Source organism: Citrobacter sp. CK181, from assembly GCF_030333595.1.
Classification (GTDB): Bacteria; Pseudomonadota; Gammaproteobacteria; order Enterobacterales; family Enterobacteriaceae; genus Citrobacter_B; species Citrobacter_B koseri.
In genome coordinates this window covers 481,557-538,646 of record NZ_JAOWFN010000014.1, presented here as the reverse complement: position 1 = coordinate 538,646, position 57,090 = coordinate 481,557, and the positions used below count along the sequence as shown (strand labels likewise).

Annotated in this window: 55 protein-coding genes, 1 other RNA gene and 1 pseudogene (2 of these 57 running past the window's edge); 30 read left to right on the top strand and 27 right to left on the bottom strand. The window is 53.3% G+C overall.

Annotation, left to right across the window (positions count from 1 at the left end):
- The 3 genes in view from dxs to xseB are tightly spaced (at most 32 nt apart) and all read right to left on the bottom strand, a layout consistent with a single transcriptional unit that may run on beyond the window.
- Positions 1-556: the beginning of a 1-deoxy-D-xylulose-5-phosphate synthase gene (gene dxs, locus OGW17_RS16070; protein WP_060815853.1), read on the bottom strand. The gene continues 1,307 nt to the left of window position 1, outside the view; 556 of the gene's 1,863 nt are visible here — the first part of the coding sequence; it begins with the start codon at positions 554-556; the stop codon falls past the left edge of the window.
- Positions 557-588: 32 nt separating this feature from the next.
- On the bottom strand, positions 589-1,488 hold the full coding sequence (gene ispA / locus OGW17_RS16065) for a (2E,6E)-farnesyl diphosphate synthase (protein WP_047458483.1): 900 nt from the start codon (positions 1,486-1,488) through the stop codon (positions 589-591).
- Positions 1,489-1,731: an exodeoxyribonuclease VII small subunit gene (xseB, locus tag OGW17_RS16060; RefSeq protein WP_012133560.1), complete on the bottom strand. Its 243-nt coding sequence runs from the start codon at positions 1,729-1,731 to the stop codon at positions 1,489-1,491.
- A 195-nt stretch (positions 1,732-1,926) separates the two neighbouring features.
- Here xseB and thiI point away from each other — a divergent pair, with 195 nt between their 5' ends.
- Positions 1,927-3,375, top strand: coding sequence for a tRNA uracil 4-sulfurtransferase ThiI (thiI, locus tag OGW17_RS16055; RefSeq protein ID WP_047458480.1), 1,449 nt, complete (start codon positions 1,927-1,929; stop codon positions 3,373-3,375).
- A 110-nt stretch (positions 3,376-3,485) separates the two neighbouring features.
- Here thiI and yajL read toward each other — a convergent pair whose 3' ends face one another.
- Positions 3,486-4,076: a protein deglycase YajL gene (yajL, locus tag OGW17_RS16050; protein WP_012133558.1), complete on the bottom strand. Its 591-nt coding sequence runs from the start codon at positions 4,074-4,076 to the stop codon at positions 3,486-3,488.
- Entirely contained in the window at positions 4,039-4,950 is a 912-nt protein-coding gene (panE, locus tag OGW17_RS16045; RefSeq protein ID WP_286452249.1) for a 2-dehydropantoate 2-reductase, read from the bottom strand. Before panE ends, yajL begins: the two co-directional genes overlap by 38 nt.
- Before the next feature lie 124 nt (positions 4,951-5,074).
- On the opposite strand from panE, the gene OGW17_RS16040 reads away from it, so the two are divergent.
- On the top strand, positions 5,075-5,566 hold the full coding sequence (locus OGW17_RS16040; RefSeq protein WP_012133556.1) for a YajQ family cyclic di-GMP-binding protein: 492 nt from the start codon (positions 5,075-5,077) through the stop codon (positions 5,564-5,566).
- A gap of 171 nt (positions 5,567-5,737) precedes the next feature.
- Here the strand turns inward: OGW17_RS16040 and OGW17_RS16035 are convergent, their stop codons facing one another.
- Positions 5,738-7,102 carry an MFS transporter gene (locus tag OGW17_RS16035; RefSeq protein ID WP_012133555.1) on the bottom strand — a complete coding sequence of 455 codons (1,365 nt, stop codon included), beginning with the start codon at positions 7,100-7,102 and terminating at the stop codon, positions 5,738-5,740.
- A gap of 182 nt (positions 7,103-7,284) precedes the next feature.
- Here OGW17_RS16035 and OGW17_RS16030 point away from each other — a divergent pair, with 182 nt between their 5' ends.
- From OGW17_RS16030 to OGW17_RS16020, 3 genes are read left to right on the top strand one after another with little or no spacing between them, the layout of a single operon-like run.
- Complete coding sequence (locus tag OGW17_RS16030; RefSeq protein WP_071259904.1) at positions 7,285-7,767, top strand: Hcp family type VI secretion system effector; 483 nt, start codon at positions 7,285-7,287, stop codon at positions 7,765-7,767.
- A gap of 11 nt (positions 7,768-7,778) precedes the next feature.
- Positions 7,779-8,246 carry an STM2901 family protein gene (locus OGW17_RS16025; RefSeq protein ID WP_071259901.1) on the top strand — a complete coding sequence of 156 codons (468 nt, stop codon included), beginning with the start codon at positions 7,779-7,781 and terminating at the stop codon, positions 8,244-8,246.
- Positions 8,246-8,569, top strand: coding sequence for a DUF1493 family protein (locus OGW17_RS16020; protein ID WP_071259899.1), 324 nt, complete (start codon positions 8,246-8,248; stop codon positions 8,567-8,569). The genes OGW17_RS16025 and OGW17_RS16020 overlap by 1 nt, the downstream gene beginning before the upstream one ends.
- 56 nt (positions 8,570-8,625) lie before the next feature.
- Here the strand turns inward: OGW17_RS16020 and cyoE are convergent, their stop codons facing one another.
- From cyoE to OGW17_RS15985, 7 genes are all read right to left on the bottom strand, one after another.
- Positions 8,626-9,516: a heme o synthase gene (cyoE, locus tag OGW17_RS16015; RefSeq protein ID WP_081353222.1), complete on the bottom strand. Its 891-nt coding sequence runs from the start codon at positions 9,514-9,516 to the stop codon at positions 8,626-8,628.
- 11 nt (positions 9,517-9,527) lie between these two features.
- Positions 9,528-9,857 carry a cytochrome o ubiquinol oxidase subunit IV gene (locus OGW17_RS16010; protein WP_012133553.1) on the bottom strand — a complete coding sequence of 110 codons (330 nt, stop codon included), beginning with the start codon at positions 9,855-9,857 and terminating at the stop codon, positions 9,528-9,530.
- Positions 9,857-10,477, bottom strand: a complete 621-nt coding sequence (locus OGW17_RS16005; protein WP_012133552.1) for a cytochrome o ubiquinol oxidase subunit III — start codon at positions 10,475-10,477, stop codon at positions 9,857-9,859. Before OGW17_RS16005 ends, OGW17_RS16010 begins: the two co-directional genes overlap by 1 nt.
- A complete protein-coding gene (gene cyoB, locus OGW17_RS16000; RefSeq protein WP_012133551.1) occupies positions 10,467-12,458 on the bottom strand; it encodes a cytochrome o ubiquinol oxidase subunit I in 1,992 nt (663 codons plus the stop codon). Before cyoB ends, OGW17_RS16005 begins: the two co-directional genes overlap by 11 nt.
- A gap of 19 nt (positions 12,459-12,477) precedes the next feature.
- Positions 12,478-13,425, bottom strand: a complete 948-nt coding sequence (cyoA, locus tag OGW17_RS15995; RefSeq protein ID WP_012133550.1) for a cytochrome o ubiquinol oxidase subunit II — start codon at positions 13,423-13,425, stop codon at positions 12,478-12,480.
- 458 nt (positions 13,426-13,883) lie between these two features.
- On the bottom strand, positions 13,884-15,359 hold the full coding sequence (gene ampG, locus OGW17_RS15990) for a muropeptide MFS transporter AmpG (protein ID WP_024130594.1): 1,476 nt from the start codon (positions 15,357-15,359) through the stop codon (positions 13,884-13,886).
- A gap of 44 nt (positions 15,360-15,403) precedes the next feature.
- The gene (locus OGW17_RS15985) at positions 15,404-15,982 is read right to left on the bottom strand and encodes a lipoprotein (protein WP_012133548.1); all 579 of its coding nucleotides are present in this window, start codon (positions 15,980-15,982) and stop codon (positions 15,404-15,406) included.
- Between the two features lie 304 nt (positions 15,983-16,286).
- On the opposite strand from OGW17_RS15985, the gene bolA reads away from it, so the two are divergent.
- From bolA to fadM, 9 genes are all read left to right on the top strand, one after another.
- Positions 16,287-16,604 carry a transcriptional regulator BolA gene (bolA, locus tag OGW17_RS15980; RefSeq protein WP_012133546.1) on the top strand — a complete coding sequence of 106 codons (318 nt, stop codon included), beginning with the start codon at positions 16,287-16,289 and terminating at the stop codon, positions 16,602-16,604.
- Positions 16,605-16,951: 347 nt separating this feature from the next.
- Positions 16,952-18,250: a trigger factor gene (gene tig / locus OGW17_RS15975; RefSeq protein WP_012133545.1), complete on the top strand. Its 1,299-nt coding sequence runs from the start codon at positions 16,952-16,954 to the stop codon at positions 18,248-18,250.
- A 247-nt stretch (positions 18,251-18,497) separates the two neighbouring features.
- Entirely contained in the window at positions 18,498-19,121 is a 624-nt protein-coding gene (gene clpP, locus OGW17_RS15970) for an ATP-dependent Clp endopeptidase proteolytic subunit ClpP (protein WP_003021624.1), read from the top strand.
- Positions 19,122-19,250: 129 nt separating this feature from the next.
- Positions 19,251-20,525: an ATP-dependent protease ATP-binding subunit ClpX gene (gene clpX / locus OGW17_RS15965; protein WP_012133543.1), complete on the top strand. Its 1,275-nt coding sequence runs from the start codon at positions 19,251-19,253 to the stop codon at positions 20,523-20,525.
- Between the two features lie 184 nt (positions 20,526-20,709).
- Positions 20,710-23,064, top strand: a complete 2,355-nt coding sequence (gene lon / locus OGW17_RS15960; protein WP_012133542.1) for an endopeptidase La — start codon at positions 20,710-20,712, stop codon at positions 23,062-23,064.
- 209 nt (positions 23,065-23,273) lie between these two features.
- Positions 23,274-23,546, top strand: a complete 273-nt coding sequence (gene hupB, locus OGW17_RS15955) for a nucleoid-associated protein HU-beta (RefSeq protein ID WP_003021629.1) — start codon at positions 23,274-23,276, stop codon at positions 23,544-23,546.
- A gap of 223 nt (positions 23,547-23,769) precedes the next feature.
- Positions 23,770-25,641 carry a peptidylprolyl isomerase gene (ppiD, locus tag OGW17_RS15950; protein ID WP_012133541.1) on the top strand — a complete coding sequence of 624 codons (1,872 nt, stop codon included), beginning with the start codon at positions 23,770-23,772 and terminating at the stop codon, positions 25,639-25,641.
- Positions 25,642-25,790: 149 nt separating this feature from the next.
- Positions 25,791-26,165, top strand: coding sequence for a helix-hairpin-helix domain-containing protein (locus tag OGW17_RS15945; RefSeq protein WP_049008409.1), 375 nt, complete (start codon positions 25,791-25,793; stop codon positions 26,163-26,165).
- A 92-nt stretch (positions 26,166-26,257) separates the two neighbouring features.
- Entirely contained in the window at positions 26,258-26,656 is a 399-nt protein-coding gene (fadM, locus tag OGW17_RS15940) for a long-chain acyl-CoA thioesterase FadM (RefSeq protein ID WP_012133539.1), read from the top strand.
- Between the two features lie 108 nt (positions 26,657-26,764).
- Here the strand turns inward: fadM and queC are convergent, their stop codons facing one another.
- Both queC and OGW17_RS15930 read right to left on the bottom strand, forming a co-directional pair.
- Positions 26,765-27,460, bottom strand: coding sequence for a 7-cyano-7-deazaguanine synthase QueC (gene queC / locus OGW17_RS15935; protein WP_049008410.1), 696 nt, complete (start codon positions 27,458-27,460; stop codon positions 26,765-26,767).
- A gap of 27 nt (positions 27,461-27,487) precedes the next feature.
- The gene (locus tag OGW17_RS15930; protein ID WP_071259896.1) at positions 27,488-29,224 is read right to left on the bottom strand and encodes an SgrR family transcriptional regulator; all 1,737 of its coding nucleotides are present in this window, start codon (positions 29,222-29,224) and stop codon (positions 27,488-27,490) included.
- A gap of 100 nt (positions 29,225-29,324) precedes the next feature.
- Here OGW17_RS15930 and cof point away from each other — a divergent pair, with 100 nt between their 5' ends.
- Positions 29,325-30,143: an HMP-PP phosphatase gene (gene cof, locus OGW17_RS15925; RefSeq protein WP_024130593.1), complete on the top strand. Its 819-nt coding sequence runs from the start codon at positions 29,325-29,327 to the stop codon at positions 30,141-30,143.
- Between the two features lie 52 nt (positions 30,144-30,195).
- Here cof and OGW17_RS15920 read toward each other — a convergent pair whose 3' ends face one another.
- Entirely contained in the window at positions 30,196-31,251 is a 1,056-nt protein-coding gene (locus OGW17_RS15920) for a PLP-dependent cysteine synthase family protein (RefSeq protein WP_012133535.1), read from the bottom strand.
- 112 nt (positions 31,252-31,363) lie between these two features.
- Here OGW17_RS15920 and decR point away from each other — a divergent pair, with 112 nt between their 5' ends.
- The 5 genes from decR to amtB all read left to right on the top strand — a co-directional run bounded on the left by decR (position 31,364) and on the right by amtB (position 37,323).
- Entirely contained in the window at positions 31,364-31,822 is a 459-nt protein-coding gene (decR, locus tag OGW17_RS15915) for a DNA-binding transcriptional regulator DecR (protein WP_012133534.1), read from the top strand.
- A 44-nt stretch (positions 31,823-31,866) separates the two neighbouring features.
- Positions 31,867-33,639 (top strand): SmdA family multidrug ABC transporter permease/ATP-binding protein, encoded by a 1,773-nt coding sequence (locus OGW17_RS15910; RefSeq protein WP_071259893.1) that lies wholly within the window; start codon positions 31,867-31,869, stop codon positions 33,637-33,639.
- Positions 33,632-35,410: a SmdB family multidrug efflux ABC transporter permease/ATP-binding protein gene (locus OGW17_RS15905; RefSeq protein ID WP_071259890.1), complete on the top strand. Its 1,779-nt coding sequence runs from the start codon at positions 33,632-33,634 to the stop codon at positions 35,408-35,410. Before OGW17_RS15910 ends, OGW17_RS15905 begins: the two co-directional genes overlap by 8 nt.
- Positions 35,411-35,666: 256 nt before the next feature.
- Positions 35,667-36,005 carry a P-II family nitrogen regulator gene (gene glnK, locus OGW17_RS15900; RefSeq protein ID WP_012133530.1) on the top strand — a complete coding sequence of 113 codons (339 nt, stop codon included), beginning with the start codon at positions 35,667-35,669 and terminating at the stop codon, positions 36,003-36,005.
- 31 nt (positions 36,006-36,036) lie between these two features.
- Entirely contained in the window at positions 36,037-37,323 is a 1,287-nt protein-coding gene (amtB, locus tag OGW17_RS15895) for an ammonium transporter AmtB (RefSeq protein WP_024130590.1), read from the top strand.
- A 48-nt stretch (positions 37,324-37,371) separates the two neighbouring features.
- Here amtB and tesB read toward each other — a convergent pair whose 3' ends face one another.
- Positions 37,372-38,232, bottom strand: coding sequence for an acyl-CoA thioesterase II (gene tesB / locus OGW17_RS15890; protein ID WP_012133528.1), 861 nt, complete (start codon positions 38,230-38,232; stop codon positions 37,372-37,374).
- Between the two features lie 215 nt (positions 38,233-38,447).
- On the opposite strand from tesB, the gene OGW17_RS15885 reads away from it, so the two are divergent.
- Entirely contained in the window at positions 38,448-39,017 is a 570-nt protein-coding gene (locus tag OGW17_RS15885; protein WP_012133527.1) for a YbaY family lipoprotein, read from the top strand.
- A gap of 35 nt (positions 39,018-39,052) precedes the next feature.
- Here OGW17_RS15885 and OGW17_RS15880 read toward each other — a convergent pair.
- A pseudogene (locus tag OGW17_RS15880) lies at positions 39,053-39,442 on the bottom strand (MGMT family protein).
- A gap of 84 nt (positions 39,443-39,526) precedes the next feature.
- Between OGW17_RS15880 and ffs the strand changes: the two are divergent.
- From ffs to OGW17_RS15865, 3 genes are all read left to right on the top strand, one after another.
- Positions 39,527-39,623, top strand: an RNA gene (gene ffs, locus OGW17_RS15875) — signal recognition particle sRNA small type.
- 193 nt (positions 39,624-39,816) lie between these two features.
- Complete coding sequence (locus tag OGW17_RS15870) at positions 39,817-40,068, top strand: hypothetical protein (protein ID WP_012133525.1); 252 nt, start codon at positions 39,817-39,819, stop codon at positions 40,066-40,068.
- Complete coding sequence (locus OGW17_RS15865; RefSeq protein ID WP_012133524.1) at positions 40,065-40,280, top strand: hypothetical protein; 216 nt, start codon at positions 40,065-40,067, stop codon at positions 40,278-40,280. The genes OGW17_RS15870 and OGW17_RS15865 overlap by 4 nt, the downstream gene beginning before the upstream one ends.
- A gap of 20 nt (positions 40,281-40,300) precedes the next feature.
- Here the strand turns inward: OGW17_RS15865 and yczR are convergent, their stop codons facing one another.
- Entirely contained in the window at positions 40,301-41,728 is a 1,428-nt protein-coding gene (gene yczR / locus OGW17_RS15860) for a MocR-like transcription factor YczR (RefSeq protein WP_071259887.1), read from the bottom strand.
- A gap of 86 nt (positions 41,729-41,814) precedes the next feature.
- Here yczR and yczE point away from each other — a divergent pair, with 86 nt between their 5' ends.
- Both yczE and OGW17_RS15850 read left to right on the top strand, forming a co-directional pair.
- Positions 41,815-42,429 carry a membrane protein YczE gene (yczE, locus tag OGW17_RS15855; protein WP_012133522.1) on the top strand — a complete coding sequence of 205 codons (615 nt, stop codon included), beginning with the start codon at positions 41,815-41,817 and terminating at the stop codon, positions 42,427-42,429.
- 79 nt (positions 42,430-42,508) lie between these two features.
- A complete protein-coding gene (locus OGW17_RS15850; protein WP_012133521.1) occupies positions 42,509-42,862 on the top strand; it encodes a DUF1428 domain-containing protein in 354 nt (117 codons plus the stop codon).
- 39 nt (positions 42,863-42,901) lie between these two features.
- Here OGW17_RS15850 and pdeB read toward each other — a convergent pair whose 3' ends face one another.
- Positions 42,902-44,452, bottom strand: coding sequence for a cyclic di-3',5'-guanosine monophosphate phosphodiesterase PdeB (gene pdeB, locus OGW17_RS15845; protein WP_071259885.1), 1,551 nt, complete (start codon positions 44,450-44,452; stop codon positions 42,902-42,904).
- A 225-nt stretch (positions 44,453-44,677) separates the two neighbouring features.
- Between pdeB and OGW17_RS15840 the strand changes: the two genes are divergently transcribed.
- Positions 44,678-44,938, top strand: a complete 261-nt coding sequence (locus OGW17_RS15840; protein ID WP_012133519.1) for a type B 50S ribosomal protein L31 — start codon at positions 44,678-44,680, stop codon at positions 44,936-44,938.
- Between the two features lies 1 nt (position 44,939).
- On the top strand, positions 44,940-45,080 hold the full coding sequence (gene ykgO, locus OGW17_RS15835; RefSeq protein WP_003859006.1) for a type B 50S ribosomal protein L36: 141 nt from the start codon (positions 44,940-44,942) through the stop codon (positions 45,078-45,080).
- A gap of 77 nt (positions 45,081-45,157) precedes the next feature.
- Here the strand turns inward: ykgO and OGW17_RS15830 are convergent, their stop codons facing one another.
- The 6 genes from OGW17_RS15830 to acrA all read right to left on the bottom strand — a co-directional run bounded on the left by OGW17_RS15830 (position 45,158) and on the right by acrA (position 51,961).
- Positions 45,158-45,628, bottom strand: a complete 471-nt coding sequence (locus OGW17_RS15830; RefSeq protein WP_060815856.1) for a YlaC family protein — start codon at positions 45,626-45,628, stop codon at positions 45,158-45,160.
- 113 nt (positions 45,629-45,741) lie between these two features.
- On the bottom strand, positions 45,742-46,293 hold the full coding sequence (gene maa, locus OGW17_RS15825) for a maltose O-acetyltransferase (protein ID WP_049009805.1): 552 nt from the start codon (positions 46,291-46,293) through the stop codon (positions 45,742-45,744).
- A 183-nt stretch (positions 46,294-46,476) separates the two neighbouring features.
- The gene (gene hha / locus OGW17_RS15820; protein WP_002892050.1) at positions 46,477-46,695 is read right to left on the bottom strand and encodes a hemolysin expression-modulating protein Hha; all 219 of its coding nucleotides are present in this window, start codon (positions 46,693-46,695) and stop codon (positions 46,477-46,479) included.
- Positions 46,696-46,722: 27 nt separating this feature from the next.
- Entirely contained in the window at positions 46,723-47,097 is a 375-nt protein-coding gene (tomB, locus tag OGW17_RS15815; RefSeq protein ID WP_012133514.1) for an Hha toxicity modulator TomB, read from the bottom strand.
- Between the two features lie 501 nt (positions 47,098-47,598).
- Positions 47,599-50,745 carry an efflux RND transporter permease AcrB gene (acrB, locus tag OGW17_RS15810; protein ID WP_012133513.1) on the bottom strand — a complete coding sequence of 1,049 codons (3,147 nt, stop codon included), beginning with the start codon at positions 50,743-50,745 and terminating at the stop codon, positions 47,599-47,601.
- Between the two features lie 22 nt (positions 50,746-50,767).
- Positions 50,768-51,961 (bottom strand): multidrug efflux RND transporter periplasmic adaptor subunit AcrA, encoded by a 1,194-nt coding sequence (gene acrA / locus OGW17_RS15805; protein ID WP_047458420.1) that lies wholly within the window; start codon positions 51,959-51,961, stop codon positions 50,768-50,770.
- Positions 51,962-52,102: 141 nt separating this feature from the next.
- Here acrA and acrR point away from each other — a divergent pair, with 141 nt between their 5' ends.
- Positions 52,103-52,756 (top strand): multidrug efflux transporter transcriptional repressor AcrR, encoded by a 654-nt coding sequence (gene acrR / locus OGW17_RS15800; RefSeq protein WP_012133511.1) that lies wholly within the window; start codon positions 52,103-52,105, stop codon positions 52,754-52,756.
- A 119-nt stretch (positions 52,757-52,875) separates the two neighbouring features.
- Positions 52,876-56,238, top strand: coding sequence for a mechanosensitive channel MscK (gene mscK, locus OGW17_RS15795; RefSeq protein WP_047458417.1), 3,363 nt, complete (start codon positions 52,876-52,878; stop codon positions 56,236-56,238).
- Between the two features lie 36 nt (positions 56,239-56,274).
- Here mscK and OGW17_RS15790 read toward each other — a convergent pair whose 3' ends face one another.
- Positions 56,275-57,090, bottom strand: the 3' portion of a protein-coding gene (locus OGW17_RS15790; protein WP_071259882.1) for an Rpn family recombination-promoting nuclease/putative transposase. 108 nt of this gene lie beyond the right edge of the window; the window shows 816 of its 924 coding nt (coding positions 109-924); its start codon lies beyond the right edge, outside the window; it ends in the stop codon at positions 56,275-56,277.

The following is a 57,090-nucleotide window of genomic DNA, read 5'->3' as shown; positions in this document are numbered from 1 at the left end:
AGATCGACATTTCGTTGTCGTTGAGAATGACCAGCATGTCCGGCTTGATATCGCCCGCGTGGTTCATCGCTTCAAACGCCATCCCGGCGGTGATCGCCCCGTCGCCAATGACGCAAACGGTGCGACGGTCTTTGCCTTCTTTTTCTGCGGCGACCGCAATGCCAATGCCTGCGCTAATGGAGGTAGAGGAGTGGCCGACGCTCAGTACGTCGTATTCGCTTTCACCGCGCCACGGGAAGGGGTGCAAACCGCCTTTCTGACGAATGGTGCCTATTTTATCCCGACGCCCGGTGAGAATTTTGTGCGGATAAGCCTGATGCCCCACGTCCCAGATTAACTGGTCAAACGGGGTGTTATAGACATAGTGCAGCGCCACGGTGAGCTCCACCGTGCCCAGCCCGGAGGCGAAATGTCCGCTGGAACGACTGACGCTGTCGAGTAAATAGCGGCGCAGTTCGTCGCAGAGTTTCGGCAGACTCTCTTTTGGTAGCAGGCGTAACTCCGAAGTGGAGTCGACCAGTGCCAGGGTCGGGTATTTGGCTATATCAAAACTCATCAGAGGCCTATTAAGTAAGACTTGTTGTTTGTTTATTTATCACGCTGGATTATGTAGTCCGCTAGCGCTTCCAGTGCCGAGGTATCGAGTGAGAGGTCTGCCAGCTGCGTTAACGACTGACGGGCGTCTTCGATCAGATCCCGGGCTTTATTCCGGGCTTGCTCAAGGCCCAGAAGTGCAGGGTAGGTACTTTTGCCAAGTTGCTGGTCAGCACCCTGACGTTTACCCAACGTTGCAGTATCGCCCACCACATCCAGAATGTCATCCTGGACCTGGAAGGCAAGGCCGATACTTTCTGCGTACTTATCGAGTATCGGCAAGGCGTTTCGTCCGTTTTCTCCGGCACTTAGCGCGCCAAGACGAACCGCAGCGCGAATCAGGGCGCCCGTTTTATGACGATGGATACGCTCCAGCGCCTCCAGCGGCACCTGTTTCCCTTCGGCATCAAGATCCAACGCCTGGCCACCGCACATTCCGGCGATGCCGCTGGCGTTCGCCAGTTCAGAAATCATAGCAATGCGGTCGCGGTCGGCCACTTCCGGCATCGGGGCATCGCTGATGATAGAAAACGCCAGCGTTTGCAGGGCATCTCCGGCCAGAATGGCATTCGCTTCGCCAAATTTGACGTGGCAGGTCGGCAGACCGCGACGCAGGTCGTCGTCGTCCATCGCGGGTAAATCGTCATGAATCAACGAATAAGCGTGAATGCACTCAACGGCGGCTGCCGGGGCATCCAGCGTGGACAGGCTTACGCCAAACATCCTGCCCGTTGCGTAAACCAGGAACGGGCGCAGACGTTTACCGCCTAATAATGCGCCATACTGCATGGTTTCGACCACGGGAGTGTTCTGAAAGGGCAGTGGTGCGATAAAACGGCTCAGCGCCTGGTTGGCCTGCTCGACGCAGGCCTGTAGCTGCTGCGAAAAATCCATTTACTCATTATCCGGTGTAAAAGGCTCAGGAGATGCATCTTCATTGTCAGACAGCAGAATCTGCACACGCTGTTCGGCCTGTTGCAACTTTGCCTGCCCCTGACGCGCCAGCTGCACGCCACGTTCAAATTCGTTCAGCGCCTCTTCCAGCGGCAGGTCGCCGCTTTCCAGACGGGTAACAATCTGTTCCAGCTCGCTCAGCGCTGTTTCAAAGCTGGCGGGCGCCTCATTTTTCTTCGGCATAATGAATATCTGACTCTCAATATTTTCAGCTCTGATATGGTAACGGACTCAGAGCAATTATCAAATAACGCGCAATGTGCACAGGACGACCATGATGGTGGTATACTTCCGCGCCTGGATGCAGCTTCATGTATGGGCTGCTGTACTCTTTTCTCCACGACAAGCCTTGATGCTTGCTTAAGAACCATTGCCGCCATGAAGTTTATCATTAAATTGTTCCCGGAAATCACTATCAAAAGCCAATCTGTGCGTTTGCGCTTTATAAAAATTCTGACCGGGAACATCCGTAACGTGTTAAAGCACTACGATGAGACCCTCGCCGTTGTTCGCCACTGGGATAACATTGAAGTTCGCGCCAAAGATGAAAATCAACGCCTGGCGATTCGCGACGCGCTGACCCGTATTCCGGGCATCCACCATATTCTCGAAGTCGAAGATGTGCCGTTCACTGATATGCACGATATCTTTGAGAAAGCGCTGGTGCAGTATCGCGATCGGCTTGAGGGCAAAACCTTCTGTGTGCGCGTTAAACGTCGTGGTAAGCATGAGTTTAGCTCCATTGAGGTGGAACGTTACGTCGGCGGCGGTTTAAACCAGCATATTGAATCGGCGCGCGTGAAGCTGACCAACCCGGATGTGACGGTACACCTGGAAGTGGAAGACGATCGTCTGCTGCTGATTAAAGGCCGTTACGAAGGTATCGGCGGTTTCCCGATCGGCACCCAGGAAGATGTCCTGTCGCTGATCTCCGGTGGTTTCGACTCCGGCGTTTCCAGCTATATGCTGATGCGTCGCGGCTGCCGCGTACACTACTGCTTCTTTAACCTCGGCGGCGCGGCGCATGAAATCGGCGTTCGCCAGGTGGCGCATTACCTGTGGAACCGCTTTGGCAGTTCGCATCGCGTGCGTTTTGTCGCCATCAACTTTGAACCGGTGGTCGGCGAGATCCTCGAAAAAGTCGATGACGGTCAGATGGGCGTGGTGCTGAAGCGTATGATGGTGCGCGCGGCGTCGAAAGTGGCGGAGCGCTACGGCGTACAGGCGCTGGTGACGGGTGAAGCGCTGGGGCAGGTTTCCAGCCAGACGCTGACTAACCTGCGTCTTATCGACAACGTTTCCGATACGCTGATCCTGCGCCCGCTGATCTCTTACGACAAAGAGCACATCATCAACCTGGCGCGCCAGATTGGTACGGAAGATTTTGCCCGCACGATGCCGGAATACTGCGGCGTTATCTCGAAAAGCCCGACGGTGAAAGCGATCAAGGCGAAGATTGAAGCGGAAGAAGAGCACTTCGACTTTAGCATTCTCGATAAAGTGGTTGAGGAAGCGAGCAATGTCGATATTCGCGAAATCGCCCAACAGACCGGGCAGGACGTGGTGGAAGTGGAAACCGTCAGCGGCTTTGGCCCGAACGACGTGATTCTGGATATTCGCTCCGTTGATGAGCAGGATGACAAACCGCTGAAAATCGAAGGCGTGGATGTGGTTTCTCTGCCGTTCTACAAGCTGAGTACGAAGTTTGGCGATCTCGACCAGAACAAAACCTGGCTGCTGTGGTGTGAGCGCGGCGTGATGAGCCGTTTGCAGGCGCTCTATCTGCGTGAGCAGGGCTTCCAGAATGTGAAGGTGTATCGTCCGTAATTGTTAGCATGATTGCAGGCCTGATATGCATCGCGCTATCAGGTCAGGCGCAACATATTGCCGGATGACGGCGTAACCGCCTTATCCGGCCTACGCACCGCCATTCGGCGCTATTCGTAGTAATTATAAATTCCTGCCGCCATCACCAGCTGTGACGCCACTTCATGGGCTTTTTCACGGCCAACCAGCAGATCGATAATTTTCAGTCCAAAGTCAATCGACGTTCCTGGCGCCTGGCTGGTCAGCAGCTTCACGCGCGGGTCCCACACCACACGTTTATCCTGCCACTGTTCGGCGGGAATGTTGTCTTTCAACGCCGGGAAGCCGGTCATATTGCCGATGGGAAAGATATCGTGCGGAACGAGAACCGTGGCGGCCGCTGCGCAAATCGCGGCGACAATACGCCCGGAACGGTGGAACTGCTTAACGGTTTCGACCAGCAACGGGCTGTCGCGAAAACACTCCGCGCCCTTAATGCCGCCAGGCAATACAATGATGTCGTAATCGCCGTCGGCCACCTCGACCAGCGGCGCATCCGCCAGCAGTTTTACGCCACGCGAACAGACTATGGTGAGATTTCCGTCGCTGGCGACGCTCGCGGTCGTGACCTGAATACCGCCACGAACCAGCAGATCGATAGTGGTGACCGCTTCGGTCTCTTCACTACCAGGGGCGAGGCATACCAGTGCCGATGCGCTCATACTCACTCTCCTTTCGCTTTACCATTTCAAACAGACGGGCATTTTCCGGGACGGCGATGCCATGCGCGCGGGCGCGTTTTAACAAATAATCCGTAATATAGTCGATCTCGGTATGACGCAGGGCACGCATGTCCTGCAACATAGACGAGATATTTTCTGCCGTACTCTCAATCACTTGATCGACATAATAACGTAAATCATCCGCCGACGTATGGTGTCCTTCGCGCTCGATAACCGCAGCGACCTCCTGACATATCGCCATTACCGCTTCCGGGTGGTGGCGTAATTCGCCGTTGGGGCAGTCCCATAGCGCGGTAAGGGGATTAATCACACAGTTTACCGCCAGTTTGCGCCACATCTCTGCGCGAATGTTGTTGTGCCAGGCGACGTCAGGCAGCACGCCTTGCAAAATATCGGCCAGATAGCTGTAGTCCCCGTCCTGCTCACGCGCCGGGCCAATATGGGTAGTGCCGTTGGCGACATGAATGATGACATTCCCGTCGCGTCTGGCGGCATGCGTCGTGGTGCCCATCAGTAACGGCTGCGGGATGTTTTGCAACTCTTCGATTGTGCCCATCCCGTTGTGAATCAGCAGGATCGGCGTGGTTTCAGGCAGAATGGCGACCAGACCTCTTACGGCATCGTAGACCTGCCAGGCTTTCAGCGTGACCAGCAGCAGATCGCTGTTGGCCAGAAAATCAGGATCGTTCGCCGTCAGGGATTCGTTAAATATTGAACCGTCCGTCTCTATCAGATTCACGCTGCAATAGGGTTGCGGTACGCGCAGCCAACCCTGTACTTCATGTCCATGTTTGCACAGCGCTGTAAGCCAAAGTTGCCCTAAGGCTCCGCATCCCAGTACGGTAATTTTCATTGTTCCTCCTCACCTGCAACAGCGCCAGGTGTTATGGCCTAAGTATAGCGCCATCAGCTAAGCTTCTCGTTATGTCTCGTTACGGGTATTATGCTTCGCATCAAAAACGAAGGGAGAGGAAAAGATGCCATCTTTCGATATTGTCTCTGAAGTCGATCTTCAGGAAGCGCGTAACGCAGTAGATAATGCGACTCGCGAAGTTGAATCACGCTTTGATTTTCGTGGCGTTGAGGCCACGTTTGAATTAAACGACGCGAACAAAACCATCAAAGTACTGAGCGAATCGGATTTCCAGGTGAATCAGCTGCTGGATATTCTGCGCGCGAAGCTGCTCAAGCGCGGCATTGAAGGCAGTTCGCTGGATGTGCCGGAAGCATTTGTCCACAGCGGTAAAACCTGGTTTGTGGAAGCGAAGCTGAAGCAGGGCATTGAAAGCGCGGTTCAGAAGAAGATCGTGAAGCTGATTAAAGACAGCAAGCTGAAAGTGCAGGCGCAAATTCAGGGGGAAGAGATCCGTGTGACCGGAAAATCCCGTGACGATCTGCAATCCGTCATGGCGCTGGTGCGCGGCGGGGATTTGGGACAGCCGTTCCAGTTCAAAAACTTCCGCGATTAAGTTGTGATGCCTGATGGCGCTGCGCTTATCCGGCCTACGGACAATGCGGTCTTGTAGGCCGGATGGCGGTAGCCGCCATCCGGCATTATGCCCGGTGGCGCGATGCTTACCGGGCCTACAACGTGTGTGCTCTGTAGGCCGGATAAGGCGGTAGCCGCCATCCGGCACTTCTCACGCCAGCCTGATCGCCTGCTCAACCTCAAAACGGTTGGTCACTTTGCTGTCGATCTTCACATAGGCGGAATGCTCTTTCTCTGCGATCAGTACCTCACTCACACCTTCAGTCGCCAGCAAACGCTGTTTCAGCGCGTCATCGGCGGCAATCTCCGGCGGAATTTCCACGCGTAAGCTGCTGACATACGGCGGTTCTTTCATCGTACTTGCTACCGCCAGCCAGACGACGGTCAGCAATGCGCCAGCCAGAAATACCGCCTGACCGCCGAACAGACCATTCACCCAGCCGCCCAGCGAGCCGCCAATCGCGACGCCGAGGAACTGGCTGGTGGAGTAAACGCCCATCGCGGTGCCCTTATAACCGGCAGGAGACTCTTTGCTGATCAGCGAGGGGAGGAGGGCTTCCATCAGGTTAAAAGCGAGGAAGAACAGCTGTACCCCGGCAATTAATCCCCAGAAGTGCACGCCTGCGCCCCACAGCACGACTTCGGCAATCAATATCAACGCGACGCACAGCAGAAAGACCCGCTTCATCCGGCGTTTGACTTCGGCGTAGATAATGAACGGGACTACGGAGCCAAATGAGATCAGCATTGTGACCAGATAAATCTTCCAGTGTTCGGCGGCGGGGAAACCGGCAGCGGCAAGCTGGCCGGGGAGGGCGACGAAGGTCGACATCAGCAGAATATGCAGACACATGATGCCGAAGTTAAGCTTCAACAGCTTAGGTTCGGCCAGCACTTTGCTGAAACTGCCTTTCACCATGCCGGATTCACGGTTCAATACGTGGGTTGTGCTGTTGGGGACAACCCAAACGGTCAGGGCGATGCCGAGCGCGGCGAGTGCGGCAATCATCCAGAACAGGGCGTTCAGCCCCAGTTTGTGGGTGACGATCGGCCCAAGCACCATCGCAATGGCGAAGGTAATACCAAAACTGACGCCGATAAACGCCATCGCTTTGGTTCGGTTTTGCTCGCGGGTTAAGTCAGACAGCAGCGCCATGACGGCGGCGGCGATTGCGCCAGAACCTTGCAGCGCGCGGCCAAGAATAATCCCCCAGATGGAGTCAGACAGCGCGGCGATCACGCTACCCAGCACGAACACGGCCAGACCGCCGATAATCAACGGCTTACGCCCGACGCGGTCTGAGAGTAACCCAAAGGGGATCTGGAAAACGGCTTGCGCCAGGCCGTAAATACCGATAGCAATTCCGATCAAGGCTTCGCTGGCACCCTGAAGCGCCATACCATAGGTGGTCAGAACCGGCAGGACCATAAACATGCCAAGCATGCGCAAAGAAAATACAGTCCCTAAACCCCAGGTGGCGCGCAACTCACCCGGCGTCATTTTGTAATCGTTCATTCCCACCTCTGTATAAAATCCGCGACTAGTGTAAAGCGGCGAGGTAACAGGGTAAACCACTACGGTATGTAGAATTGTGTTGAGACTTAAAAGAAATAGTTACCAGTGCAACTAATTTACTTGCGATAATTACAGTTGTAGTATTTTTGTGGTTATTTCTAATGGAAAGCGGGAAAAGGAAAATGGCGATTCCAGGCAATATGTGGATTTATGACGATGGCGGCGCGCTGATTAAGGGTGGCTGCGATGTAAAAGATAGGGAATACAGTATTGAATTTAAAGGCTTTCACCACAATTTATCTATTCCAACTGATAACGCAACAGGTAAGCCGACGGGCACACGCCAGCACTCACCGATGATGATCGTCAAAGAGTTCGATTACTCCAGCCTGTATTTATACAAAGCTGTTGCAACAGGCCAAAATCTTAAATCAGCAGAGATACGCTGGTACAAAATTAACGATGCGGGTCAGGAGGTCGAGTATTTTAATATGTTGCTCGAAGGTGTGCGGATTGTTTCTGTCTCTCCAACGATGGCAGGGCCAGAAGACAAGAACAACAACCATCTTGAAACCATAGAATTACGTTACGAGAAAATCACCTGGAAGCACTGTGATGGCAATATTATCTACAGTGATGCATGGAATGATCGGCAGTCCGTCTGAGGGAGGCGTCAATGGATACGACGGAAGAAGCGAATGGAACTTATTGGTATCATGGGCACGCTAATGTAACGCCTGGTGAACTATTTGATTTGATATTTATTGAGCAGTTAGCTGATTCATTAGGGATAACCACTGAAGCCGCTACGTTAGTGTTGATAGGTCAACCATTGATTCCCGTAAAAGGAAAATTATCAGCAGCCACGAACACACCGGGTACCAGCATTGCATCTATCTTATGCAGAAAACTTCTGAAAGGGGCTCGTTTCCCATTTGGATTAAGACCGCATGCGCCTATGGGGAAATTTTCTAAATTGAAGATGGTTCCCACAAACCAAATTGCAACTTATATAGGTCGATGGATTCCTTTTATCGGTCATGCTCAGTTAATCATGCTGCTGTTCATGGTTACAAAACATACGCGTGATAAATACAACCTTATCGCACGACCCAAAGATCGCATACAGTGGACATCTTTCTGATGAGAAATTATGAAGCTGAAGTAATTGAATACATCATGAAGAACTACCCAATCAGGGAACGTTGGTTTAGGCCTGGCCTTAAACAGGTTACTAAAGAGTGGACCCTGGAAGATGATTTTCAGTTTGTACCAGAAGATGCCGATGATTTTTTAGTCGATTTATTTGAACATTTTGATATTGAGTATTCAAACTTTGATGCGCGGAATTATATTGAATATGAATATCCATTCTGGCAAAAAAAGCTGCCTGAAATAGAGTTAAAGCCTTTGACAGTAGAGATGATTATAGAGTCAGCAAAGGCGGGTAAATGGCTTTATGACTGAATAACATCCCTCAGATAAAAAAGGGTGCCGAAGCACCCTTGTAGCATTCGCTGATTTTACCCGACCCAGGTCAGCAGGCTGTGTGAGTCCGGCACCATAAAGTCGACGGACATCATCACGCTTAACGCAGTGATGGCGATGATGGAAAAGCCGAACAGCTTACGCGCCCAGACTTTGTCATCTTCCACTTTGTAACCGCGCAGGGCCATTCCGAGCCACCAGACGCTCACGGCTGCCGCGACCACCAGATATTTATATCCGGCATAGCCGCCCAGGGAGAGCATCAGCGTCGCAACGGCAAAGGCGATGATGTACAGCGTGATATGGTTCTTCGCCACCGAGATGCCTTTCACCACCGGCAGAACCGGAATGTTGGCAGCCTGATAATCCTTGAAGCGGAAAATCGCGATAGCGTAAGAGTGCGGCATCTGCCACAGGCTAAAGATCGCCAGCAGAATCAGCGCGCCGCTGTCGAATTCGCCCGTTACGGCGCAGTAGCCAATCACCGGCGGCGCAGCGCCGGAGAGAGAACCAATCAGCGTGCCGTAAACGGAGTGGCGTTTCATGTACAGACTATAAATGCCGACATACACCACGAAGCCCATCACCCCCAGCCAGCAGGCCAGAGGATTCGCGCCAAACCACAGCAGCATAAAGCCCGCAATACCCAGCAAGGTGGCGTACACCAGCGAGACAGCAGGAGAAATCAGGCCCTTGACCAGCACCCGATTCTTGGTCCTTTCCATCTTCCTGTCGATATCCCTGTCGATGTAGTTGTTAAATACACAACCCGACGCCACAACCAGTGACACCCCGACCAGCGTATAGATAAACAGGGGATAGTCGATGCTGCCTTTAGAAGCCAGCAGGAATCCCCCAATCACCGAGATCAGGTTGCCAAAGATGATGCCTGGTTTCGTTACTTGCAGGTATTGCTTAAACATCATAACCGCCGCTCTTAGTGCATCATCATATTGTAGTTCAGGTTCCACATAATCCAGATGGAGCCCACCACCAGAATGGCAATGATCAGCACGGTAAAGACAAAGGCCGTCATGTTCCAGCCTTCGTCAGATTTCGTATTCATGTGCAGGAAGCACACCAGATGCACCAGAATCTGCACCACTGCCATCGCCAGGATAGTCCCCAGAATCACGGCCGGGGAACCTGTACCCGTCATCACCATCCAGAACGGAATGACCGTCAGGATGATCGACAGAATAAAACCTGTCATGTAAGTTTTTACGCTGCCGTGGGACGCGCCGCTGTGATCGGTAGAATGACTCATTACATCGCCCCCATCAGATAAACAACAGTGAACACACAGATCCACACCACATCCAGGAAGTGCCAGAACAGGCTCAGGCACATGATGCGGGTACGGTTAGTGCTGGTCAGGCCGCGACGGGCGATCTGCACCATCAGCACCGCCATCCAGATAAGACCGGAGGTGACGTGCAGACCGTGCGTACCGACCAGCGCGAAGAACGCAGACAGGAAGCCGCTGCGATCCGGGCCCATGCCTTCAACAATCAGGTGATGGAATTCGTAGATTTCCATCCCGATAAATCCGGCACCAAACAAGAAGGTCAACGCCAGCCAGGAGACAACCTGGCTCTTGTTATCCTTGTGCATGGCGATAGCCGCCATGCCGTAGGTGATGGAGCTGAACAACAGCAGGAAAGTTTCAACCAGAACGAACGGCAGTTCAAAAATGTCCTTACCTGTCGGGCCGCCTGCGGTGCCGTTCACCAGAACGGCATAGGTTGCGAACAGAATAGAGAACAGAATGCAGTCGCTCATCAGGTAGATCCAAAATCCGAAGATTTTGGTCTGGCCTGCATCGTGGTGCCCGTGTTCATGCGCGTGGGCAGTCGCGTGCGTTTGCGCTAAAGTATCAGTTGCCATTTTTCAGCCCTGCCTTAGAAATCTCATCGAAATGCTGGTTTTCCAGTTTTTCGACTTCCGGGACTGGTACGTAGTAGTCCACGTCCTCGTCAAAGCTCTTAACAATCCAGCTGATGATCATGCCTGCGAAGCTTGCAATCGCCAGCCACCAGATATGCCAGATCATGGCGAAACCAAAAATAGTGGAGAAGGCGGCGATAACGATGCCCGCACCGCTGTTTTTCGGCATATGAATTTCTTCATAATGCGCAGGCTGTTTGTACGCTTCGCCTTTTTCTTTCATTTCCCAGAAGGCATCACGCTCGTGAACGTGCGGCACAACGGCAAAGTTATAGAACGGAGGCGGAGAAGAGGTTGCCCACTCCAGCGTACGCGCGCCCCACGGGTCGCCGGTCAGGTCGCGGTTCTGCTCGCGGTCGCGAATAGAAACGAAGATCTGAATCAGCTGGCACAGGATGCCCAGTGCAATCAGCGCGGCGCCACAGGCGGCAATCAGCAGCATTGGATGGAACTGCGGGTCAATCTGCTGGCTGAGACGACGGGTCATCCCCATGAAGCCCAGCACGTACAGCGGCATAAACGCCACGAAGAAGCCGATGATCCAGAACCAGAATGCGCGTTTACCCCAGGTCTCGTTCAGCGTGAAGCCGAACGCTTTCGGCCACCAGTAGGTCATACCGGCGAAGCACCCGAAGACCACACCGCCGATGATAACGTTATGGAAGTGCGCAATCAGGAACAGGCTGTTGTGCAGAACGAAGTCCGCGCCCGGAACCGCCAGCAGAACGCCAGTCATACCGCCGACCGAGAAGGTCACGATAAAGCCGATCGTCCACAGCATCGCTGAGTGGAAGACGATACGCCCCTGGTACATGGTGAACAGCCAGTTGAAGATCTTAACCCCGGTCGGGATCGCGATAATCATCGTGGTAATACCGAAGAAGGCGTTTACGTTCGCGCCCGCACCCATGGTGAAGAAGTGGTGCAGCCAAACGATGAACGACAGAACGGTGATACACACGGTCGCCCAAACCAGCGAGGTGTAACCAAACAGGCGTTTACGCGAGAAGGTTGCGGCGATTTCGGAGAACACCCCGAAGACCGGCAGAACCAGGATGTACACTTCCGGGTGGCCCCAGGCCCAAATCAGGTTGATGTACATCATCATGTTGCCGCCCATATCGTTGGTAAAGAAATGGGTGCCCAGATAGCGATCCAGGGTCAGCAGCGCGATGGTGACAGTCAGAATTGGGAAGGAGGCGATAATCAGGATGTTCGCGCACAGCGATGCCCAGGTAAATACCGGCATCTTGAACATGGTCATGCCCGGCGCACGCATCTTCAGAATCGTCACGAAGAAGTTGATACCGGTCAGCGTCGTACCGATACCGGATAGCTGGAGACTCCAGATCCAGTAATCGACCCCGACACTCGGACTGTACTCTATTCCCGAGAGCGGCGGATAAGCCAGCCAGCCGGTCTGTGCGAACTCACCAACGCCCAGAGACAGGTTAACCAGGATAACGCCGACAACGGTGAACCAGAAGCTCAGGTTGTTCAGGAACGGGAACGCAACGTCACGCGCGCCGATCTGCAACGGAACCACCAGGTTCATCAGACCGATAACGAATGGCATTGCCACGAAGAAGATCATGATCACGCCGTGAGCGGTGAAGATCTGATCGTAGTGATGCGGCGGCAGGAAGCCTGCTTCGCCCGCAGAAGCCAGCGCCTGCTGGCTACGCATCATGATGGCGTCGGCAAAGCCGCGTATCAACATAACAATTGCGACGATGACATACATGATGCCAAGACGCTTGTGGTCAACCGAAGTAAGCCACTCTTTCCATAGGTAGGTCCACTTACCGAAGTAAGTGATCAAGGCTAAAAGCGCCAGACCCCCGACGATAATGGCAGCGATCGTAACCATGACGATAGGTTCATGGAACGGGACTGCATCCAGTGTCAATTTTCCGAACATCGTTTTCTTCCTCGGCCCCTTAGTGAGCGGATTCCGCGTGGCTCATGTCCATGCCTTCCATGCCTTCATGCGAGCTGTGCTCACCTTCCGGTTGGGTCATGTCCATGCTCTTACCGTGAGCCATAAATTTGTTAATGACGTCTTTAAACAAATCCGGTTTCACGTTGGAGAAATATTCCACCTGGTTGTATTCGCTTGGCGCAGCCACTTTCTCGAACGCAGCCATGTCGCTCATGGTGTTCGGTGACTGTTTAGCTTTAGCAACCCACTGGTCGAATGTGGCGCGGTCCGGCGTGGCGATAGCTTTGAACTTCATACCGGAGAAACCAGGGCCGCTATAGCTTGCGGAAATACCATCATAGGTACCGGCTTCGTTGGCGATCAGATGCAGTCGAGTCTGCATACCGGCCATGGCATAAATCTGGCTACCCAGACGCGGGATAAAGAAGGAGTTCATCACGGAGTTGGAGGTCACTTTGAAATAAACCGGAGTGTTCGCCGGGAAGGCGATTTCATTCACGGTTGCAATGCCCTGTTCCGGGTAGATGAAGAACCATTTCCAGTCCATGGAAACCACTTCGATGGTAATGGGCTTCTCGTCATGCGCCAGCGGCTTGCTTGGCTCAAGAGCGTGAGTGGTTTTCCAGGTAAGTACAGCAAGGAAAATGATGATCAGAATCGGCACCGTCCAGACCACAGCTTCCACTTTATTGGAGTGTGACCAGTTCGGGCTGTACTTCGCATCTTTATTGCTCGCACGGTACTTCCAGGCGAAACCAACAGCCATCAAGATGGCGGGAATAACGACAATCAACATCAGGCCAAAAGCCGTCAGTATCAGTGAACGTTGTTCCAGTCCAATCTGTCCTTTGGGGTCAAGAAGTGCAGAATTACAGCCACTGAGTAATGCAGTGCCTGCAATTAATGACAACCATCCCAAACTTTTATTGTATTTCCTGAGTCTCATTTAACGACCTCAATTCCACGGGACCTGGTGGCGTTTAAAGTGTGTGGGCATTTTACGGGAAGGTTACATTACTGTAAACATGATTGGATCTGTGTTACTGGGTTCTGCCGGGCATGTCACATATGTTGCAGGATATGTCGCGTTGACTTTAAGAACCTGTTGCAACATCACGTTATAACGAAAGAGGGCTGGAAGGCAGGGCTTACAGGGTAATTGGTATAACCAATGCGAAATTAAAACAATTGTTTAACAATTAATTATCAACAAAGAGACAAATGAAAAACAAAAAATAAAACTATATTGGCTGAATCGAGTAAGGAAAATAAAATCTATAAAAGGCGTCAATAATTTCCAGATGCTATTGCGCACAAAACAACAAATATTATTTTTCGCAACTGCTGATTATTTAGCCGTTATAATTTCGCTCTGTTATTACAACGGCAAATAACGTTGCTCGCTTACACAAGACGTGTTTTGCGTAGCGCCAGATAATCCAGCACCCCGCCGAACAAAATGCCGCATATCGCCACCATGACCCCCGCCTCAAGCAGTTCGGGCAGGAAGGAGAAGCGAGTGTAGTCCACGGCGTTCATCGTCAGCAGCAACAGCCATACCGCCAACAGGCCGCAACCGATCATTAGCGTCAGCAGCGCCAGACCATACGCCCCGCGAAATTCCGTACGGGGGATGAAACTTTCGCTTTCCCAACTGTGTTCAAGGGTTTGACGACAAACCAGCAGAAGCAGAAGGCCAGGCACGGCCGCTGCGACGGAGAAGAGATAAAACGTGGGCCAGCCATGCGCTTCGACAAACCATCCGGCAACGGGGCCGACATACACGCGTCCCACCGCAGAGAGCGCGGAGAGCAGGGCAAACTGGGTGGCGGAAAACGATTTGTTGCACAGCGTCATTAACAATGCGACAAAGGCCGCCGTTCCCATCCCGCCGCACAGGTTCTCGAAGAAGACCGCTGCGGCCATGCTGAACATATGCTTGTCCGTCACGGAAAGCAGCCAGTAACCGGCGTTGGAAACGCCTTGCAGAATGCCGAAAATCAGCAGCGCGCGGAAAAGGGAAAGGCGCTGCATCAGGATGCCGCCGTACAGCGCGCCGACAATCGTCGCCAGCAGTCCCAGCGTTTTATTGACCACGCCGACTTCACCGGCATCAAAACCAACGCCGCGAATCAAAAAGGTGGTGGTCAGGCTCATGGCGAACGCGTCGCCCAGCTTATACAGCACGATTAACAACAAGATCAGCCAGGCGTTGTTGCGGCCAAAAAAGTCGCGCAGCGGAGCGGCGACCGCCTGTTCCAGCGTTTTAGGCACTGGAATGGAATCTTCAGGTTCAGGGGCCAGGAGCGTGGCGATAATACAGGGCACAAGCAGCGCCGCCATCAGCCAGTACATCCCCTGCCAGCCGAGCCAGCGATCCGCCAGCCACAGCGCCAGACCACCGGAGACCAGCATTCCTAGCCGATAGCCCAGTACGCTAATCGCCGCCCCGGTGCCGCGTTCTTCCGCAGGCAGAACATCCGTTTTCCACGCGTCAAAGACAATGTCCTGAGATGCGGAACAGAAGGCGATGATAACCGCCAGCGCCGCCATCCAGCGCAACTGCGTGCCGGGTTCCAGAAAACCCATCGCCGCAATGGCGAGCAGCAGCAGAATCTGCGTGGTAATCAGCCAGCCGCGACGACGACCTAAAAAAGGCGGCGTGTAACGGTCCATGACCGGAGACCAGAGGAATTTAAAGACGTAGGCCTGGCCCACCAGAGAGAAGAAACCAATGGTTTTGAGATCGATATTCTCAACGGTCATCCAGGCCTGTAGCGTGCCGGAGGTGAGCGCGAGGGGTAAACCTGATGCAAACCCCAGAATCAACAGGATAGCTGAACGCGGTTGCTGAAAAATACGTAAATATTGGTTGGGCATGGGCATCTACAGGCCCGACAAGCGCCGGGCCATCTGGACAGAAATTAACGTGCGTTCTGCTTAATGAATTCGTGAATGCTGGTGTCCTGAGACATATCAGCGATGGTGTCGGTCAGGACGCTGTTAACCGCGTTGGCGATATTCTGGTTGGACGCCTGGAATGCGCCTTCAACAGAGTAGCTCGCACGGTAGTTTTTCGTCATCTTGTTGCCGTTTGCCGCCGTCGCGATGATGGCGATATCCGCTTTGGTGGCGATGTTGTAGCGAACGTTACCCTGAGATACATCGGCATACAGCTGATTTACGATGATTTGCAGGTTCACAGCGCCGTTCGGCCCTACCATATAACCGCGTGCGGTCATCTGTTTTTCCAGCACTTCTTGCAGCAGGAAGCGCAGATCGCGGGAGGCGGTCAGAGTAACCAGTTGGTTATTACGCGTAACTTTCGCCAGCGCCTGATCCTGACGCTGGTCGGCGCCGTTGATGCTCACAGTAACGCCCATCAGGCTTGGATCTTGTTGCGGCAGTGTGATTTTCGGCGATACGTCAATGGTTGTCGGCGGTGTTGCGCACCCTGCCAGCATAACCAGAGCAATTAATGGAAAGAGGATTTTCTTTAACATGTTCGGGCTCTCAGTGACTCTTAAGCGTGATAGATAAAAATTCCCGCCATCATAACATTGCCAACGGCGAGGGGAAGTGGTCAACGCATGTAAATTCATCGCGTTGTCTGTTTTCTGACCCTCGGTACACCTTACTTCGGGTTTTCGCAACCAAATGAATGGATAAGTCAGTAAACTTCATACGTTTGAATGAAAATATCAGACGAACGCTAAATTTTTGTTGTCATGATGTAATGTAAACGGTAAAAGCGGCTAGTATTTAAAGGGATGGGTGACATCTCAGCGTTGTCGGAGGAGATATTTCATGATGATACGTGAGCAAATAGAAGAAAAATTAAGGGCAGCGTTCGAACCCGTGTTCCTCGAAGTTGTGGATGAAAGCTATCGTCACAATGTTCCGGCAGGCTCTGAGAGCCACTTTAAGGTTGTGCTGGTCAGCGATCGCTTCACTGGCGAACGTTTTCTTAATCGCCACCGGATGATTTACGGTACGTTAACGGCAGAACTCTCCACAACCGTACATGCGCTGGCCCTGCATACCTATACCATTAAGGAGTGGGAAGGATTGCAGGATACGATCTTCGCATCGCCTCCTTGCCGTGGCGCAGGAAGCATCGCGTAGAAAAACGCATTTGCAACTGTTGGCGCTTTTCCAGTATGTTGCTACAGATTATGTGAAAACGGCCTGCGGGCCGTTTTGTTTTGTCTGAATTTTGAGCGAGATGTACAGTATTCAGACCAAAATTAGCCGGGAATTGTGAAAAAAGCCGCAGCAACGCGCGATAACCGTTCTCGACTCATAAAAGTGATGCCGCTATAATGCGGCGTCTTATTTTTCGGAATGTCTTCGGGATGATTCTGACGACAGGGAATGTGATTGATTATGAGAACATCCCGGTTCCGCGAAGCCAACAACCTGTGCTTGCGGAGTAGAGTTGACCGAGCACTGTGATTTTTTGAGGTAACAAGATGCAAGTTTCAGTTGAAACCACTCAAGGCCTTGGCCGCCGTGTAACGATTACTATCGCTGCTGACAGCATCGAGACCGCTGTGAAAAGCGAGCTGGTCAACGTAGCGAAGAAAGTGCGTATTGACGGCTTCCGCAAGGGCAAAGTACCGATGAATGTTGTTGCTCAGCGTTATGGCGCTTCTGTTCGCCAGGACGTTCTGGGTGACCTGATGAGCCGTAACTTCGTTGACGCGATCATCAAAGAAAAAATCAACCCGGCTGGCGCACCGAACTATGTTCCGGGCGAATACAAACTGGGCGAAGACTTCACCTACGCTGTAGAATTTGAAGTCTACCCGGAAGTTGAACTGACCGGTCTGGAATCCATCGAAGTTGAAAAACCGGTTGTTGAAGTGACCGACGCCGATGTTGACGTGATGCTGGACACCCTGCGTAAACAGCAGGCAACCTGGAAAGACAAAGACGGCGCTGCTGATGCAGAAGACCGTGTAACCATCGACTTCACCGGTTCTGTTGACGGTGAAGAGTTCGAAGGCGGCAAAGCGTCTGACTTCGTACTGGCGATGGGCCAGGGTCGTATGATCCCGGGCTTTGAAGACGGTATCAAAGGTCACAAAGCAGGCGAAGAGTTCACTATCGACGTGACCTTCCCGGAAGAATATCACGCTGAAAACCTGAAAGGTAAAGCTGCTAAATTCGCTATCAACCTGAAGAAAGTTGAAGAGCGCGAGCTGCCGGAACTGACCGAAGAATTCATCAAGCGTTTCGGCGTTGAAGATGGTTCTGTTGCTGGTCTGCGTACTGAAGTGCGTAAAAACATGGAACGCGAGCTGAAAGGCGCTGTGCGTAACCGCGTGAAGTCTCAGGCGATTGAAGGCCTGGTGAAAGCGAACGACATCGACGTTCCATCTGCGCTGATCGACAGCGAAGTTGACGTTCTGCGTCGTCAGGCTGCACAGCGTTTCGGCGGCAACGAGAAACAAGCGCTGGAACTGCCGCGTGAACTGTTCGAAGAACAGGCTAAGCGTCGCGTTGTTGTCGGCCTGCTGCTGGGCGAAGTGATTCGCACTCAGGAGCTGAAAGCTGACGAAGAGCGCGTTAAAGGTCTGATCGAAGAGATGGCTTCTGCGTACGAAGATCCGAAAGAAGTTATCGAGTTCTACAGCAAAAACAAAGAGCTGATGGACAACATGCGTAACGTCGCTCTGGAAGAGCAGGCCGTTGAAGCCGTTCTGGCGAAAGCGAAAGTGACTGAAAAAGCCACTTCCTTCAACGAACTGATGAACCAGCAGGCGTAATTCGTCGCTTAATTAGCACGAAATTCGCACAAGGGCCCGTCACCTCCAGGTGGCGGGCTTTTTTTTTGTCACGCATTTTGCATGGAAGAGTGCGAAAACAGCGTTTCAGTGTTAGCGTTACAACAAAAGATTGTTATGCTTGAATTATGGCGATGCCGTACCCATAACAGAGGGACTAGCTGATAATCCGTCCATAAGGTTACAATCGGTACAGCAGGTTTTTTCAATTTTTATCCAGGAGACGGAAATGTCATACAGCGGCGAACGAGATAACTTTGCACCCCATATGGCGCTGGTGCCGATGGTCATTGAACAGACCTCACGTGGTGAGCGCTCTTTTGATATCTATTCTCGTCTACTTAAGGAACGTGTCATTTTTCTGACCGGCCAGGTCGAAGACCATATGGCTAACCTGATTGTGGCGCAGATGCTGTTCCTGGAAGCGGAAAACCCGGAAAAAGATATCTACCTGTACATTAACTCCCCAGGCGGAGTTATTACCGCAGGGATGTCTATCTACGACACCATGCAGTTTATTAAGCCGGACGTTAGCACGATTTGTATGGGCCAGGCGGCTTCTATGGGCGCGTTCCTGCTGACTGCTGGCGCAAAAGGCAAACGTTTCTGCCTGCCTAACTCTCGCGTCATGATTCACCAGCCTCTCGGCGGTTATCAGGGCCAGGCGACAGATATTGAAATTCATGCCCGTGAAATCCTGAAGGTGAAAGGGCGCATGAATGAACTTATGGCGCACCATACGGGTCAGTCTCTTGAGCAGATTGAACGTGATACCGAGCGCGACCGCTTCCTCTCCGCGTCTGAAGCGGTGGAGTACGGTCTGGTCGACTCGATTTTGACCCATCGTAATTGATGCCCAGGGCGCAGGTGTGCCGCTATAATACTATCCAGGGGCGGCACAACGCTGACAAGCGACTTGCGCCTGAGAATGGCATTTGCGTCGTCGTGTGCGGCACAAAGAACAAAGAAGAGGTTTTGACTCATGACAGATAAACGCAAAGATGGCTCGGGCAAATTGTTGTACTGCTCTTTTTGCGGCAAAAGCCAGCATGAAGTGCGCAAGCTGATTGCCGGTCCATCCGTGTATATCTGCGACGAATGTGTTGATCTATGTAACGACATCATTCGCGAAGAGATTAAGGAAGTGGCACCGCACCGTGAACGCAGTGCGCTGCCGACGCCACATGAAATTCGCAACCATCTGGACGATTATGTTATCGGCCAGGAGCAGGCGAAAAAAGTGCTGGCGGTCGCGGTATACAACCACTACAAACGTCTGCGCAACGGCGACACCAGCAATGGCGTTGAGTTGGGCAAAAGTAACATTCTGCTGATCGGGCCGACCGGTTCCGGTAAAACGCTGCTGGCCGAAACGCTGGCGCGCCTGCTGGACGTACCGTTCACCATGGCGGATGCCACCACCCTGACCGAAGCCGGTTATGTGGGCGAAGATGTTGAGAACATCATTCAGAAGCTGTTGCAAAAATGCGATTACGATGTGCAGAAAGCGCAGCGCGGTATTGTCTACATCGATGAAATCGACAAGATTTCCCGTAAGTCTGACAACCCGTCCATTACCCGTGACGTTTCCGGTGAAGGCGTACAGCAGGCGCTGTTGAAACTGATCGAAGGGACGGTTGCCGCCGTTCCGCCGCAGGGAGGACGCAAGCATCCGCAGCAGGAGTTCTTGCAGGTTGATACCTCTAAGATCCTGTTTATCTGCGGCGGCGCGTTCGCTGGTTTGGATAAAGTGATTGCTAACCGTGTTGAAACCGGCTCCGGCATTGGTTTTGGCGCAACGGTCAAAGCGAAATCCGACAAGGCCAGCGAAGGCGAACTGCTGGCGCAGGTTGAGCCGGAAGATCTGATCAAATTTGGTCTGATTCCTGAGTTTATTGGTCGTCTGCCGGTTGTGGCGACGCTGAATGAGCTGAGTGAAGAAGCGCTGATCCAGATCCTGAAAGAGCCGAAAAACGCCCTGACCAAACAGTATCAGGCGCTGTTTAACTTGGAAGGCGTCGATCTGGAATTTCGTGACGAAGCGCTGGATGCTATCGCGAAGAAAGCGATGGCGCGTAAAACCGGCGCCCGTGGTCTGCGTTCCATCGTTGAAGCGGCGCTGCTTGATACCATGTACGATCTGCCTTCTATGGAAGACGTTGAAAAAGTGGTTATCGACGAGTCCGTCATCGGCGGTCAGAGCAAGCCGTTGCTGATTTACGGCAAGCCGGAAGCGCAGCAGGCATCTGGTGAATAATTAACCAACTCATACAATCAGTTAACGAAAAAGGGGGGATTTTATCCCCCCTTTTATTTTTCCGTAAACATGGCGTTGAATGTGTGGGAAACATCCCCATATACTGACATACATGTTAATGGCTGCGTGAAGCACAGTCGCGCAGTCTGATTACCTGGCGGACACTAAACTAAGAGAGAGCTCTATGAATCCTGAGCGTTCTGAACGCATTGAAATCCCCGTATTGCCGTTGCGCGATGTGGTGGTTTATCCGCACATGGTCATACCCTTATTTGTAGGGCGGGAAAAATCTATCCGTTGTCTGGAAGCGGCTATGGACCATGATAAAAAAATCATGCTGGTCGCCCAGAAAGAAGCATCAACGGATGAGCCGGGTGTAAACGATCTTTTCACCGTCGGGACCGTGGCCTCAATTTTGCAAATGCTGAAACTGCCTGACGGTACAGTCAAAGTGCTGGTTGAGGGGTTGCAGCGCGCGCGTATTTCTGCGCTGTCAGATAACGGCGAACACTTTTCCGCTAAGGCGGAATACCTTGAATCGCCAGCGATTGATGAGCGCGAGCAGGAAGTGCTGGTGCGCACTGCCATCAGTCAGTTCGAAGGCTACATCAAGCTGAACAAAAAAATCCCACCGGAAGTGCTGACGTCGCTCAATAGCATTGACGATCCTGCGCGTCTGGCGGACACCATCGCTGCCCATATGCCGCTGAAACTGGCGGATAAGCAGTCCGTGCTGGAGATGTCCGACGTTAACGAACGTCTGGAGTATCTGATGGCGATGATGGAATCTGAAATCGATCTGTTGCAGGTTGAGAAGCGTATTCGCAACCGCGTTAAAAAGCAGATGGAGAAATCTCAGCGTGAGTACTATCTGAATGAGCAAATGAAAGCCATTCAGAAAGAACTGGGCGAGATGGACGACGCGCCGGATGAAAACGAAGCGCTGAAGCGTAAAATCGATGCGGCGAAAATGCCGAAAGAGGCAAAAGAGAAAGCGGAAGCAGAATTGCAGAAGCTGAAAATGATGTCTCCGATGTCGGCGGAAGCGACGGTTGTACGCGGCTACATCGACTGGATGGTGCAGGTGCCGTGGAACGCGCGTAGCAAGGTCAAAAAAGACCTGCGTCAGGCACAGGAAATTCTCGACACAGACCATTACGGTCTGGAGCGTGTGAAAGATCGCATCCTTGAGTATCTCGCGGTACAAAGCCGTGTAAACAAAATCAAAGGGCCGATCCTGTGTCTGGTTGGGCCGCCGGGGGTAGGTAAAACCTCTCTGGGTCAGTCCATCGCCAAAGCGACCGGGCGTAAATATATCCGTATGGCGCTCGGCGGCGTGCGTGATGAAGCAGAAATCCGCGGCCACCGCCGGACATACATCGGCTCTATGCCGGGTAAACTGATCCAGAAAATGGCTAAAGTGGGCGTTAAAAACCCACTGTTCCTGCTCGATGAGATCGACAAAATGTCTTCCGACATGCGTGGCGATCCGGCCTCTGCGCTGCTTGAGGTGCTGGACCCTGAGCAGAACGTGGCGTTCAGCGATCACTACCTGGAAGTGGATTACGATCTCAGCGACGTGATGTTCGTTGCCACCTCCAACTCCATGAACATTCCGGCGCCACTGCTGGATCGTATGGAAGTGATTCGTCTGTCCGGTTATACCGAAGACGAGAAGCTGAACATTGCTAAACAGCACCTGCTGCCGAAACAGATCGAGCGTAACGCACTGAAGAAAGGTGAGCTGACGGTTGAGGATAGCGCCATTATCGGCATTATCCGTTACTACACCCGTGAAGCGGGCGTGCGTAGCCTGGAGCGTGAAATCTCCAAACTGTGCCGCAAAGCCGTGAAACAGCTGCTGCTGGATAAGTCGCTGAAACACATTGTGATCGATGGCGATAACCTGCATGACTACCTCGGCGTACAGCGCTTTGACTACGGCCGCGCGGACAACGAAAACCGTGTGGGTCAGGTAACGGGTCTGGCATGGACGGAAGTGGGCGGCGACCTGCTGACCATCGAAACCGCCTGTGTGCCGGGTAAAGGCAAACTGACTTACACCGGTTCTCTCGGTGAGGTTATGCAGGAATCTATTCAGGCTGCGCTGACCGTGGTGCGTGCGCGTGCGGAAAAACTGGGTATTAATCCAGACTTTTACGAAAAACGTGACATCCACGTTCACGTACCGGAAGGGGCGACGCCGAAAGACGGCCCGAGCGCCGGTATTGCGATGTGTACCGCGCTGGTCTCCTGCCTGACGGGTAATCCTGTTCGCGCTGATGTGGCGATGACCGGGGAAATTACCCTGCGAGGCCAGGTACTGCCTATCGGCGGCCTGAAAGAGAAACTGCTGGCGGCGCACCGTGGCGGGATCAAAACCGTGTTAATTCCGTTTGAGAATAAACGCGATCTGGAAGAGATTCCAGACAACGTTATTGCCGATCTGGACATTCATCCGGTGAAACGCATTGAGGAAGTTCTGACTCTTGCGTTGCAAAATGAGCCGTCCGGCATACAGGTTGTCACCGCAAAATAGTGACCTCGCGCAAATAGCGCTAAGAAAAACAGGGCTGGCAGGGCATTTCGTGCTTGCCAGCCTTTTTTTGTATAGCTAATTTAGATGACGGATCGGGCTTGCCATCATTAACGGGTGTTGTAAGGGCATGGCAGGCCTGATATAACTGCTGCGCGGTCGCACTTTGAAGGATTCCGGTGCGATATAAATTATAAAAGAGGAAGAGAAGAGTGAATAAATCTCAACTGATCGACAAAATTGCTGCAGGGGCTGATATCTCTAAGGCTGCGGCTGGACGTGCGTTAGATGCAATTATTGCTTCTGTCACTGAATCACTGAAAGAAGGTGATGATGTAGCGCTGGTAGGTTTTGGTACTTTTGCTGTTAAAGAGCGTGCTGCCCGTACTGGTCGCAACCCGCAAACAGGTAAAGAGATCACCATCGCCGCCGCTAAAGTGCCGGGTTTCCGTGCAGGTAAAGCGCTGAAAGACGCGGTAAACTAAGAGCTTCTCCCCCTGGGGATGTGACAAAGTACAAGGGCGCATCATCTGATGTGCCTTTTTTATTTGTCCAGTACTACTTTATTTGAGTTTATGCTGGTTGTGGGCTGACAATTACCCCGGTTTCTTGTCACAATACAGCTTTCCGCGCAGCGTTCAGAAAACGCTATGCTGCGTGAAGTATGAATACGCAAAACAGTCACCTACAGCGGAGTGTGGTTACACCATGATGGACAGCTTACGCACGGCTGCTAACAGTCTCGTGCTCAAGATTATTTTCGGTATCATTATCGTGTCGTTCATTTTGACCGGCGTGAGTGGTTACCTGATTGGCGGAAGCAATAACTACGCCGCAAAAGTGAATGACCAGGAAATCAGCCGCTCGCAGTTTGAGAATGCGTTTAACAGCGAACGTAATCGTATGCAGCAGCAGCTGGGCGATCAGTATTCTGAACTGGCGGCGAATGAAGGCTACATGAAAACGCTGCGTCAGCAGGTACTGAATCGTCTTATCGATGAAGCCTTGCTGGATCAATACGCGCATGAGCTTAAACTCAGCATCAGCGACGAACAGGTTAAGCAGGCCATCTTTTCAACGGCGGCTTTCCAGGTTGACGGCAAATTTGATAACAACCGCTACAACGCGATTGTGAATCAGATGGGGATGACAGCCGATCAGTATGCTCAGGCATTGCGTAACCAGCTCACCACCCAGCAACTGATTGCTGGTGTTGCCGGTACTGATTTCATGCTGAAAGGTGAAACGGACGAGCTGGCGGCGTTAGTCGCGCAGCAGCGTGTGGTGCGTGAAGCGACGATTGACGTGAACGCACTGGCTGCGAAGCAGCAGGCTACCGATCAGGAAGTGTCCAGCTACTACGAGCAGAACAAGAACCGCTTTATGACCCCGGAGCAGTTCCGCGTGAGCTACATCAAGCTGGATGCGGCTGCCATGCAGGAAACGGTCAACGATGCGGATATCCAGTCTTACTATGACCAGCATCAGGATCAGTTCACCCAGCCGCAGCGTAACCGTTACAGCGTCATTCAGACCAAAACGGAAGATGAAGCGAAAGCGGTGCTGGACGCGCTGAACAAAGGCGGTGATTTTGCCGCGCTGGCGAAAGAGAAATCCGCAGACATTATCTCTGCGCGCAACGGCGGCGATATGGGCTGGCTGGAAGACGCCACCACGCCGGACGAACTGAAAAATGCCGGCCTGAAAGAAAAAGGCCAGCTGTCTGGCGTGATTAAATCCTCTGTTGGCTTCCTGGTTGCGCGTCTGGATGATGTTCAGCCTGCGAAAGTGAAGCCGCTGAGCGAAGCGCGTGATGACATTGCCGCGAAAGTGAAGCAGGAAAAAGCGCTGGATGCCTATTACGCGCTGCAACAAAAAGTCAGCGATGCGGCGAGCAACGATACCGAATCTCTGGCGGGCGCTGAACAGGCCGCTGGCGTGAAAGCGGTTGAAACCGGCTGGTTCAGCCATGACAACCTGCCAGAAGAGCTGAATTTTAAACCGGTTGCCGATGCTATCTTCAACGGTGGTCTGGTTGGCGAGAACGGTACGCCGGGCAGCAACTCCGATATCATCACCGTGGATGGCGACCGCGCATTCGTGCTGCGCATCAGCGAGCATAAACCTGAAGCGGTTAAGCCTCTGGCTGACGTGAAAGAGCAGGTGGCTGCGCTCGTTAAGCACAACAAAGCAGAGCAGCAGGCAAAACTGGATGCTGACAAACTGCTGGTTGAGCTGAAAGCGGGTAAAGGCGCAGAAGCGATGAAAGCGGCCGGTCTGAGCTTTGGCGAAGCGAAAACGCTGAGCCGTACCGGGCAGGACCCGGTAAGCCAGGCTGCGTTTGCGCTGGGTCTGCCAGAGAAAGATAAGCCGAGCTATGGCGTCGCTAACGATATGCAGGGCAACGTTGTGCTGCTGGCGCTGGACGACGTGAAAGCGGGCTCTATGCCGGAAGAGCAGAAAAAAGCGATGGTTCAGGGTATTACCCAGAATAACGCGCAGATTACCTTTGAAGCGCTGATGAGTAACCTGCGTAAAGCGGCGAAAATCAAAGTCGGCGATGCGCTGGAACAGCAGTAATCACCGAGACGCTTCGCAAAAAACTGCAAAAAGTTGTAACCCTCAAAGGCCGCCTTCGCGGCCTTTTCCATTTCTGATATTTGCTATTTGTTTGCCTTTCGCCGCCCCGCTATCGTGATGCCACTGTTAACACACAAGGAGAAAACAGTATGAAACATGGAATCAACGCACTGCTGGTCACGATGACTCTGGCCTGCGCAGGCATGACGCACAACGCGCTGGCTGCCGGAACGGTAGAGAAAAATCAGGCGGTACAAACAAAGGCGGATTCGTCTGCGTCCGCGCAGACTAAAGCCTCCGTGCCTGCAAAGGCCAGCGATGATGAAGGCGCGAGGGTCAGTATCAACACGGCTTCAGCGGAAGATCTGGCGCGGGTGATGAATGGCGTCGGGCTGAAAAAAGCGCAGGCGATAGTCAACTATCGGGAAGAGTATGGGCCGTTTAAAACGGTGGATGATTTAAAGCAGGTTCCGGGGATGGGGAGTTCGCTGGTGGAACGCAATCTGGCGGTGCTGACGCTGTAATAACTTGCACTGTGGCAAAAGTTTGCCAGGATAATGAGGTCATACCAGTTATGGCCTCTGTTCCTATAACAACAACGTAAGGTTATTGCGCTATGCAAACACAAATCAAAGTCCGTGGTTATCACCTTGATGTTTATCAGCACGTTAATAATGCCCGCTATCTTGAGTTTCTTGAAGAAGCACGCTGGGATGGGCTGGAAAACAGTGACAGCTTTCAATGGATGACGGCCCGCAACATCGCTTTTGTGGTGGTGAATATTAATATTAACTACCGTCGCCCTGCCGTGCTGAGCGATCTGCTGACCGTCACCAGTCAGGTGCAGCAGTTAAACGGGAAGAGCGGCATTTTAAGCCAGGTCATTACGCTTGAGCCGGAAGGGCAGGTTGTGGTGGACGCGCAGATTACTTTTGTCTGTATTGATTTGAAAACGCAAAAAGCATTGCCGCTGGAAGGTGAGTTACGCGAGAAACTGGAGCAGATGGTGAAGTAACGGAAAGTTGCCTGATGGCGCTTCGCTTATCAGGCCTGCGGGCGACATTGACCACGGTGAATGTCGCCAGGCCGGATAAGGTGCGTGCACCGCCATCCGGCAAAACGATCACTTTAACCCTGTTTTCTGCTTCATTGCCGCCATCACTGCCGGTTTATCCGCCAGATAATGGTTCAGACCGTTGGCGCGCAGATTACAGGCGGCGCACTGCCCGCAACCGTCACCTTTGATGCCGTTATAACAGGTCAGCGTCTCTTCGCGCACCAGATCCAGCTTGCCCCAGTAATCGGCGAGTGCCCAGGTTTCGGCTTTATCAATCCACATCAGCGGGGTTTCAAAGCGAATATCCTTCGCCATACCCAGGGTGACGGCATGATTCAGCGCTTTGACAAACTCATCGCGGCAGTCCGGGTAGCCGGAGAAATCCGTCTCGCAAACGCCGGTGATCACCGCTTCGGCTTTCACCTGATAAGCGTAAATCGCCGCCAGAGTCAGAAACAGAATATTACGCCCAGGGACAAACGTATTCGGAATACCGTCGGCATCCGGTTCATAGTCCGGTACGGGAATGTTATCGCGCGTCAGGCTACTGACCGCCAGTTCGCTCAGTAGCGTTACGTCCAGCACCTTATGCGCACGCGCGCCGAGTTTTAAGGCCAGATTACGTGCAACATCAATCTCAGCGCGATGGCGCTGACCATAATCAAAGGTGACGCAGTGCACTTCATCATACTGATGCAGCGCTTGCGCCAGACAGGTTGTGGAGTCCTGGCCTCCACTGAATACAACGACGGCACGTTTCATAACTTATCCTGACAAAAACGAAAAACGCTATGGTAGCGCCTGTGGATGGCCGCGACCAGCTTCTTCACCGCGCGGCGGCGGAAGCCATGCTTTCTCAAACTCAAACCAGCCGCGTGGATTGAGTTGAACGCCATTGACGCCCGGCGGCGCGCTAATACGGTAGTGATAGTTAAAAAGCGGCGTAAGCGTGGCGTCATTCATCAGACTCGTGAATACCTGTTGTAACGCAGTATAGCGGTCGTCTTCACCGGGCTGAGTTTGTAAGGCATCCAGCGTGGCCTGAAGATGGGCGAAAGCAGGGGCATCCAGCACATGCGGCCAGAGTTGATCGCAGCGTAGCCACTGCTCAAGCGTATATTCCGGCGCTTCGCCAATCAACCTGTCGCCCATCATGAGATCCGCTTTTGCCAGCGAAGGGCAGTTATCCCAGTTTTTCGCATTGTGGAAAATCAACGTTAATTCACAGCCGAGCGTTGCCAGATATTGCTGGAGTTGCTCCGCCATGGTGTGCAACTCAACGGGAAGGTGGTAGACCAGCGTCAGTTTTTTCGGTAATTCAACGGATTCCAGCCCCTTCCATTGCGGCATTACCCAGCCTGGCAGCAGCGCGTTGCTGGGCGTGATCAGATTTTCATCTACCGGCAGCGTCTGTAATAACGACGTATGATGAATGATGTCTACCAGGCGACGCGCCTGTTGCAGGCTGAGTTTCGAGCCTTTTTTAAGCGTCAGGTAGCAAAATCCCAGGCTAATACCGCTGCTTACCTGGCTAAGTGAGGCCAGCTCCTCTGGGTTGCCGATGGCAATCTGTACCGGATGACGGCAGCTGGTGCCTAAATCCTGGTCAAAAAGCTGAGGCGTGATCCAGTATTCAATCGCCTTTAGCAGCGGATGGCAAAGGTGGTAATTGTCGTGGCTTTCCAGGCGTACCAGCTCCGGCGTAAATAACGTCAGCCGAAAAGGTCCGGTGCCTGACAGCGGCTGATGCGGGTGCGCCAGGTGGCTACAGTAGCTTGCCAGACGGTGCGCCAGCCAGTAATCAGGGCGATGGAGAATGAACGTCAGGCATTGCGGATGGGTGACTTCAATACGCTTGACGCTGATAAACAATTTATTGAGGGCTGGCAGGTCAAGCAGCATCAGCAGGCGCGCGTGCAGCTGCGCAGTTTCTACCGTATCGCCATTATGCCAGTGCAGGGTAGAGCGAATATAAAAATCCCAGCGCATACCGTCGGCGGAGATATCCCAGTGATGTGCTAAATCCCCGCAGGGGCGCTGGCTGGCGTTGTCAAAGCGGGTGAGGCCGGAGAAAATTTGTCCCGCAAGATGCTGTTCTGCGCGACCGGGCAGAAATCCCGGATGCAACGGGTCCAGCGGACGATAGTAGGGAATACGCAGGGTCGGCGTGTCGTTTTGCCACTGCCCGCCCATAAACGGTTGCAGCATGGTACGCAGTTCGCCTGGCGCCAGCTGTGCCAGCTCCAGCACATTAAGCTGCTGACCTTTTTCCAGCGCTTGCTCCATCATGGTATTGCGCAGTGACTCCGGCGTGACCAGAAATTGCAGTTTACCGCGCTTACCCCGCCCGGATTGCGCCTCCCATGTTAACCAACCGGTTTCCTGCGCCTGGCGTAGTAGCGTACGGATGTGGCGTTCGCTACAAAAACAGCGCTCCGCCAGTTCCCCAACGGTGACCGACTGAGGTTCTCCGGCCGAGGGCTGCCAGAGACGTTGATATTGTTTTAAACGGTTGAGAAGTCTCATTGAAACCCGGAACAATTCATTTTATCTATTCACTATTACTTCCGTATATCTCAGGTGATACTCAATCACAAGTTAATTGCGTCACAGTGTGGAGAAAGAGATGGCTCGTCTGGCTGCATTTGATATGGATGGCACGCTTTTGATGCCAAACCACCATCTGGGTCATGAGACCCTTGCAACGCTGGCGCGCCTGCGTGAACGCGATATCACTTTGACGTTTGCGACCGGTCGGCATGTGCTGGAAATGCGGCATATTCTGGGGGCCATCTCAATGGATGCGTTTTTGATAACCGGCAACGGGACGCGCATTCATTCGCAGGAAGGCGATATGCTGCATCGCCAGGATCTGGACCCCGCCATTGCGGATCGCGTATTGCACCAGGCGTGGGATACCCGGGCCAGTATGCACGTATTCAACGATAACGGCTGGTTTACGGGGAGCGCGATCCCCGCGCTATTACAGGCGCATGTCTACAGCGGGTTCCACTATCAGATCGTGGATGTCAAACGTATCCCGGCCCACCAGGTCACGAAGATCTGTTTCTGTGGCGATCACGACGATCTGATCCGGCTGCGTATTCAACTGAATGAGGCGCTGGGTGAGCGGGCGAATCTCTGCTTTTCCGCTGTGGATTGCCTGGAAGTGCTGCCGCTCGGCTGTAATAAAGGTTCCGCGCTGGCGGTATTAAGCGACCATTTGGGGCTGTCGCTGACGGAATGCATGGCGTTTGGCGATGCGATGAACGATCGCGAAATGCTGGAGAGCGTGGGACGTGGTTTGATTATGGGCAACGCGATGCCGCAACTGATCGCTGAACTGCCTCATCTTTCAGTGATTGGCCATTGTCGTAATCAGGCGGTCTCTCACTTTTTAACGCATTGGCTGGATAATCCGCATCTACCTTATTCCCCCGAATGAGCGATCCTTTCCAGCAAGCCAGGCCCGTAAAGCCTGGCTTTTTTTATGCCGCTTAACGGACGTTCAGCAGTTGGGCAATTTCCGCCTGCCACGGCGCTAAATCGCCAATGTGATCGTTAACCCACTGGGGATTGTAATAGGTGTCGAGATAGCGTTCGCCGCTGTCACACAGCAGCGTGACGAGAGAACCGGTCTCTCCGGCGTCGCGCATTCTGGCCGCAATCTGCAACGTTCCCCACATATTAGTGCCGGTGGAGGCACCCACTTTACGGCCCAGCTGTGTTTCCAGCCAGTGCGCGGTCGCGACGCTGGCGGCGTCGGGTACGCGCAGCATTTCGTCCACCACATCCGGGATGAAGGAGGGTTCCACGCGCGGGCGGCCAATCCCCTCAATTTTGCTGCCCACCGGGCTGCGCAATGTGGCGTCGCGATCCTGCCAGTAGGGCAGGAAGACCGAGTTTTCCGGGTCAACCACCATCAGGCGCGTGTCATACCCATGACAGCGAATATAGCGGCCAATTGTCGCTGACGTGCCGCCCGTCCCCGCGCTCATCACGATATGCTTCGGCACCGGATTCGGCTCACGCTGCATCTGATGGAAAATACTGTCGGCGATATTATTATTGCCGCGCCAGTCGGTGGCGCGTTCGGCATAGGTGAACTGATCCATATAGTGACCGTTCAGTTCGTGCGCCAGCTGCTCGGAGGCGGCGTAAATCTCGCAGGCGCTTTCGACAAAGTGGCAGCGACCGCCATAAAACGCAATTTGTTCGATTTTGCGTTTTGCCGTGCAGGAAGGCATTACCGCGATAAACGGCAGGCCGAGCAGTCGGGCGAACCAGGCTTCGGAAACCGCCGTTGAACCGGAGGAGGATTCAATAATGGTTGTGTTTTCTTTAATCCAGCCGTTACACAACCCATACAGGAACAATGAACGCGCCAGACGGTGCTTCAGGCTGCCGGTCGGATGGGTGCTTTCATCCTTCAGGTAGATCTGGATGCCCGGAAACGCCGGTAGCGACAACCGGATCAGATGCGTGTCGGCTGAACGCTGATAGTCAGCGTTAATTTCATTAATGGCGTTTTTAACCCAGGTGCTATTCATCATTAATTTCCATTTGTCATTTTGTGCCCAGATTAGCGAAAAGCACGGAAAAAATTGTTGCCATTTCACCTTTAAAATAGAATGTAAGGAGAAAAATCTTCTCTGTGGGGTGGGTATGTTAGATAAAATTGACCGTAAGCTGCTGCTTTTGTTGCAGCAGGACTGCACCCTCTCTTTGCAGGCGCTGGCCGATGCCGTTAATCTGACCACCACACCCTGCTGGAAACGGCTGAAACGTCTGGAAGACGACGGCATTCTCCTCGGTAAAGTCGCGCTGCTGGACCCAGAGAAATTGGGTCTGGGGTTAACGGCGTTCGTACTGATCAAAACCCAGCATCACAGCAGTGAATGGTACAGCCGCTTCGTGACGGTGGTCACCGAAATGCCGGAAGTGCTGGGGTTCTGGCGTATGGCCGGGGAATACGACTATCTGATGCGGGTTCAGGTAGCAGATATGAAGCGTTATGACGACTTCTACAAACGTCTGGTGAACAGTGTTCCGGGATTGTCAGACGTAACGTCGAGCTTTGCGATGGAACAGATTAAGTACACAACCGCTCTGCCTATTGAATAATTCTCCCGGAAAATATTGCCGGAAATCATGTCAGGATATAACGCGTGCGATTATTTGCTCAATTAAGCTGGTACTTCCGTCGGGAGTGGCGTCGCTATCTCGGCGCCGTGGCCTTGCTTATCATTATCGCTGTCCTTCAGCTGATCCCGCCCAAAGTGGTCGGGATCGTTGTGGATGGCGTCACTGCGCAACATTTCACTACCGGCCAGGTATTGATGTGGGTGGGCACGATGGCCATGGTTGCGGTAATCGTCTATTTGTTGCGCTATGTCTGGCGCGTGTTGCTGTTCGGCGCCTCTTATCAACTGGCGGTTGAACTGCGTGAAGATTACTACCGCCAGCTCAGTCGTCAGCATCCTGAATTTTATCTGCGACATCGCACCGGCGACTTAATGGCGCGCGCGACTAACGACGTCGATCGTGTCGTCTTTGCCGCCGGTGAAGGGGTGCTCACGCTGGTGGATTCGCTGGTGATGGGCTGCGCCGTGCTGATCGTGATGTCAACGCAGCTCAGTTGGCAACTGACGCTGTTCGCGCTGCTGCCTATGCCGATTATGGCGCTGATGATCAAGCGCTACGGCGACCGTCTGCATAACCGCTTCAAACTGGCGCAGGCGGCGTTTTCCAGTCTGAACGATCGTACCCAGGAGAGCCTGACTAGCATTCGCATGATCAAAGCCTTTGGCCTTGAAGATCGACAGTCGTCGCTGTTTGCGGCGGACGCGGAAGACACCGGGAAGAAAAATATGCGGGTAGCGCGTATCGACGCCCGTTTTGATCCCACGATTTATATTGCCATCGGCATGGCTAATCTGCTCGCCATCGGCGGCGGAAGCTGGATGGTAGTGCACGGTACGCTGACGCTTGGGGAATTGACCAGCTTTATGATGTACCTCGGGCTGATGATCTGGCCTATGTTAGCGCTGGCCTGGATGTTTAACATTGTGGAACGCGGTAGCGCAGCGTACAGCCGTATCCGCGCGATGCTGGCGGAAGCGCCGGTCGTCAACGACGGAACGGAGGCGGTGCCGGAAGGGCGGGGAGCGCTGACGGTCTCCATTCGTGAATTCAGCTACCCGCAAACCGCGCATCCGGCGCTGGAAAATGTGCAATTCCAGCTTGAGCCAGGGCAGATGCTGGGGATCTGCGGGCCGACGGGCGCGGGGAAAAGCACTCTTCTTTCGCTTATTCAGCGCCATTTCGATATTACGCAGGGGGATATCCGTTTTCATGATATTCCGCTGACGCGCTTGCAGCTTGATAGCTGGCGCAGTCGCCTGGCGGTCGTCAGCCAGACGCCGTTCCTGTTCTCCGACACGGTCGGCAATAACATCGCGCTGGGGCGCCCAAACGCGACGCAGGAAGAGATTGAACAGGTGGCGCGGCTGGCCAGCGTGCATGAGGATATTTTGCGTCTGCCTCAAGGATATGACACCGAAGTGGGCGAACGCGGCGTCATGCTGTCCGGCGGGCAAAAACAGCGCATTTCTATTGCGCGCGCGTTACTGCTCAATGCGGAAATCCTGATTCTGGATGATGCGCTGTCGGCGGTGGATGGCCGTACCGAACACCAGATTCTGCATAATTTACGCCAGTGGGGAGAGGGGCGCACCGTGATTATTAGCGCGCACCGCTTATCCGCTCTGACGGAAGCCAACGAGATTATCGTGATGCAGCATGGCCATATCGCCCAGCGTGGCGATCATGATGAATTAGTGCTGCAAACGGGCTGGTATCGCGATATGTATCGCTATCAGCAACTGGAGGCGACGCTGACTGACGCTCCTGAAATCAACGAGGAGACGGCAGATGCGTAGTTTTGGACAGTTATGGCCGACCCTGAAAAGGCTGCTGGCGTATGGTTCGCCGTGGCGTAAACCGCTTGCCATCGCCGTGGTGATGCTGTGGATCGCGGCGGCGGCGGAAGTCAGCGGCCCGTTACTTATCAGCTACTTTATCGACAATATGGTCGCGAAGAGCCACCTGCCGCTGGGCACGGTCGCGGGGCTGGTGGCGGCGTACATTGGCTTACAGTTTCTGGCGGCGGGGCTGCATTATGCGCAGTCGCTGTTGTTTAATCAGGCGGCCGTCGGCGTAGTGCAACAACTGCGTACCGATGTGATGGATGCCGCTTTGCGCCAGCCACTGAGCGCCTTTGACACGCAGCCGGTGGGGCAACTGATCTCTCGCGTGACCAATGATACGGAAGTCATCCGCGACCTTTACGTCACGGTCGTGGCGACGGTGCTGCGTAGCGCGGCGTTAATTGGCGCGATGCTGGTCGCCATGTTCAGCCTCGACTGGCGGATGGCGCTGGTCGCGATGGCGATTTTCCCGGCGGTGCTGGTGGTGATGGTGATTTACCAGCGCTATAGCACGCCGATTGTGCGCCGCGTGCGGACATATCTGGCGGACATCAATGATGGCTTCAATGAGGTCATTAACGGCATGAGCGTTATTCAGCAGTTCCGCCAGCAGGCGCGGTTCGGCGAGAGAATGGGGGAGGCCAGCCGCTCGCACTATATGGCGCGGATGCAGACCCTGCGACTGGACGGCTTTTTATTGCGCCCGCTGCTCAGCCTTTTCTCCGCGCTGATCCTCTGCGGATTACTGATGCTGTTTAGCTTTACCTCGCGCGGCACCATTGAAGTCGGGGTGTTGTACGCCTTTATCAGCTATCTGGGGCGTCTGAACGAGCCATTGATTGAACTGACGACCCAACAGTCGATGTTGCAACAGGCTGCGGTGGCGGGGGAGCGCGTATTCGAACTGATGGACGGCCCACGCCAGGATTATGGTCGGGATGAGCGCCCGTTGCAGTCGGGCAGGATTGACGTTGATGATGTCTCCTTCGCCTACCGTGACGACAATCTGGTGCTGCAAAACATTACGCTCTCCGTTCCGTCGCGCAGCTTTGTGGCGCTGGTCGGGCATACCGGCAGCGGCAAGAGTACCCTCGCCAGCCTGCTGATGGGGTATTACCCGCTTACACAGGGAGACATTCGCCTTGACGACCGTTCGCTGTCAACGTTGAGCCACGGGGTTTTACGTCAGGGAGTCGCGATGGTGCAGCAGGACCCGGTGGTGATGGCGGATACGTTCCTGGCAAACGTCACGCTGGGGCGCGATATTTCTGAGGAACAGGTCTGGCAGGCGCTGGAAACCGTGCAACTGGCGGAGCTGGCGCGTAGTCTGAGCGAGGGTATCCACACCCGGCTGGGCGAGCAGGGCAATAATCTGTCCGTCGGGCAGAAACAGCTGCTGGCGCTGGCGCGGGTGCTGGTTGATACGCCGCAGGTTCTGATTCTGGATGAAGCCACCGCCAGCATTGACTCCGGTACTGAGCAGGCGATTCAGCAAGCGCTGGCGGCAGTGCGTGAACACACCACGCTGGTGGTGATTGCACATCGCCTGTCAACCATTGTTGATGCGGACACCATTCTGGTGCTGCATCGCGGGCAGGCGGTCGAGCGCGGTACGCATCAACAACTGCTTGAAGCGCAAGGGCGTTACTGGCAGATGTACCAACTACAGCTTGCCGGTGAAGAGCTGGCGGCCAGCGCGCGTGAGGAATCGCTCAGCGCCTGATGGCGCTGCGCTTATCAGGCCTACGGACAATGCGCTCTTGTAGGCCGGATAAGGTGCTTACGCCGCCAACCGGCAATCAACAATCTGGTGCAAAAATGTAACGTACCATGCACCGTTATAGTGCGTTTTTTCTTCTCCTTCCTCTGCCGCACCCTACAAGCCTGAATTATCCCGCGTTTTTCATTTCTGGCACACCCCTTGCAATATCCCTGTCGTGAAGCGGCAGACATTATCGAATTCTGACAGGAGGGGATCTATGAAGCTGGTTACCGTGGTAATCAAACCGTTCAAACTGGAAGACGTCCGTGAAGCACTGTCTTCGATTGGTATTCAAGGGCTGACAGTCACCGAAGTGAAAGGCTTCGGGCGTCAGAAAGGCCATGCCGAGCTGTACCGCGGTGCGGAATACAGCGTCAACTTCTTGCCCAAAGTGAAGATTGATGTGGCGATTGCCGACGACCAGCTTGATGAAGTCATTGAGGTCATCAGCAAGGCGGCCTACACCGGAAAAATTGGCGACGGCAAAATTTTTGTCGCTGAGCTGCAACGTGTCATTCGTATTCGTACCGGCGAAGCCGACGAAGCGGCACTGTAACTCCTGGCACACAGTGATAGGGAACGAAAAGATGAAGATAGCAACGATGAAAACTGGCCTTGCTTCACTGGCTTTGCTTCCAGGTCTGGCAATGGCGGCTCCGGCGGTTGTGGATAAAGCCGACAATGCCTTTATGATGATTTGCACCGCGCTGGTGCTGTTCATGACCATTCCGGGCATTGCTCTGTTCTATGGCGGATTGATCCGTGGAAAGAACGTGCTGTCGATGTTGACGCAGGTTGCCGTCACCTTCGCGCTGGTCTGTATTTTGTGGGTTGTTTACGGCTATTCGCTGGCCTTTGGCGAGGGGAACAACTTCTTTGGCGACTTCAACTGGGTGATGCTGAAAAATATTGAACTTACGGCAGTGATGGGCAGTTTCTACCAGTATATTCACGTTGCTTTCCAGGGCTCTTTCGCCTGCATTACCGTCGGGCTGATCGTAGGGGCGCTGGCTGAACGTATCCGCTTCTCTGCGGTACTGATTTTCGTGGTGGTGTGGCTGACGCTCTCCTATATCCCGATTGCGCATATGGTCTGGGGCGGCGGTTTGCTGGCTTCTCACGGCGCGCTGGATTTTGCGGGCGGTACGGTCGTGCATATCAATGCGGCGATTGCTGGTCTTGTGGGCGCTTATCTGATTGGCAAGCGTGTCGGCTTTGGTAAAGAGGCGTTCAAACCCCATAACCTGCCGATGGTTTTCACCGGCACCGCGATCCTCTATATCGGCTGGTTTGGCTTTAACGCCGGGTCGGCGGGCATGGCGAACGAGATTGCTGCACTGGCCTTTGTTAACACCGTGGTGGCAACGGCTGCCGCTATTCTGGGGTGGATTTTCGGCGAGTGGGCGCTGCGCGGTAAACCGTCTCTGCTGGGCGCCTGCTCCGGCGCTATCGCGGGACTGGTCGGCATAACGCCAGCCTGTGGTTACATTGGCGTCGGCGGCGCGTTGATTCTCGGTGTCGTTGCGGGGCTGGCGGGTCTGTGGGGCGTGACGATGCTTAAACGTCTGCTGCGTGTGGACGATCCTTGCGATGTGTTTGGCATCCACGGCGTTTGCGGCATCGTTGGGTGTATCCTGACCGGGATCTTTGCGTCCACCACCCTCGGCGGTGTAGGGTTTGCCGAAGGCGTGACGATGGGGCATCAGCTGCTGGTGCAGCTGGAGAGTATCGCTATCACCATCGTCTGGTCTGGCGTAGTGGCGTTTATCGGCTACAAACTGGCGGATATCACCGTTGGGCTGCGCGTACCGGAAGAGCAGGAGCGCGAAGGTCTGGACGTCAACAGCCACGGCGAGAATGCGTATAACGCCTGATCATCAACAGGCCGGAGGCGACGCTTGTGCGTCGCCATTCGGCCATTTTCAATTGCGATTGCGCATCACGCCTTCCTGAACGGTCGACGCGACCATCACGCCATCCCGCGTGTAAAACTCCCCACGAACAAAACCACGGGCGCTGGAAGCCGAGGTGCTCTCTACGCTGTACAGCAACCATTCGTTCATGTTGAAAGGGCGATGGAACCACATTGAATGGTCGATCGTGGCAATTTGCAGACCTTTCTCCAGGAAGCCGATGCCGTAGGGTTGCAGCGCGACGGGCAGGAAATTCAGATCGGAAGCATAACCCAGCAGATACTGATGAATGCGGATATCATCCGGTATCGTACCGTTGGCGCGGATCCAGACCTGACGCGTCGGGTTCGCAACGTGGCCTTTTAACGGGTTGTGGAACTCCACCGGGCGGATCTCCAGCGGGCGGTCGCTGATAAATTTCTCTTTCAGCACGGGCGGCAGCAGATGCGCCAATGAGCGGGCGATCTCCGTCTCCGATTGCAGCGTTTCCGGCGCAGGGGCGTCCGGCATGGTTTTCTGATGCTCAAATCCCTCTTCCGGCGCCTGGAAGGAGGCTGTCATATAGAAAATAGGCTTCCCGTTCTGGATGGCGGCGACGCGACGCGCGCTGAAACTGTTGCCGTCGCGCAGAACTTCCACATCGTAAATAATGGGCTTCAGGCTGTCGCCGGGGCGCAGAAAGTAGCTGTGAAAAGAGTGAACCAGACGTTGTTCAGGTACGGTCTCTTTGGCGGCATACAGCGCCTGACCGACCACCTGACCACCAAAAACCTGACGTAATCCTAAGTCTTCACTTTGGCCCCGAAAGAGTCCTTCTTCAATTTTTTCCAGATCTAACAATGACAGCAAATTATTCAGTGCCTGACTCATACGTGCTCTCCAGGTAACAACGGCGCCGAAGCGAGGTAGGCAGAGTATAACGCAATTTTGAAAGTGGTCCGATGGGTGCAATAGTCTGAATTACGGACTAATTCCAGGCAAAAATAAGTGAGATATGCCACACTTAGTCACGTTATGTCTTTGTTAACCACTCTTCCGGCGGGTAAAGCACCTCCCGCTGATGCATTGATGATAAGGAGAATTTAATGAAACTCGTGCACATGGTAAGTGGTTTAGCGGTTGCGGTTGCTCTGGCAGCCTGCGCAGACAGAAGCGCAGATATCCAGACGCCTGCGCCTGACCCAAATACTTCTGGCGTGGCTACACAGTCAACTATTCAGCAACCTAATGTCTCCGGTACTGTCTGGATCCGTCAGAAAGTGGCCCTGCCACCGGATGCCGTACTGACCGTGACGCTGTCTGATGCCTCACTGGCGGATGCGCCGTCGAAAGTGCTGTCGCAGAAAGCGGTGCGCACCGAGGGGAAACAGTCGCCATTTAGCTTTGTACTGCCGTTTAACCCGGCTGACATCCAGCCAAATGCGCGGATTCTGTTGAGCGCCGCCGTGACGATTAATGACAAACTGGTCTTTATCACCGATACCGTACAGCCAGTCATTAATCAGGGCGGCACGAAAGCGGATCTGACGCTGGTGCCGGTTCAGCAAACGGCAGTGCCTGTTCAGGCCAGCGGCGGCGCAGCGACAACCGTACCGTCAACGTCACCGACGCAGGTGAACCCGTCTTCCGCCGTACCGGCGCCGACACAGTACTAAGCTCTCACAGGACAACCCTCTCCGGCCGGAGAGGGTTAATAAATCCAGCGATATCGTTGCATATCGATTTGCCCACTCCCCGAGACCACCACGCCTTCTGACAGTAACGCCTGACGTTGGCGTTGCAGGTCTGGCCCGGTCAGGGAGATGGCGCCATGACGATTCACGACCCGATGCCAGGGGAGGGTGCTGCCTTCCGGCAATCGTTTTAATACGCCGCCGACCTGACGCGCGGCACGAGGTGAACCGGCGAGGCGGGCGACGTCGCCATAAGTCGTGACAAACCCTTCGGGGATTGAGGCCACGATTTGCCAGACGCGTTGGGGGAAAGTGTCTTGTCTGTCCATCATTCATTCCTGCGATAATCTTCCAGCATAATCGTGAATCGCCGGGGAGTGAAGCCTCATTGCGCAAGAAAACAGCATCCGATATTGGATGGGTTGCATTTACAGGGGCCAGCAGTGATAATGCGCCTGCGCGTTGGTTAACAACGCTCTCAATGGGGGCTCTGTTGGTTCTCCCGCAACGCTACTCTGTTTACCAGGTCAGGTCCGGAAGGAAGCAGCCAGAGCAGATGACGTGTGTGCCGGGATGTAGCTGGCAGGGCCCCCACCCAATTCTGCCGTCCGGCAACCTCTTCATTTTCCTCCTCTTGTCATATTAACGTCATTATTTTGTCATCAAATGCTGGCAGAGTGTTATCGGGACGTTATTAATCAGTTTGTGCCCTGATATTCACGCGGTGACGATAGCTGTGTCGCACACGACGTGTTTTGCCTGTTTACAAGGACTCTTTACGATGGCTACTGCTGTACTAAATGTCAAAATCGATGAGACGTTAAAAGAGAAGCTTCGCCATTATGCCGAAGCAAATAATGAGAACTTAAGTATCACCACAGAAAAACTGCTGCTGATTGCATTTGAGGCCGCAGAAGAGGCGGGAGTCTCGGCGAGTGATATCGACAGTCAGCATACGGAAGAATCCGTGGATGAGCCGCTTACTCCTAAAGAAATCAAAGCATTACGCAGATTACTCAAGAAGAAAAAATGAAACAACAACTCTCAATCGCCAGTAATTATGGCGAAGCCTGCGAATTACTGCGTTCCGGCTATGTGAAGCATGTTCGTCTTAACTGGAATGTTGGTAGTGATGAATTCTTTCGTATTGCCTCCGACTGGTGCGATGCCGGGGCAAAAATAAAGAAAGACGGCGAGAACTTCATTATTTCCCTGAAAGGTTTCCCCGTCCCACGCCAGCAATAAAACGACGATGACAGGCCATATTAGATAATTTTGCGTATTTTCCCTGCGCTGTTTTGTGAGCGCAGGTTGTCCCATATCGGCTGTAATGTCTGAAAAGCCGATCGCAGTGTTTCATCCGGCAGGGTGAACGGCATACGTAAGAAACGATCAAACGCACCCGCGAGACCAAAACGCGTACCGGTGCCCAGTTGAATCCCTTCGCTTTCAGCGCGCGTTGCAAAGAGCGTGGCCAGCGTGTCGGGTAACTCCACCCAAAAAGAGAGTCCGCCCTGCGGCTGCCTGAAGCGCCATTCAGGAAAATGCGCGTGCATCAGTTCACAACACAGGTCGCGTCGTTGGGACAGCAACTGCCGTCTGTCAGGAAGAAAGCTGGCGGCATTATCAAGCAGCCAGCCGGTCGCTAACTGCTCCAGTACCGGCGATCCTAAATCAAACGTATCCCGGGTTTGTACCAGCGCGGCGATTGTCCGTGATGAGGCGCGAACCCACCCCAGACGTAACCCGCCCCAGAAACTTTTTCCTGCCGATCCCAGCATAATAATCGGCGCGTCGGCATTGTAATGCGCGAGTGGGGGCGGCGGCGGGGCGTCGTACCACAAATTAACCATCGTCTCGTCCACAACCAGCGTGGTATGCGTTCTGGCGGCAATATCCGCGACCGCTTGCCGCGTGGCGGCATCCATACAGCGCCCGGTGGGATTATGGAAATCCGGCATCAGATAAACCATTCTCGGCGCGGTCTGCGCAATGGTCGCCATCAGACCGGCGGTGTCCCAGCCCTGTTCGGGCAATGAGACGCCAACGGGGCGACAGGAGGCTCCCTGAATCGCGGCGATCGCGAGCGGGTAGGTCGGGTGATCCACCACCACGCGATCGCCCGGGCCCGTCAGGAGTCGCAGGAGCAGCGCCAGCCCGCTCACGGCGCCATTGACCACCATGATTTCATCAGGGCGGGTTGGCAAGCCGCGCTCGCAATAGTGCCGGGCGATAGATTCACGTAAAGAGAGCAGGCCTTGCGGCAGATACCCGGAACTCAGCAGATGCTGCGGCATTGCGCAAAGCGCCTGCTGGTAAGCCTGGTGAATTTCAGGGCCTGCGCTGAGCGCGGCGGTAGAGAGATCCAATGCCATATTGGCTCCGCCGCGCGTGGGCACAGGGTGGATGGCATCCGGTAAGATCACCCGCGAACCGCTACCCTGACGGCTTTCCAGATAGCCTTCTTCCCGAAGTTGCGCCATTGCGCTGGCGACGGTTGTTCGGCTGATCTTCAATACGGCGGCCAGTTCGCGTTCGCCGGGCAGTCGGCTATCGAGCGCCAGTCGGCCATCAAGAATCAGCAGACGCAGGGCCTCCGCCAGCTGACGCCAGACAGGAGTACGTGAGGGAGTCTCCTGCCAGTGCCCAAGCAGGCGCTGAAGAGACTGGCTTCCATAGCGGCGTGATGACATAGCAGTCCACTTTTTTAAAACTGGACATTAATCATAGTGCCAATTGCGGTGAAGATGAAAGGTATCTGAACGGGGAGAATGGAAGAATGCTGCGTCGTCTGATTCAACTGTATACCGGTCTGGCTCTTTATGGCGTATCGACAGCAATGTTTGTGCGTGCGGACTTAGGGGCCGATCCGTGGAACGTTTTCCACCTTGGCGTGGCGAATTTGCTGTCAATGAACATTGGCATGGTGATTATCGCCGTTGGCGTGCTGGTGTTATTACTGTGGATTCCGCTGCGTCAACGCCCGGGTCTTGGCACCATCAGCAACGTGATCGTTATTGGACTGGCGGCGGATGTTGCGCTGGCCGTATTGCCCGCTTTTGAGTCGTTGCTTGTCCGCAGTGTTCTGTTGATCTCCGCTGTAGTGGTCAACGCGCTGGCGACCAGCATGTATATTGGGGCCGGTTTCGGCGCAGGCCCGCGAGATGGCCTGATGACCGGGATTCACGCGCGCACCGGTTGGTCGATACGCGCCATCCGTACGGCGATTGAAGTTTCGGTATTACTGAGCGGCTGGTTGCTGGGGGGGACGCTGGGCGTCGGTACGGTATTGTATGCGCTGGCTATCGGGCCGCTGATTCAGATCTGCTTGCCGTGGTTTCGCTATCAACCCCGGGCACGCATTCGGGTTCGTCATTCGCCCACAGCAGAGTAACGCGATGGCGACTAGACTTAACAACGACTGACGCGGCCAGAATTGGCTTGCCGCGCAGTACGCTTCGGAGGTTTTTCTCATGAAGTATGTTGATGGTTTTGTGGTTGCCGTACCTGCTGAAAACAAGGAGGCGTATCGGGAAATGGCGGCAAAAGCGGCTCCTCTCTTTAAAGAGTTTGGGGCGTTACGCGTCGTTGAGTGTTGGGCTGATGATGTGCCGGACGGCAAATTGACTGACTTTCGCATGGCGGTGAAAGCGGAAGATCACGAAGAGGTGGTGTTTAGCTGGATTGAATACCCTTCGAAAGAGGTTCGCGACGCGGCGAATCAGAAAATGATGTCAGACCCACGAATGAAGGAGTTTGGCGATGCCATGCCTTTTGATGGCAAGCGCATGATTTACGGCGGATTCTCTCCCATTCTGGATGACTGAAGCGGCAGGCTGTGCGGCGTGCCGCCAGCCGTCCCCATTCTAAATCCGTTTTTCCGCCCACAAAATAAATTCTGCGGCGGGCAGCGCTTTGCTGTAAAGCCATCCCTGACCATACTGCACGCCGTGCTGGCGTAACCAGTCCTCCTGATGCGTCGTTTCAATACCTTCCGCCACCATTTTCAGCTTCAGCGTTTTCGCCATTTCAATAATATGCGGCGTCACATTTTTGTAGGCCAGCGCATCAACAAAGGACTTGTCGATCTTCAGAATATCCACGTCCAGATTCTGTAAGTAGCAAAGACTGGAATAGCCAGTGCCAAAGTCATCAAGATAAATCGCGTGACCGGCTTTGCGGTATCTGGCAATGACTGGCGCGCTGGTTTTGGGATCGGCAAACTCACGCTCGGTCAGCTCCAGGGCGATTTGCGACGGTGAAATCTGACTCCGGTTAAGCAACTGGCTGAGATGTACCGGAAGTTTCTCTGACGCAAGGGTCGTTGCCTCAATATTGATAGAAATGTGCTGCTCAGGGTGTTGTCGCAGCCATGTTCCCATCTCCTCAAAAACGGTCTCTAAAATCAGGTGGGTGAGCGGTTCGGAAAGCCCCGTTTGTTCTGCGAGGGGAATAAATATTTCTGGCGAAAGGTAGCTGCCGTCGGTTTGCGGCCAGCGAGCCAGTGCTTCCGCGCCTGCTATCTTCCCGCTACTCAGCGAAATAATCGGCTGATAATGCACCTTAATATCACGGTTATGGATGGCGTCCAGTAAACGGTGGTGCGGTGATTGTAAGCGGCGAAGAATGCGCAGAATAAACGCCGCCGCCAGCAGGCTCGCCATCATCCCCAGCGGCAGCCAGATAAAAGCCTGGCGATACCAGTTCTTTTGTAGTGGCAGCGTGGAGGCCCAGGTCACGATGGCGATGTTCATTTCAGGAGAGCGCTGAATTGTGTAGACACTGTTGCGATCTTCCCGGTATTGACCGGGCGACTGCTGCAATTGTCGAATAATGTCGGGATCGAGCCGATTGCTACTGGCGGCCACGATGTTATTTGCTTCGCCAATAATAGCGGCATCAATATGCCATGAACTAAATGGGATCACATCAATGAAGGAGGCGGGGTCCATCATGACCACATAGTGTCCTTTACCCACAGCGACCATAAAGCGCTTGAGCCCTAAATCATTTTGCGAGGTAAGCCATATGCGGTAGCCGTCCTGGGTGATCTTTTCCGGTTTGGGGAAAACGAAGGGGGCGCTTTTTTGCTCCAGCGATGAGCAAACAGGCATATTTTGGTCGAGATATAGCACTTCCTGAATGTAGCGCAGACTGTAAGATATTCGGCGCATTGTCAGTAAATGCGCATTACTACAAGGCGTACCGCGAAAGGCGTTTAGCTGGCCTAACGCCAGTTTGCTCTGGGAGGCAACTTTGTCAGCGCGTAAGGCTACGCGTGATGAATAGACGTTAAGTTCCTCAATAAATTTCTTTTCAACCTGGCGATGAGCGAGCCAGAGGCTTAATCCCACAGGGGCAAGGACAGACAGAATGAGCACCCCTGTGACCAGGCTGACCAAATGTCGTGTTGTCACGGTGATATCCTTATTGATGCAGCATATGGCGAGTATATCTGAACGTAAAAAAGCCCTTCGTTTAATCACGTTATTCTAACTGCTTTTGCTCTTTCTGGCTCAATAAGGGCTTGTTTCGACTTAAAACGTACAATGTTGAAGGATAACCACATCATTATGAGGGTTGAAAAGCGGCAATTTGCGGCGTATTTTATTGTTACGTTATAACATAATATTGAGGCTGTCATGAAACCGAATATCCATCCTGCCTATCGCACCGTGGTGTTCCACGATACCAGTGCGAATGAATACTTTAAGGTGGGGTCAACGATCAAAACCGAGCGTGAGATTGAGCTTGAGGGCGTGACTTATCCGTATGTCACCATTGAGGTGTCTTCTAAATCACACCCTTATTACACCGGAAAACAAAAAACCTTTGATAACGAAGGCAGCGCAGCACGTTTCCAGAAACGTTTCGGAAATTTTATTGGCGCTAAGCGAGGATAAGATGCAGGTACTGAATTCATTGCGTAGCGCAAAGCAGCGGCACCCGGACTGCCAGATAGTTAAACGCAAAGGGCGTTTATATGTGATCTGCAAATCCAATCCACGTTTTAAAGCGGTGCAGGGTCGTAAAAAAAGACGTTAATGATTTGCCAACATTGCAGGGACTACAGTGCGTGCCAGGGACGGTACGCACTTTTTACATCTGCAACAGTGAGAAAACTAGCGGCTTGTTTCTGTGCGAGTGAGCGTGAAAACATCGTAGAAAGAGAGTTCGCCTTTACGCGTTATCATCTTCTGTAATTGTGCTTTCTGGTCGCTGCCAACATGCGGTGACTGAAGAATAGCGTGGATCAGCGCAGGAGGAACGAAGCGCGTGTTATACCATTCTCCGTTATAGCAAACCCTGAAATCCAGCACGTCGATATCCTCGTAGCGATAACGCGGGGCGACATCAAAAAAGAAAAAACCATTCAACAGGACGAATAATACGACCAGCAGCCACACTGAATCCACCAGCGTGTCTGATTGCAGCATGACGGCCAGCGTGGCAAACCAGGCGATATACATGCCAATAAACAGCCCCGGATGTTTGCGAATAAAACTAATACTGAAACGCGGTCTGTTGTCGCGTTTCTCGCGAGCATTGAGATCGTCAATCGTTTCCGTCAGCAGGCGCTGTATTTCTGTCATCATTTGCCTTTGTGATTTCTGTAACATTCAGGGAACAGCCCATTTTAGAAGGGCGAACTTCATGAAAAAAGTAACAGATTAACCACAATTTATCATAACAGTTACAATTCGCTTTACAGCGTTTTAATGATTCGCGCGGGATTTCCACCGACCACAACGTTGGCCGGAACGCTTTTGGTCACGACGGCGCCTGATGCGATAACGGCGTTATCGCCAATGGTGACGCCAGGGTTAATCACGGCGCGACCGCCGATCCAGACATTATTCCCGATGGTTACAGGTTTACCCAGTTCCCTACCGCTGTTGCGTTCTGTGGCATCCAGCGGGTGCGTCGCCGTATAGATATGCACGCCAGGCGCGAGCATACAATTGTCGCCGATATGAATCGGGCAGACATCCAGCATCACACAGTCGAAGTTAGCGTAAAATGCTTTGCCGAGGTAAATATTGTAACCGTAATCACAGCGGAAGGAGGGCTCAATATACGCACCGTCGCTCTGGCCTAGCAGGTCGCTCAGAATAGCCTGTCGCGCATTCTTCTCGTCCGGTGCGGAGTGGTTGTATCGATGAAGCAACTGGCGCGCCCGCAGGCGGTCGTTGCGCAATGTCTCATCGGCCGGGCAATATAACTCACCGGCAATCATCTTCTGCTTTTCTTCGCTCATTATGCACTCTTCTGTTTGTGGATTAACTGCCGCAGTACAGTAAAGCGCAACGCCTTTTAAGGGAACGTTCCCGTTACCTTGATGTGATCTAAATCACGAGACGTAAAATAGGAATTAACGGTAAATACAGGGAAGCCCTCGGTCAGGCAGAACGAACGTATTCTCCATAGCGTTATGCAAAAATTAGCGAATGAATTTCCACACGGAGGTGGGAATCTTGTCGTAGAGCTTATTCATCGTCAATTCTGCAAGACGGTGATCTGCTGCTGAGTAAAATACAGCCAATTCATTGTCAGACAATTCATATTTATTTTTCTCTATTACACGTTCCAGCGTGTCTATTGTCTGGCAGCGTCGTAAACGCATCAAATAATCTGTTTTCGTTAATGGTTTATCGGACATAAATCTTACCTATGATTGTAATAATTTTTAACATGACAAGCTAACAGGATTCGCCCTGGTGGCATTGACGAAGCAGCGAAACAGGCGGTTTCCTGATTTTCGCCATTTTTGCAGATCCTGCGCATTAATGCCGTAACTGCTGAACAACATAAAGGTGTCATCCAGATATTCATCTATCTGTGCAATCAGCTTATTGTCCTCATTATACTTAATTTTATAATTAAGTGCGAAGGTTGCAATATGCTCTATCAGTTCATTGAGCTGAAGATTGATTGCCGAAGTAGGGTCATTAACCCAACCGTGGTTGCTTTCTTCAAGGTTTGCAAGACAGTCATGATACAGGGTTTCACAGAGAAATTTAAGCTGTGCGATATCATGTCTTTTGGGTGAGTACTCATCCATAACGCATCCCCTTCTTAGTGGCTTGAACTAACCGAACACCTTTCGGGATGGATACAACTAACTGACCTGGAACTTGCGCTCTTCTCCTGATGTTTTAACTATAATCCACTCTAAAAAAGATTTCATCGTCCTATTACGAAAAATTACAATTAGGTAAAAGTATGTTGCCCCAACGCAATTTTACATTTTAGCCGTAAAAGACGATGCCTGAAATGAGGCGATCTTTTTATTGTTTTTGCAATCATTGAGTTATCGTCATTTGTGCTAACGACGATTGTTAAGAAGGCTGTTACACTCACGATATACCAGGAATAATCTTAATGATTTCTTAATTAACGGAAAAAATAAGAAATGACCAGACTCTCTAAGAATAGCCTTTAGCACGCTGGGGATTATATGTCTTATTTATTCTACGGTGAATAAACAAACTAACAATAAGCGCTTTTTATGATTTTTATCCAGAAAAAAGGCCGCTTGCGCGGCCTTTTCACAGGAGATGAATCAATGATGCTCTACCGAATGGCTGTGCTCAATGTCTTCGCTCTTGCGGCTAAAGCGGCGGCGTACCACCACAAAGAAGACCGGAACGAAGAAGATAGCCAGAACCGTTGCGGTGACCATCCCGCCCATTACGCCGGTGCCCACAGCGTTCTGCGCGCCGGAACCTGCGCCAGAGCTGATAACCAGCGGCATAACACCGAGGATAAACGCCAGAGACGTCATCAGGATCGGGCGTAAACGCATACGTACCGCTTCCAGCGTTGCTTCTATCAGACCTTTGCCTTCTTTATCCATCAAGTCTTTGGCGAATTCGACGATAAGTATCGCGTTCTTCGCCGACAACCCAATGGTTGTGAGCAGGCCCACCTGGAAGTAAACGTCGTTGGTCAGGCCACGGAAGGTTGCCGCCAGCAGCGCGCCGATAACCCCGAGCGGCACCACCAGCATAACGGAGAACGGAATAGACCAGCTCTCATACAGCGCCGCCAGACACAGGAAGACCACGATCAGTGAAATGGCGTACAGGGCAGGCGCCTGGTTGCCGGACAGTCGTTCCTGATAAGACATCCCGGTCCAGTCGTAGCCGATGCCGGATGGCAGTTTGCTTGCCAGCTCTTCCATCATCGCCATTGCTTCACCGGTACTCTTACCTGGTGCCGCCTGGCCGAGGATTTCCATTGAAGGCAGACCGTTATAGCGTTCCAGACGCGGTGAACCGTATTCCCAGCGCGAGGAGGAGAAGGCCGAGAACGGCACCATCTGACCATCGCTACCGCGCACATACCAGTTTCCGATATCTTCCGGCAACATACGGTATTTCGCTTCAGACATGACGTAAACTTTCTTCACACGACCACGGTCGATGAAGTCGTTCACATAGCTGCCGCCCCATGCTGCGCCCAGCGTCGTGTTAATATCGCTAATGGAAACACCCAGCGCCTGCGCTTTTTCCTGATCGATATCGACCTTGAACTGCGGCGTATCTTCCAGACCGTTCGGACGAACGCCGACCAGCAGATCCGGGTGTTTTGCAACTTCGCCAAACAGCTGGTTACGTGCCTGCGTCAGTTTTTCATGACCGAGGCCGCCCTGGTCAATCAACTGGAAGTCGAAGCCCGTTGCCGTACCCAGTTCGACAATCGCTGGCAGGTTAAAGGCGAACACCATCGCATCTTTAATCTGGGAGAATGCGCCCATCGCGCGACCGGTGATCGCATCGACTTTATTCTCATCCCCCGGACGGTCGGCCCAGTCTTTCAACGAGACGAACGCGATACCGGTGTTCTGACCACGACCAGCAAAACCAAAGCCGTTAACCGCAAAGACGGATTCAACGTTATCTTTCTCTTTGGTGAGATAATAGTCGGTCATCTCATCGAGAACTTTCTGCGTACGCTCCTGGGTTGCGCCCGCTGGCAGTTGCGCCATGCTCAGGAAGACCCCCTGGTCCTCGTCCGGCAAGAAGGAGCTTGGCAGACGAACGAACAGGTAAGCCATGCCGACAACGATGATCAGATAGAGCAGCAGATAACGACCGGTGCTGCGCAGGATGTTGCCTACGCTGTCGGTGTAGTGGTGCGTGCTCTTCTCGAACATGTTATTGAACCAGCCAAAGAAACCTTTGGTTGACCCGTGGCTGCCTTTGGCAACCGGCTTAAGCATGGTGGCGCACAGGGCTGGCGTCAGGATCAGTGCCACCAGCACTGACAGCGCCATTGCGGACACAATGGTGATGGAGAACTGACGATAAATAGCCCCTGTAGACCCGCCGAAGAAGGCCATCGGGATAAATACCGCTGACAGCACCATCGCGATCCCCACCAGCGCGCCCTGAATCTGGCCCATTGATTTTCGCGTGGCTTCTTTCGGCGGCAATCCTTCTTCAGACATTACACGCTCGACGTTCTCTACCACCACGATGGCGTCATCCACCAACAGGCCGATGGCGAGCACCATCCCGAACATTGTTAGCGTGTTTATCGAGAAACCGAACGCCGAAAGCACGGCGAATGTCCCCAACAGCACCACCGGCACCGCGATTGTCGGAATCAATGTCGCGCGGAAGTTTTGCAGGAACAGGTACATGACCAGGAACACGAGGATGATGGCTTCTACCAGCGTTTTCACCACTTCGTGAATGGAGATCGTCACGAACGGGGTGGTGTCATACGGGTAAACGATCTTCATCCCTGACGGGAAGAACGGTTCCATCTTCTTCAGTTCTGCACGGATGGCGTTTGCGGTATCCAGCGCGTTCGCACCGGTCGCCAGCTTGATCCCCAGACCAGACGCAGGCTGTCCGTTGAACTTCGCAATGATGTCGTAGTTCTCACCGCCCAGTTCAATTCTTGCTACATCGCGCAGGCGAACCTGGGAGCCGTCCTGGTTCACTTTCAGCAGAATTTTACCGAACTCTTCCGTAGAGGTCAGACGCGTTTGCGCGATGATGGAGGCGTTCAGTTGCTGGCCTTTCACCGGCGGCGTACCGCCAAGCTGACCGGCCGCAACCTGGGCGTTCTGCGCTTTGATCGCGTTAATCACATCCACTGGCGTGAGCTGGAAGTTGTTCAGCTTCGTTGGGTCCATCCAGATACGCATCGCGTACTGCGAACCAAACAGCTGCACGTCACCCACACCTGACGTACGGCTGATGGCGTCTTTCATGTTCGCCGCAACGTAGTCAGAAATATCCTCCTGGGTCATGGTGCCGTCGGTGTTAATGACGCCCACAACCATCAGGAAGCTGCTGGATGATTTCTCAACGCTCACACCCTGCTGTTGAACCTCCTGAGGAAGCAGCGGCATGGCCAGTTGCAGTTTGTTCTGCACCTGAACCTGCGCGATATCTGCATCCGTACCGGATTCGAAGGTCAGGGTGATCTGCACGGTACCCGTGGAGTCACTGTTTGAGGACATGTACATCAGGTTATCGATACCGTTCATGTTCTGTTCGATAACCTGCGTCACCGTGTCCTGCACGGTTTTCGCATCAGCGCCAGGGTAAGTCGCGGAGATCGTCACTGCGGGCGGCGCAATCGTTGGATATTGCGCTACCGGCAGTTTGAGGATCGCGAGGCCCCCTGCCAACATGATGATAATGGCGATCACCCACGCAAATATAGGGCGATCGATAAAGAAATTAGGCATGTCTTAACGGCTCCTGTTTAAGTTAAGACTTAGACTGTTCAGACGGGTTAGCGCTTGCGGCTTGCTGTTCATTATCCGCGGTGACTTCCTGCGCTTTAACCTGCGCGCCAGGACGCACTTTTTGCAGCCCGGTAACAATCACGCGATCGCCCGATTTGAGTCCATCAGTGACTAACCACTTATCGCCAATCGCCTGGTTTGCGACGATCTGACGGGTTTCCACTTTGTCATCGGCGCCGACAACCAACGCACTGGCATCACCGCGTGGCGTACGGGTAACGCCCTGCTGGGGAACCAGCAATGCATCAGGATTGGTGCCTTCTTCCAGACGTGCGCGAACAAACATACCAGGCAGTAAGGTATGGTCCGGGTTAGGGAAGATTGCGCGTAACGTAATAGAACCGGTGGTTTGGTCGACGGTGACGTCAGAAAACTCAAGCGTACCGGATTGCGGATAGGTAATGCCGTCGCTGGTGACCAGCTCGACTTTCGCTTTGCCGTTCTCTTGCTTCAGTTTGCCGCTCGCCAGCTCCTGTTTCAGGCGCAGGAAGTCGTTGCTTGACTGCGTTACATCCACATAGATCGGGTCGAGTTGCTGTACTGTCGCGAGGGCGGTAGCCTGGCCGTTTTGTACCAGCGCGCCTTCCGTTACGGATGATTTACCGATACGGCCGTTAATCGGGGAGGTCACTTTGGTATACGCCAGATTAATGCGTGCGGTTTCAACGGCCGCTTTTGCCGCCACAACAGACGCATTCGCCTGTTGCGCATCTGCCAGCGCGCTATCGTAGTCTTGTTGGCTGATGTATTTCGTACCCAACAGTTTCTGATAACGTTTAACCGTTAACTGAGCGATATTTGCAGCCGCCTGCGCTTTAGCGAGATCGCCTTTGGCGCTTTCGTAAGCCGCCTGGTAAGTCGCAGGATCAATCTGATAGAGAGACACACCCGCTTCAATGTCGCCGCCTTCCGTAAAGTTACGTTTCAGGATAATTCCGCTTACCTGAGGACGAACTTCCGCAATACGGTATGCATTGGTGCGACCCGGGAGTTCAGTAGTGATCTGTAGAGGTTCAGTTTTGAGCGTCACAACCCCAACTTCTGGCATCTGCTGACCACCTTGTTGGGCCTGTTTGTCGTCACATCCTGTTAGCGCTAAGCTGCCTGAGAGCATCAGAACGACCGCCAGAGGCGTAAACCCTCTGTTTTTGTTCATATGTAAACCTCGAGTGTCCGATTTCAAATTGATCAATGGTCAAAAGTCCACAAACCCATTGCTGCGTTTATATTATCGTCGTGCTATGGTACATACATCCACAAATGTATGTAAATCTAACGCCTGTAAATTCACCGACATATGGCACGAAAAACCAAACAACAAGCACAGGAAACTCGGCAACACATCCTGGATGTAGCTCTGCGTTTGTTCTCGCGACAAGGGGTATCATCCACTTCGCTCGCGGAGATTGCAAAAGCCGCTGGCGTCACACGCGGTGCAATCTATTGGCACTTCAAAAACAAGTCGGATTTATTCAGTGAAATCTGGGAGCTATCAGAATCCAATATTGGTGAGCTTGAGATTGAGTATCAGGCAAAATTCCCCGACGATCCACTATCAGTATTAAGAGAAATTTTAGTCCATCTTCTTGAAGCAACCGTGACGGAAGAGCGCCGACGTTTATTGATGGAAATTATATTCCACAAATGCGAATTCGTGGGTGAAATGGCGGTAGTGCAACAGGCGCAGCGAAGCATCTGCGTGGAAAGCTATGATCGCATTGAACAAACGCTAACACATTGTATTAAAGCAAAAATGCTCCCGGGAAACCTGATGACGCGTCGTGCGGCAATATTAATGCGCGGCTATATTTCCGGCATCATGGAAAACTGGCTCTTTGCGCCGCAATCCTTTGATCTGAAAAAAGAAGCGCGAGATTACGTCGCCATCTTGTTGGAAATGTATCTGCTTTGCCCGACGCTGAGGGCGGCGCCTGCCCTCGAAAGCCCCTGATATCATTCCAGGAATTATCCTGGACATTTTCTGTTCCGCTATTCTGTCCGTCACCGCCGTGATATTCTTGCGGCTTGACTATTTCCGGTCATTCTTCCGGTTCAGAAACCTTCACTCCCATGACTATGTTGCAGCTCTATAAACGTTCATCGCATCTTGTTTTTATCTCAATCATTTTCTTTGTGTTATTGCTGTGCGGTCAGTCGTCGGCGTTTGCCCGTGCGCAAACGAATGGCGATCTGCCGTCGAAAGCGGACGTGCAAAGCCAGCTGGATGCGCTGGGTAAACAGAAAGACCTCTCGGCGCTGGATAAACTGGTCCAGCAGGATCTCATCGATACGCTCGCCACGCTTGATAAAATCGATCGGGTAAAAGAGGAGACCACGCAATTACGTCAGAAAGTCGCGCAGGCGCCGGAAAAAATGCGTCAGGCGACGGACGCGCTGAATGCCCTCAGCGATGTGGATAATGACGACGAAACGCGAAAAACGTTGAGCACGCTTTCGCTGCGCCAGCTGGAACTTCGGGTTGCGCAGGTGCTGGACGATTTGCAGAACTCGCAAAACGATCTGGCGACTTACAATAGTCAGCTGGTTTCGCTCCAGACGCAGCCTGAGCGTGTGCAAAACGCGATGTATACCGCGTCGCAGCAAATGCAGCAAATCCGTAATCGACTGGACGGCACCAGTGTCGGGGACGGCGCATTGCGCCCGAGTCAACAGGCTCTGCTACAGGCGCAACAGGCGTTGCTTAACGCGCAAATCGATCAGCAGCGCAAAAGTCTGGAAGGCAATACGGTTTTGCAGGATACCCTGCAAAAGCAGCGCGATTACGTCACGGCGAACACCAATCGACTGGAACACCAGCTCCAGCTTTTGCAGGAAGCGGTCAACAGCAAACGTCTGACGCTAACCGAGAAGACGGCGCAGGAGGCGATCTCGCCGGATGAAACGGCGCGTATTCAGGCTAACCCTCTTGTGAAGCAGGAGCTGGATGTCAATCATCAACTGAGCCAGCGCCTGATCACGGCAACCGAAAACGGCAACGCGCTCATGCAGCAGAACATCAAAGTCAAAAACTGGCTTGATCGCGCGCTGCAATCAGAGCGCAATATCAAAGAGCAGATTGCGGTGCTGAGAGGCAGTTTGCTGTTGTCGCGTATCTTGTATCAGCAGCAGCAAACGCTGCCGTCGGCAGATGAACTTGTCGATATGACCAACCGGATTGCGGATTTGCGTCTGGAGCAGTTTGAAGTTAACCAGCAGCGTGACGCTTTGTTCCAGAACGATGCCTTTGTGGCCAAACTGGAAGAAGGGCACACTGACGAGGTTAATGACGAAGTGCATGATGCGCTGCTGCAAGTGGTTGATATGCGCAGGGAATTGCTGGATCAGTTGAATAAGCAACTGGGTAATCAGCTGATGATGGCCATTAACCTGCAAATCAATCAACAGCAGCTGATGAGCGTCTCGAAAAACCTTAAAGAGATCCTGACTCAGCAAATCTTTTGGGTTAACAGTAACCGCCCGATGGACTGGGACTGGATTAAAGCCTTCCCGCAAACGCTGAAAGATCAGTTCAGGTCGATGAAAATTACGGTGAACTGGGAAAAGGCCTGGCCTGCGGTATTCATCGCATTCCTCGCGGGACTGCCTTTGCTGCTGATCGCCGGGGTGATTCGCTGGCGACTGAAATGGCTTAAAGCGTACCAGGAGAAGCTGGCGGCCGCTGTGGGATCATTGCGTAACGACAGCCAGCTCAATACGCCGAAAGCGATTTTCATCGATCTGATTCGCGCCTTGCCGGTTTGTCTGATAATCCTTGCGGTGGGGCTGATCCTCCTCACCATGCAGTTGAATATTAGCGACCTGTTATGGGCGTTCAGTAAAAAGCTGGCGTTGTTCTGGCTGGTATTCGGTCTGTGCTGGAAGGTGCTGGAGAAAGAGGGCGTTGCCATTCGGCACTTCGGCATGCCGGCGAAATTGACCAGCCACTGGCGCCGCCAGATTGTGCGCATCAGTCTGGCGCTACTGCCGCTGCATTTCTGGTCGGTGGTCGCTGAACTTTCTCCGCTGCATCTGATGGATGATGTCCTGGGGCAGGTGGTGATTTTCCTCAACCTTCTGCTTATTACTCTGCTGGTGTGGCCAATGTGCCGCGATAGCTGGCGTGATAAGGAGTCGCATGGTTTACGTCTGATCACGATTACCGTGCTCTCCATCATTCCCGTCGCGTTGATGGTGTTGACCGCGACGGGCTATTTCTATACCACGCTACGCCTGTCCGGGCGCTGGATTGAAACCGTCTATCTGGTGATTATCTGGAACCTGCTGTATCAGACCGTGTTACGCGGCCTGAGCGTCGCGGCGCGTCGTATTGCCTGGCGCCGTGCGCTGGCGCGTCGTCAGAATCTGGTGAAAGAGGGGGCGGAAGGCGCGGAGCCGCAGGAAGAACCGACTATTGCGCTGGAACAGGTTAACCAGCAAACGCTGCGCATCACCATGCTGCTGATGATTGCCCTGTTCGGGGTGATGTTCTGGGCGATTTGGTCCGATCTGATCACCGTGTTCAGCTATCTCGACAGCATCACGCTCTGGCACTACAACGGCACGGAAGCGGGCGCCGCGGTGGTTAAAAACGTTACGATGGGCAGCCTGCTGTTTGCCATTATTGTGTCAATGGTGGCCTGGGCGCTGATCCGTAACTTACCTGGCCTGCTGGAAGTTCTGGTACTTTCCAGACTGAAAATGCGCCAGGGGGCTTCGTATGCGATCACCACGATCCTCAACTACATCATCATTGCCGTTGGCGCGATGACGGTATTCGGATCGCTTGGCGTATCGTGGGACAAACTACAGTGGCTGGCGGCGGCGTTATCGGTTGGTCTTGGTTTCGGCTTGCAGGAGATTTTCGGTAACTTCGTCTCTGGCATTATTATCCTGTTTGAACGCCCGGTACGCATTGGCGATACGGTGACTATCGGCACCTTCTCCGGGACGGTCAGCAAGATCCGTATTCGTGCGACCACCATTACCGACTTCGATCGTAAAGAGGTGATCATTCCGAACAAAGCCTTCGTGACCGAACGATTGATCAACTGGTCGCTGTCCGACACCACCACCCGGCTGGTGATCCGCCTTGGCGTCGCCTATGGCTCGGATCTGGACAAAGTGAAAAAAGTGCTGTTGCAGGCGGCGACGGAGCACCCGAAAGTGATGCGTGAGCCAGAACCTGCGGTGTTCTTTACCACGTTTGGCGCCAGTACGCTCGATCATGAACTGCGTCTGTACGTGCGTGAACTGCGCGATCGCAGCCATACGGTGGATGAGCTGAACCGGACCATCGATCGTTTGTGTCGTGAAAATAACATCGACATCGCTTTTAACCAGCTTGAAGTGCATCTGCGCAATGAGAAAGGTGACGAAGTGACGGAAGTTAAACGCGAAATCAAAGGCGACGATCCGACGCCGTCGGTGGGCTAAGTTCTGTTCAGGGCGGCCAGGCCGCCCTGAGTGTCTCTAATGGGAGAGCGCAGACAGCTCTTCTGGCGAGAGTCCGGTTAGGTGGGTGATCAGATCGGGGGCCAGACCGCTGTCGAGCATTTTGAGAGCGATGCTGCGCGCTTCGGCCTGACGACCTTCTTCTAAGCCTTGCTGCATTCCTTTTTGCAGTCCGTCTGCTCTGCCTTTCTCTTCCAGCCATTCGGCAATGCTCATCAGTTGCTCCTTATACTGGGGGGCGCTGCTGGCCAGTTTGCGGATCAACGCGCCGGGGTCCGTGGTATTCCCAACCTGCAACATATAGTGTATCAGCACGCTGATTTGGCTACGGGTCAGGTGTTCCTGCGTTAATAGCGTGATTAATTGATCCTGTAATTCGGCCAGATCGCGTCGGCGTATATGCTTTTGCAGTAGCTCCAGCATCGCCATTCGCCGATGCCGCATGATCTGATTATCCGGCATTACGGTCAGGTCCACCAGCGCAAATTCATTGCTGTAAAGGCTATTGGCAAGCGCGGGCTCACAAAACATATTCTGCCAGTTCAGGCTGTAGGGCCACGGACTAATTGATCCGTGGTAGAACAGTAAGGGAACCACTAACGGCAGCGTGTCGTGCCCGGCATCAAGATGCCGCTGCATGGCGGCGATGGCATAACGCATCAGGCGAAACGCCATGAATTTATCGGGTTTGCTTTGATGCTCAATCAGCGCATAAACGTAGCCTGGTCCATGCGTAGTTTGCAGGGAATAGAGGATATCTGAATAGCTGGCCCGTAAGTTCTCTTCGACAAAACTTCCTGACTCCAGCGTCAGGGAATCCAGATTGCAGATGCG

Excerpts from the sequence above, each read along its gene's own strand:
- ispA (WP_047458483.1), bottom strand. The coding sequence starts at position 1,488 with ATGGATTTTTCGCAGCAGCTACAGGCCTGCGTCGAGCAGGCCAACCAG.
- xseB (WP_012133560.1), bottom strand. The coding sequence starts at position 1,731 with ATGCCGAAGAAAAATGAGGCGCCCGCCAGCTTTGAAACAGCGCTGAGC.
- thiI (WP_047458480.1), top strand. The coding sequence starts at position 1,927 with ATGAAGTTTATCATTAAATTGTTCCCGGAAATCACTATCAAAAGCCAA.
- yajL (WP_012133558.1), bottom strand. The coding sequence starts at position 4,076 with ATGAGCGCATCGGCACTGGTATGCCTCGCCCCTGGTAGTGAAGAGACC.
- panE (WP_286452249.1), bottom strand. The coding sequence starts at position 4,950 with ATGAAAATTACCGTACTGGGATGCGGAGCCTTAGGGCAACTTTGGCTT.
- OGW17_RS16040 (WP_012133556.1), top strand. The coding sequence starts at position 5,075 with ATGCCATCTTTCGATATTGTCTCTGAAGTCGATCTTCAGGAAGCGCGT.
- OGW17_RS16035 (WP_012133555.1), bottom strand. The coding sequence starts at position 7,102 with ATGAACGATTACAAAATGACGCCGGGTGAGTTGCGCGCCACCTGGGGT.
- OGW17_RS16030 (WP_071259904.1), top strand. The coding sequence starts at position 7,285 with ATGGCGATTCCAGGCAATATGTGGATTTATGACGATGGCGGCGCGCTG.
- OGW17_RS16025 (WP_071259901.1), top strand. The coding sequence starts at position 7,779 with ATGGATACGACGGAAGAAGCGAATGGAACTTATTGGTATCATGGGCAC.
- OGW17_RS16020 (WP_071259899.1), top strand. The coding sequence starts at position 8,246 with ATGAGAAATTATGAAGCTGAAGTAATTGAATACATCATGAAGAACTAC.
- cyoE (WP_081353222.1), bottom strand. The coding sequence starts at position 9,516 with ATGATGTTTAAGCAATACCTGCAAGTAACGAAACCAGGCATCATCTTT.
- OGW17_RS16010 (WP_012133553.1), bottom strand. The coding sequence starts at position 9,857 with ATGAGTCATTCTACCGATCACAGCGGCGCGTCCCACGGCAGCGTAAAA.
- OGW17_RS16005 (WP_012133552.1), bottom strand. The coding sequence starts at position 10,477 with ATGGCAACTGATACTTTAGCGCAAACGCACGCGACTGCCCACGCGCAT.
- cyoB (WP_012133551.1), bottom strand. The coding sequence starts at position 12,458 with ATGTTCGGAAAATTGACACTGGATGCAGTCCCGTTCCATGAACCTATC.
- cyoA (WP_012133550.1), bottom strand. The coding sequence starts at position 13,425 with ATGAGACTCAGGAAATACAATAAAAGTTTGGGATGGTTGTCATTAATT.
- ampG (WP_024130594.1), bottom strand. The coding sequence starts at position 15,359 with ATGCCCAACCAATATTTACGTATTTTTCAGCAACCGCGTTCAGCTATC.
- OGW17_RS15985 (WP_012133548.1), bottom strand. The coding sequence starts at position 15,982 with ATGTTAAAGAAAATCCTCTTTCCATTAATTGCTCTGGTTATGCTGGCA.
- bolA (WP_012133546.1), top strand. The coding sequence starts at position 16,287 with ATGATGATACGTGAGCAAATAGAAGAAAAATTAAGGGCAGCGTTCGAA.
- tig (WP_012133545.1), top strand. The coding sequence starts at position 16,952 with ATGCAAGTTTCAGTTGAAACCACTCAAGGCCTTGGCCGCCGTGTAACG.
- clpP (WP_003021624.1), top strand. The coding sequence starts at position 18,498 with ATGTCATACAGCGGCGAACGAGATAACTTTGCACCCCATATGGCGCTG.
- clpX (WP_012133543.1), top strand. The coding sequence starts at position 19,251 with ATGACAGATAAACGCAAAGATGGCTCGGGCAAATTGTTGTACTGCTCT.
- lon (WP_012133542.1), top strand. The coding sequence starts at position 20,710 with ATGAATCCTGAGCGTTCTGAACGCATTGAAATCCCCGTATTGCCGTTG.
- ppiD (WP_012133541.1), top strand. The coding sequence starts at position 23,770 with ATGATGGACAGCTTACGCACGGCTGCTAACAGTCTCGTGCTCAAGATT.
- OGW17_RS15945 (WP_049008409.1), top strand. The coding sequence starts at position 25,791 with ATGAAACATGGAATCAACGCACTGCTGGTCACGATGACTCTGGCCTGC.
- fadM (WP_012133539.1), top strand. The coding sequence starts at position 26,258 with ATGCAAACACAAATCAAAGTCCGTGGTTATCACCTTGATGTTTATCAG.
- queC (WP_049008410.1), bottom strand. The coding sequence starts at position 27,460 with ATGAAACGTGCCGTCGTTGTATTCAGTGGAGGCCAGGACTCCACAACC.
- OGW17_RS15930 (WP_071259896.1), bottom strand. The coding sequence starts at position 29,224 with ATGAGACTTCTCAACCGTTTAAAACAATATCAACGTCTCTGGCAGCCC.
- cof (WP_024130593.1), top strand. The coding sequence starts at position 29,325 with ATGGCTCGTCTGGCTGCATTTGATATGGATGGCACGCTTTTGATGCCA.
- OGW17_RS15920 (WP_012133535.1), bottom strand. The coding sequence starts at position 31,251 with ATGATGAATAGCACCTGGGTTAAAAACGCCATTAATGAAATTAACGCT.
- decR (WP_012133534.1), top strand. The coding sequence starts at position 31,364 with ATGTTAGATAAAATTGACCGTAAGCTGCTGCTTTTGTTGCAGCAGGAC.
- OGW17_RS15905 (WP_071259890.1), top strand. The coding sequence starts at position 33,632 with ATGCGTAGTTTTGGACAGTTATGGCCGACCCTGAAAAGGCTGCTGGCG.
- glnK (WP_012133530.1), top strand. The coding sequence starts at position 35,667 with ATGAAGCTGGTTACCGTGGTAATCAAACCGTTCAAACTGGAAGACGTC.
- amtB (WP_024130590.1), top strand. The coding sequence starts at position 36,037 with ATGAAGATAGCAACGATGAAAACTGGCCTTGCTTCACTGGCTTTGCTT.
- tesB (WP_012133528.1), bottom strand. The coding sequence starts at position 38,232 with ATGAGTCAGGCACTGAATAATTTGCTGTCATTGTTAGATCTGGAAAAA.
- OGW17_RS15885 (WP_012133527.1), top strand. The coding sequence starts at position 38,448 with ATGAAACTCGTGCACATGGTAAGTGGTTTAGCGGTTGCGGTTGCTCTG.
- OGW17_RS15870 (WP_012133525.1), top strand. The coding sequence starts at position 39,817 with ATGGCTACTGCTGTACTAAATGTCAAAATCGATGAGACGTTAAAAGAG.
- OGW17_RS15865 (WP_012133524.1), top strand. The coding sequence starts at position 40,065 with ATGAAACAACAACTCTCAATCGCCAGTAATTATGGCGAAGCCTGCGAA.
- yczR (WP_071259887.1), bottom strand. The coding sequence starts at position 41,728 with ATGTCATCACGCCGCTATGGAAGCCAGTCTCTTCAGCGCCTGCTTGGG.
- yczE (WP_012133522.1), top strand. The coding sequence starts at position 41,815 with ATGCTGCGTCGTCTGATTCAACTGTATACCGGTCTGGCTCTTTATGGC.
- OGW17_RS15850 (WP_012133521.1), top strand. The coding sequence starts at position 42,509 with ATGAAGTATGTTGATGGTTTTGTGGTTGCCGTACCTGCTGAAAACAAG.
- OGW17_RS15840 (WP_012133519.1), top strand. The coding sequence starts at position 44,678 with ATGAAACCGAATATCCATCCTGCCTATCGCACCGTGGTGTTCCACGAT.
- ykgO (WP_003859006.1), top strand. The coding sequence starts at position 44,940 with ATGCAGGTACTGAATTCATTGCGTAGCGCAAAGCAGCGGCACCCGGAC.
- OGW17_RS15830 (WP_060815856.1), bottom strand. The coding sequence starts at position 45,628 with ATGACAGAAATACAGCGCCTGCTGACGGAAACGATTGACGATCTCAAT.
- maa (WP_049009805.1), bottom strand. The coding sequence starts at position 46,293 with ATGAGCGAAGAAAAGCAGAAGATGATTGCCGGTGAGTTATATTGCCCG.
- hha (WP_002892050.1), bottom strand. The coding sequence starts at position 46,695 with ATGTCCGATAAACCATTAACGAAAACAGATTATTTGATGCGTTTACGA.
- tomB (WP_012133514.1), bottom strand. The coding sequence starts at position 47,097 with ATGGATGAGTACTCACCCAAAAGACATGATATCGCACAGCTTAAATTT.
- acrB (WP_012133513.1), bottom strand. The coding sequence starts at position 50,745 with ATGCCTAATTTCTTTATCGATCGCCCTATATTTGCGTGGGTGATCGCC.
- acrA (WP_047458420.1), bottom strand. The coding sequence starts at position 51,961 with ATGAACAAAAACAGAGGGTTTACGCCTCTGGCGGTCGTTCTGATGCTC.
- acrR (WP_012133511.1), top strand. The coding sequence starts at position 52,103 with ATGGCACGAAAAACCAAACAACAAGCACAGGAAACTCGGCAACACATC.
- mscK (WP_047458417.1), top strand. The coding sequence starts at position 52,876 with ATGACTATGTTGCAGCTCTATAAACGTTCATCGCATCTTGTTTTTATC.